Here is a 52,996-nt window from a genome sequence, read left to right as displayed (position 1 = left end):
ACGGGGAGGATGGCGATCGCAAGCTCGGCGTCGGGGACGATCGGCGGCGAGCTGGTCGCGATCAGCCAGACCGCGCCGCCCAGGAGCAGCGCCGAGGCCAGCGCGAGCGCGGCCGAGGCCCACCCGAGCCGGGCGGCTCKGCGGTGCAAGGACTGCGCCGGCTGCTGTGTCATCGACCGTTCTGCCGCTCCGCCACCAGGACCAGGGTCGGCCCCTGCCGTCTTTTCCGGCAGCGTACAGCCGCGCCTCCCCGGCGAACGGGCAGTTCAGGGCCGACGTCAGGCGTGCCGCGCCCCACCCTCGACGTGGATCGTCTCGCCGGAGACGAACCCGGCGCCGAGCAGCCAGACAGCCGCCTCGGCGATGTCCGCACGCTGCCCGACGCGCCCGGCGAGGTTCGCCGAGGCGGCCGAGCCGAGGACCGCCTCCTTGGCGTCCGGCCCCAGACGGTCCCACGTGCCGGAGTCGACGATGCCGGGCGAGACGGCGTTGACCCGGATCGGCGCGAGCTCCGTGGCCAGGTGGGACGCCAGGAACGACACGGCGCCGTTGGCCACGCCCATGACGGTGTACCCGGGTGCGGGGTTCCACGCGGCCACGCCGGAGAACAGCAGGAACGACCCGGTCGACGGCATGGTCGGGGCGAAGTGCTTGGCGAGCAGGAACGGGCCGATCACCTTGGCCTCGAGGGCGGCGAGGATCCCCGCGCGCTCCAGGTCCGCGACGGGAACGTTGTGGCTCGCGGTGGCCGTGACGACGACGTGGTCGATCGGACCGAGCTCGGCGGCGGCCGCGCGGATGGTCGCCTCGTCGGTGACGTCGATGCGCACCGCGATCGCGTCCGGCAGCCCGGCTGCCACCTGCGTGGCCCGCTCGAGGTCGCGTGCCCCGATCACGACGGCGGCGCCGGCCTCCGCTGCACGGCGGGCCACCGCCTCGCCCAGGTGCTTCGCTCCGCCGATCACCAGGACGCGCTGCCCGGTCAGGTCCGTGCTCATGTCCGCTCCTCCGCGCGGCGGGGGTCGGGATCGCCGCGGGCGTCACGGTATGGTCTTGATACCGGTACCTTCAACGAAACCGCGGGAGCGTGGATGGGCACGGCGTACGACGTCATGGCGGCCACGTGCCCCAGCCGCACCGTGCTCCACCGCATCGGCGCGCGGTGGACGGTGTTCGTCGTCACCGCCCTCGCCGACGGGCCGCGACGGTTCACCCAGCTCAAGACGCACATCCAGGGCATCACGCCGAAGGTGCTCACCGAGACCCTGCGAGCGCTCGAGACCGACGGCCTCGTCGCCCGCGCCCAGTACGACGAGCACCCGCCCCGGGTCGAGTACTCGCTCACGCCGCTGGGCCGGTCGTTGTGCGGGCCCCTGCAGGCCGTGCGCGACTGGGCGGAGTCCCACGTGCCCGAGATCCTCGAGGCCCAGGGCCGCGCGGACGCCTCCTAGGCCGCGGCGAGAACCTCGTCGGCGCGCTCCGGGCTGCCCTCGCCCAGGCCCAGGTCGATCGCGCGACGGGACGCGAGCCACATCACGACGCCGACCACCAGCACCGCACCCTCGGTGAGGGTGAGCGCCCAGATGATCCCGGCCAGCCCGAACCAGAGGTTGCCCAGCAGCACGACGGGGATGAACAGCACGCCCTGCGTCACCGACATGACGGTCGCCGGCACCGCCCGCCCGGTGGCCTGGAAGAAGGAGGTGAGCAGCCCGGCGAACCCGTTGGCGATCATCGCGACGAGCTGGGCGGCGAGGATGGTGACGCCGACCGTGAGGACCGAGGGGTCGGCGACGAAGGCCGAGAACACCTGGTCGCGGAAGACGAAGACCGCCGTCGCGAAGAAGAGCGTGATGCCACCGACCGCGATCGCGGACACGCGCAGGGCCGACATCAGCCGCTGCCGGTCGCCCTTGCCGAACGCGTAGGCGAGCAGCGGCAGGACGCCGAGCGTGATGCCCATGACCAGGAACTCCGGGATCTGCGCGATGCGGACCGCGACGCCCATGGCCGCGAGCGCGCCGTCGCCGTACGCGACGGCGAGGTTGTTGAGCACCAGCGACGTGACGATGAGGAAGCCGGCCTGCAGCAGCTCGCCGATGCCCACCCCGAACACGGGCTTGAGCACGGCGGGCGACAGGGTGAACCACCGCGGCGCGAGGTCGACGTGCTCGCTGTGGCGCTGGAGCCAGACGACGAAGTAGACGACGACGCCGAGGTTGGCCAGGCCCATCGCGAGCGCCGCGCCGGCGACGCCCCAGTGCAGCCCGAGGATGAACACGACGTCGAGGACCAGGTTCGCGACGGTGGAGCCGATGAGCCCGACCATCACCTGCCGCGCCGCGCCCTCCGCCCGCACCAGCTGCTCGAGGCAGAAGGCGGCGGCGAGCACGGGGACGAACGCGAGCATGACGCCGACGAAGGCGCGGGTGGCCGGCACCGCCGGGGCGTCCGCGCCGAGCAACGACACGAGCGGGTCCAGGAGCAGCAGCCCGAGGGCGCCGAGGACGGCCCCGGAGATGACCGCGCCCCACACGGAGAACGACGAGACGCGCTTGATCTCGCCGGCCTGCGCGGGGTCGTGCTCGGCCGCACCGAGCAGTCGGGAGATGAGCGCGCCACCGCCGACGCCGAACACGCCGCCCACCGCCATGACCAGGCCGAGGATCGGCGCGCCGAACGTGATCGCGGCGAGCAGCGTGGAGTCGTGCAGCGTGCCGATGAAGCCGGCGTTGATGAGGTTGTAGACGGCGCCGACGATCATCGCGGCGGCCATCGGCACGCACAGGTGCACGAGGGCGCGGACGATCGGTGCGGCGGAGAGGTACCAGCGGTTGGTGCCGACGGCGTCGGCCGTCACGGGGGGTTCGATGTCGACGGTGGTCATGGTTGCTCCTTGTCCGGGCAGGGTGGAGCGCACGCCGACTGACGTCGGCGCCGCGAGGTGGTCTGTGGGGGGCGCGTGCCCGGCTGTTACCGGGTCGGGCGCGGAAGCTGTGCGGTGATCTTGCTGAGCAGGGCGTGGAGAGCGGCTCGCTCGGTGTCGTCCAGCGGGGCCAGGATCGACTCGTCGACCTCGGCCATCGCGGAGTCGAAGCCGGCGATGAGCTGGGCGCCCTCGGGTGTGGCGTAGACGCGCTTGCTGCGCTCGTTGCCGGCATCGGTGCGGCGCTCGACCAGGCCGCGCCGCTCGAGTCCCTGCAGGAGGCTCGAGACGCTCGCCGGGCTGGTGCGCGTCATCTCGGCGATGTCGCGCTGGATGGCGCCGGGGTTCTGGACCAGGTACCCGAGCGCGAAGGCCTGCTCGTGGCTGAGCTCGCGCGCCCGGATCCAGTCGTCGCCGGCCTTGCGCTGGGCCCAGCCGATCCAGCGGACCAGCCCGAGGCTGGTGCTGAGGGTGTTGTCCGGTGCATCCATGGTCAGAAATCTAACTGTTTGATCTCTAACTGTCAACCCTCAAACTGTTGCAGCGCGGCCGAGGGCGTCGTCGGACGTCAGGAGGACCACGTTCCCGTCGGGGTCGTCGACCATCGCGGCGTAGGGGCCGGACGTCTGCTCCGGCGCCATCCGGCCGTGGTAGCCGGCGCCCGTGAGCTCCGCGTACGTGGCATCCACCGCGGCGTCGTCACCGAGGTAGAACTCGAACAGCGTCCTGTACCCGCCGCCGGTGGGCAGGGCGTGGTCGGCGTCGTACCGGGCCGCGAACACCGTGTCGAAGAAGATCGTCACGCCGCTCGCCATGCGGTGCAGGACGAACGGCTTCTCGTCCTCGCCCGGCGGGATGTCGAGCCCCAGGAGCCGGTAGAACCGCAGCGCTGCGGGCATGTCGCTGACGATCACCCCGAGCATGCTCAGCTGGATCTCCACGTCGCCCCCTCGCAGACCGGGGGCGGAGAGCCCATGGGAAAGGGAGGGCACCGACTGCCCTCCCTTCTCAAGGTATAGAGCACAGGGGGGCTTGCGGCAAGGCCCCCGTCGCCGCGCAGAATCTCCGACCGTGACTCCCGTGACCACCAGTGCGTTCGACCTTCCCGACCGCCTCGCCCGCAAGGCCGACCCGGCGTCGATCGGCCGCGACGAGCTGCACTTCGCCGCCATCGCGGCGAGCCTCGAGCAGCAGACCGCCGAGCTGTCCGACCGGCTCGACGCCGAGCGCAGGGCCCCGGGCCGCTCGGGCACGGCGGCGGTCGAGCGGGACCAGGAGATCCGTCGGCTCACCGCTCGGCTGCGCACCCTGCGGCGGTTCGGGCTCGACCTCTGCCTCGGTCGCATCGTCGGCGCCGACGGCGGCGAGCCCGTGTACATCGGGCGCCTCGGGCTCACGGACCGCGACGGGCGTCGGCTCCTGCTCGACTGGCGCTCGCCCGCGGCGGAGCCCTTCTTCGGGGCGACGCACGCGAACCCGATGGGGCTGGCCAGCCGCCGCCGGTACCGCTGGACCGGGGGTCGGGTGGGCGACTACTGGGACGAGGTGTTCACCGCGGACGGGCTCGACGGGAACGCCGCGCTCGACGACCAGTCGGCCTTCATCGCCAGCCTGGGCACGGACCGGTCGGACCGGATGCGCGACGTGCTCGGCACCATCGCGGCCGACCAGGACGCGATCATCCGCGCGGGGTCACGCGGCGCGCTCGTCGTCGACGGCGGCCCGGGCACCGGCAAGACCGTCGTCGCCCTGCACCGCACCGCCTACCTGCTCTACTCCGACCCGCGCCTCGGTCACCGCCGCGGCGGCGTGCTGTTCGTCGGTCCGCACCAGCCGTACCTCGACTACGTGTCCGACGTGCTGCCCAGCCTCGGCGAGGAGGGCGTGCGGACCTGCACCCTGCGCGAGCTCGTCCCCGAGGGGGCCGCGGCGACGGCCGAGACGGACCCCGAGGTGGCGCGCCTGAAGTCGACCGTGGAGATGGTGGCGGCCATCGAGCCGGCGGTCCGGTTCTACGAGAGGCCGCCGACGACGGGGACGGAGGTCGAGACCGCCTGGGTCGACCTCTGGGTCAGCGCCGACGACTGGGCCGAGGCGTTCGAGGCCCCGGAGCCGGGCACCCCGCACAACGAGGCGCGCGACCAGGTCCGGGACGCGCTGCTGGAGATCCTCCTGGACAAGGTCGACGACGACGACATCGAGCCCGAGCTGCTCCGCCGCGCGCTCCTGACCAGCAAGGACCTCAACACCACCCTCGACCGCGCGTGGCCGCTGCTCGAACCGACCGACCTCGTCGGCGACCTGTGGTCGGTGCCCGCCTACCTCCGTCTGTGCGCTCCCGGGCTCACGCGGGAGGAGATCCGCACGCTGCAGCGGGCCGACGCCCAGGCGTGGACCGTGTCCGACCTCCCGCTGCTGGACGCGGCGCGGCACCGGCTGGGCGACCCTCAGGCGTCCCGGCGACGTCGCCGGCAGGAGGCCACTCTCGCCGCCGAGCGGGAGTACATGAGCCAGATCGTCGACCAGCTGATCGAGAACGACGACACCGAGCTGCGCGTGATGCAGATGCTCCGCGGGGACGACATGCGCGACAGGCTGGTCGACGTGGCCGCGCTGCCGGCGGCCGACCCGGACGCGCTCGCGGGCCCGTTCGCGCACATCGTGGTGGACGAGGCACAGGAGCTGACCGACGCCCAGTGGCGGATGCTGCTGGCGCGGTGCCCGTCCCGGAGCTTCACGATCGTCGGCGACCGCGCGCAGGCCCGGCACGGGTTCACAGAGTCGTGGCAGGAGCGGGTCGAGCGGGTCGGGCTCGACGGGATCGGGCTGGCGTCCCTGAGCATCAACTACCGAACGCCCGAGGAGGTCATGGCGGAGGCGGAGCCGGTCATCCGCGCGGCGCTCCCGGACGTCACCGTGCCGACCTCGATCCGCGGCACCGGCGTCCCGGTGGTGCACGGGCCGGCGTCCGACCGGGACGCGATCCTCGACGCCTGGCTGGCGGAGCACACCGCCGGCGTCGCGTGCGTCATCGGCGACCCGGAGTTCCCCGGGACGGACCGGGTCCGGTCGCTGACCCCGGAGCTGGCGAAGGGCCTCGAGTTCGACCTGGTGGTCCTCGTCGACCCGGAGGCGTTCGGCACGGGGATCGAGGGCGCGGTCGACCGTTACGTCGCGATGACCCGGGCGACCCAGGAGCTGGTCGTCCTGACCAGCGCCTGACCTGCGCAGGAACGAGACGCGGTGCCGTGGCACCATCGCAGGATGACCGCCTCCCGGCATCTCAGCGTCCACATCGACCGACCCGTGGCCGAGGTGTACGCCTTCGCGTCCGAACCGGCCAACCTGCCCCGGTGGGCACCCGGCCTGGGTACCTCGGTGGTGCAGGACGACGGCACCTGGTTCGTCGAGACGTCGGAGGGTCGGGCACGGGTCACGTTCGCCCCGCGCAACGAGTTCGGCGTGCTCGACCACGAGGTGCTGACGCCGTCGGGCGAGACGGTCTACGTGCCGATGCGGGCGCTCGCGGACGGCGACGCCACCGAGGTCGTCTTCACGTTGCGCCGCTCCCCCGGGATGACCGACGACGAGCTCGAGCGCGACACCGGGTTGGTGACCCGCGACCTCGCCCGTCTGAGGGACGTCCTCGAGCGCCGGTAGGTGGGATCGTCGGAGCATGAGGCGGTTCCCACGCGTGCTCGGATGGGCGGTCGTCGGCTTCCTCGTCGTGGTGGCGCTGCACTGGCTCGCCGGGTACGTCGACCGGGACGTCGACCGACGCGCAGCCGACGACGCGCACAGCAAGCTCGACGCGGCGGTCTCCGCCATCAGCGCCGACGTCGCGGCCGACCCGAACCTGCGCGGTGCGGCGCTCGCGGCCGCGGTCGCCGGCCGCGTCGGCGAGGTCTATCGAGGCGTGGTCACGGCCGCGAGCGACACCGGCACGGGGGCGCGTGTCGACGCGTACGTCGACGGAGGTGCGAGCCACCCCGGTGGACCGTTCGGGACCGAGCTGACCCGACGCCTCTGCGTGCGCATCACCGTCGAGCCCGCGGCTGACCCACAGGTCGGCGTCGAGGGCATCCGGTGCACGGGCACCGCGGCCGACCTGCCCCCGGACACCCGGGAGACACAGCTCACCAGGTCGCCGGCAGGACCGCCGCGATCGCGCTGACCTCGATGAGCGCACCCGGCACACCGAGCCCGGCGACCCGGGCGGCGGTGACGAGCGGCGGGGCGCCGTCGACGGCGAGCCGGGGGCCGATGGCCCCGTAGGCCGCCGCGAGGTCGGCGTCCTGCGCGAGGAGCACGGTCCACTGCACGACGTCGGCCAGCGTCGCGCCGGCGGCCCGCAGCGCGATCTCCGCGTTGTCGATGGTGCGGACGGACTGCTCGGCGACGTCGTCCGAGACGATCGCACCGGTGTCGTCGACGCCGTTCTGGCCGCCGACGTAGATGGTCGTCGCGCCCGCAGGCACGACGGCGACGTGGCTGAACGCCGGGCTCCGGACGAGCCCGGCCGGTTGCAGGCGGGTGATCTCCATGCGATCCACCGTGGCACGCACCTCTGACACGCGCACCGAGGCTCAGCCCTGGGACGGAGCCCGCTCCGTCCCGGGGACCAGGTCCGGGGCCGCAGGAAGGGTTCCCGGGCCGACGCCGTGCGGCACGTCCGCGTCGCACGGTGGGTGCGTGACTCTCTACATCGGCCGGCTCCCCGAGCGCGTCCGCCGTCGCCGCGCCCGGCGGACCGGCATCGCTGTCGTGGCCGTGCTGTGCGCCGCGCTCGCGGTGAGCGCCTACGCCGTCGTCAGGTCCGTCGCACCGCCCCACGGTCTGGACCCGGAGCTCGCGCGGCGGTTCGAGGCGGCGCAGGAGGCGGCGGCTCGCGCCGGCGTGGAGCTGACCCTGACGTCGGGCTGGCGTTCCGCGCAGGAGCAGCAGGAGCTCGTCGACGCGGCGGTCGCCCGCTACGGGTCGCTGGAGGAGGCGCACCGGTGGGTGCTCCCGCCGGGGGCGTCCGCGCACGTGCAGGGCCTGGCGGTCGACGTCGGGCCGACGGCCGGGGCCCTCTGGCTCGAGCAGCACGGCGTCGAGCTCGGCCTGTGCCGGGCGTACGCGAACGAGGCCTGGCACTTCGAGATGCTCCCCGCCGGCGCGACGGCGTGCCCACCGATGCACGCGGACTCGTCGGGCGGCTGGGTCAGCGGCTGAGCGCCGTCTCCTCGGCCAGCCGCGTCATCTTGTGCGGGTTGCGGACCGCGTAGATGCGCGCGATCCGGCCGTCCTCGATCACCAGGCTCATCACCGTGTTGAGCTCGCCTCCGACGTGGACCTGGGCCGCGGGACCGCCGTTGACCCAGGTGGGCGTCGACACGAAGTCGCCCGTGATCGTCGCCAGGCCGGCCAGGAACGCGGCCACCTTGTCAGCACCCGTCACGGGGCGCCGTGTCGCGTCGACCACGCCGCCTCCGTCGGCCACCACGACCACGTCCGGCGCGAGCACGTCCAGCAGCCCCTGCAGGTCACCGTCGCGGACTGCAGCGAGGAACCGCTCGACGACGGCCGACTGCTCGGCCCGGCTCACCTGCTGCCGGGGTCGTCGCGCGGCCACGTGCTCGCGGGAGCGGTGGGCGATCTGGCGCACGGCGGCGGGGGTCTTGCCGACGGCGTCGGCGATCTCGTCGTACGGGGTGTCGAAGACCTCGCGCAGCACGAACACCGCCCGGCCGGTGGGGTCGAGCGTCTCCAGCACGGTGAGCATCGCGAACGAGACGCTCTCCGCCAGCTCGACGTCCTCGGCGACGTCGGGGCTGGTCAGGAGCGGCTCGGGCAGCCACTCGCCGACGTAGTCCTCGCGCCGGCGCGCGAGCGTGCGCATCCGGTTCAGCGACTGCCGGGTGACGATCCGGACGAGGTACGCCCGCTCGTCGCGCACCTCCGCCCTCGCCGCGGGGGCGAGGTCCGCCCACCGCAGCCAGGTCTCCTGCACGACGTCCTCGGCGTCGGCGGCGGAGCCGAGCATCTCGTAGGCCACCGTGAACAGCAGGCTGCGGTGCGCGACGAACGGGTCCTCGCTCATGACCGGGACGCTACGCGGCTCGGCGGGGCCAGCGGCGGGAGGTCGCAGGACGCGGCGAACCCCTCCGCCTCGATCCCGAGGGCGGAGTTGGTCCGGGAGTAGAGGTTGGCCAGCGCGACCCACGAGGTGAGCTCCACCAGGCCGGGCGCCCCGAGGTGGTCGAGCAGCCGCGCGGAGAGCTCGTCGCTGACGGTCGGCGGCGTCATGGTCATCGACTCGGCGTACTCCAGCACGTCGCGCTCGAGCGGCGTGAACACGGTCGACTCCCGCCAGCGCGGAACCTGCTGAGCCTTGACGAGGTCGAGTCCCTCGTTGTGAGCCTGGAAGTACCCCAGGTCGAGGCACCACGAGCAGCCGACCAGGGAGGCGACGGCCATGTGGGCGTACGACTTCAGGTCCTCGGGGCAGGCGTGCCACCTCGCCGACTTCTGGCCCAGCCCCAGGCTGAACTTGAGGACGGCCGGGTTGTTGCCCATCACCCCGAGGGCCTCGGGCACCTTGCCGAACATCTTCGTGCTGAACCTCTTCACCAGGGCCCCGTACAGACCGGTGATCTCGGTGGCGGGGACCCGCGTCGTGCTGGTCATGGTTCCTCCTCGTGCGCTGGTGTCGGACACAAGACACCGGCCGCGGAGGATCTGTGACAGCTACCGCACGACGTCGTAGAACAGGTGCGCGGCGTTGCGGGTGATCACGGTCGCGGACTCGTCGAGGAGCAGGGTCACGCGCGTCCCGGGGGACAACGGCGATCCCGCGCCGAGGAACAGCGGGGCGACGTGCAGGTGGAGCCGGTCGACGAGGCCGTCGCGCAGGGCGGACGCCCCCAGCTCGCCGCCGCCCATGATGACGACGGCCTTGTCGCCCGCCACGGCCGCCGCCTGGTCGAGGGCGTCGCGCAGACCCGTGGTCACGATGGTCATCCGGTCGGTGAGCCGGACGTGGTCGGGGGCGTGATGGGTCACGACGAAGCACGGCAGCGGCGCGGCCGGGTCGCCCTTGTCGGCCCCGTAGTGCCGCTCGTCGTTCCAGCCGTCCGGGGCGTCGACGACGTCGAAGGTGTGTCGGCCCATGACGACGGCGCCGGTGACGGCCTCGCCCCGGGTGAGCAGCTGCTCGTCCTGCGCGGTCCGGTCGCCGATGGCCCACTCGTGCAGCACCAGACCGTCGTCGCCGAGCCCGTTGCCCGGCCCGGCGTTCGGGGCCGTGACGAAGCCGTCGAGCGAGATCGTGATGTCGAGGATCACCGCCATGAGCGGAGCGCCTCAGCCGCGCAACGGCCGGCCGCGGGCGTCCCGGGCGAACCGGCCCCGCCGCATCGACAGGTACAGCAACCCCTCGACGAACCCGCACAGGGCCATGACCAGCGCCGCCAGCCCGAGCGTGAAGAACCCGGCGACGACCGTGATGGCCAGCATGCTCAGGCCGCGCCGCCAGTAGCCGAGGTACATCCGGTGCAGGCCCAGGCCACCGAAGAACACCCCGAGCAGCCCGGCCGCGACGCGCGACCGCTGCCACGTCGGGAGCACGATCCGCCTGCCCTGCCACGGTGTCTGCCGGCTCTGCCACGGCCACTGCTGCCCCTGCCACGGCCACTGCGTGCCCTGCCACGGCCACTGCCACGGGACAGGCTCGCGGACCGGCGGCGGCACGGCGTCCTGCACGTCCGGGACCGGACCCGGCGGGTAGCGCACGGTGCTGGAGAGCGGCTGGAACAGCGGGTCGGGCGCGCGCAGCGGTCGCCGGGTGACGACGGGGCGTTCGAGCAGGTCGTCGATCGTGTCGGTCACCAGGACCCCCGCTGGTCGCGCGCCACGGGCTGCGGCGGTTCGTTCGAGCGTAAGCCCGCGACCCGGTGACGTCGACGGGGCGGCGGTCCTAGGGTGATCGTGCAGCGCTAGCGAGGGAGCCGCCATGTCGTCCAAGGGGTCGGGCGCCGGGGGCGGTGCCGTCTACGGCCTGGGGTTCATCGGCGCGGCGGTCTTCTACTTCGCGCAGGCCGACACGTTCTGGATGTTCGTGCTGGCCATCCCGAAGGCCCTGATCTGGCCGGGGATCGTGGTGTACGAGCTGCTCAAGAGCTTCTACGGGGTGTAGGGCTCGGGACGCGACGCGAACAGGTTGAGCCCGAGCGCGCCCGACAGGTACCGGGTGGCCAGCGTGCCGCGGACGCTGTTCCCGGCCGCGTCGAGCCGGGGCGAGAAGGTGCTCAGGCTGCCCTTGCCCGGCGCCACCGTCACGATGCCGCCCGAGACGCCGCTCTTGCCGGGCAGCCCGATGGTGAACAGCCACTCGCCGGACCGCTCGTACAGCCCGCTCGTGGCCAGGGCGGCGAGCACGTACCGGCACACCGACGGGTCGACGACGCGCTCGCCGGTCACGGGGTTGACGCCGCCGTCGGCCAGCGTGGCGCCCATGACGGCGAGGTCCTGGGCGGAGACCAGCAGCGAGCACTGCCGCGTGTAGACGTCGGTGGTCTCGAGGGGGTCGCGGGCCATGCGGCCGTAGCTCTGCAGCAGGCGCGCGATGGCCTGGTTGCGGCGGTTGTGCGCGGCCTCGGAGGCGTACACGGCGGCGTCGAGGGTGAGCGGGTGGCCGGCGAACGCCGACATGCCGGCCTGCACGAACGCCCACTGCTCCTCGGCCGTCGCGCCCGGCACCAGGCTCGTGGTGGCCAGGGCGCCCGCGTTGACCAGCGGGTTCATGGGGCTGCCGCCGTTCAGCTCGAGCGCCATCACCGAGTTGAAGGGCAGGCCCGTGTTGTTCACGCCGACGGCGTCGAGCACGGCCTGCGGGCCCAGCGCGTCGCAGACGAGCGCGAAGACGAACGCCTTGGAGATGGACTGGATGGAGAACTCGTGCCGGAAGTCCCCGACGCTGTGGGAGGCGCCCGTCACCGACACGATGCTCAGCCCGAACAGCTCGGGGTCGGCGTCGGCGAGCGCGGGGATGTAGTCGGCCACGGCGCCGTCGTCGACCCCGGCGTACCGGTCGTGCGCGTCCTGCATGAGCCGCTCCACCAGCTCCTCCCGAGGCAGGCGTCCGGTGGAGATCAGCGCGGTGTCGTGGAAGTCGTCGCTCACGTGCTCATATCAGCACACCCGGGGCGCTCCTACGGTCGCCGTGCGACCGCGATCAGGTGCGAGCTCAGGCCGAGCAGGCTCGGCTCCGACTCGATCGTCCGCGCGGCCTCGACGACGACGTCCCGGTCGGCCGGGCGGCCGTCGTCGTCGAACACCGGCGCCAACGACCTGATCCACGCGCCCATACCCTCGACGCCGACGGTCTCCCGGTGGTCCAGGCCGGCCTCGGTCGCCTCACCGGCCAGCTCCTCGGGCCGGTGGAAGTACGCGGTGGTGAACCAGCGCGGGTCCCCGGTCGGGTTCTCGTGCACGCCCGTGGCCAGGTCCTGCGCGACGATCGCCCGGAACGCGGGCTCGAACAGGTAGGCCTGCGCGAGGCCGTCGAAGAGGGACGCGAAGCGCGAGATCCCCATGGCGACCACGACGCCGCCGGGCACGACGACCCGGGCCGCCTCGCGCCAGGTGGCGAGCCGGTCGGCACGGTCCGGGAGGTGGTAGAGCGGCCCGAGCAGCAATACGGCGTCCACGGACGCGTCGGGCACCGCCAGCGCCCTGGCGTCGCCGACGGACGCGGTGAACCCCCCGCGCCCGCCCAGGCTCTCGGTCGCCCGCGCGACGTGGCCGGGGAGCAGGTCGACCAGGTGCACCGTGTGGCCGTCGTCGAGCAACCACTCCGCGTGCACGCCGGTCGCCCCACCGACGTCGAGCACCCGCGAGCCCGGCGCGAGGTGCCGCCGGACGATCTCCTGCACCCGGGCCAGCTCGAGGCGGCCGAGCCCGCGACGCAGTCGCTGGTCCTCGTCGATGTCGGCCTCGTAGTGCTCGTGGATCCGCGGCTCCTCCATCGCGACAACCTACGAGCCCGTCTCCGGGCGCCGCACCCGGATATCCTCGCGACCATCGACGAGAGGCGAGGTGCCGTGGAGGACGACGGGCTGAGCGAGGGCGAGCTCGCACCCACACCGCTCCAGCAGGTGCGCCGCTGGGTCGCCGACGCGGAGGCGAGGCAGGCCGAGCACGGCGACGTCGCCGAGCCCACCGCCCTGTCGGTCGCGACGGTCGATGCCGACGGCCGGCCGAACGTGCGGACCGTCCTCATGCGCTTCCTCGACGCGCGGGGACCGGGGTTCGTCACGAACCTGGGGTCGACGAAGAGCCGGGAGATCGGCGCGACGGGGTCCGTGGCCGCCGCGCTGACGTGGGCGGCGATGTACCGGGCGATCCGGTTCCGCGGGCGCGCGGTCCCGGTGGGTCGCGACGAGGTCGCCGCCTACTTCGTGTCCCGCGCCTGGGGTTCCCGGATCAGCGCGTGGGCCTCCGACCAGTCGCAGCCGATCGCCGACCGCGCGGCGCTGGTCGCCCGGTACGAGCAGTACGCGGCGCTCTACCCGGACACCGGCTCTCCCGGCGACGTCCCCGTCCCCGACGGCTGGGGCGGATGGCGGATCGACTGTGACGAGGTCGAGCTGTGGGCCGGGAGGCGCGACCGGCTGCACGACCGGCTGGTGTTCACGAGGGTCGCCGCAGGTGACCTCGACGCTCCCGACGCGTGGGCGGTGCACCGGCGCCAGCCCTGATATCCGGTCGACGGCACCGGCCCACGCTGCCATCGTCGGCGGGATGGACCAGGAGCTGCTGTGGGACGCCGAGGCCGCGCGCGAGTACGACACGCCCGGCACCGGCATGTTCGCGCCCGAGGTGCTGGGCCCGACCGTGGACCGGCTGGCCGCGCTCGCGGACGGCGGGCGGGCGCTCGAGCTCGCCATCGGGACCGGCCGCGTCGCCGTACCGCTCGCCGAGCGCGGGGTGCCCGTCGTCGGCATCGAGCTGTCGCGACCGATGGTCGACCAGCTGCGCACGAAGGTCGACGAGGCGACGATCCCGGTGGTGGTCGGCGACATGGCGACCGCGACCGCCCCGGGCGAGTTCCGCCTCGTCTACCTCGTCTTCAACACCATCGCGAACCTGCTCACGCAGGACGAGCAGGTCGCGTGCTTCCGCAACGCCGCGCGCCACCTCGTCCCCGGCGGCCGGTTCGTCATCGAGCTGTGGGTCCCCGAGCTCCGGAAGCTGCCGCCGGGCGTGCAGGCGACGGTCTGGAACGTCGAGCCCGGCTACATCGGCCTCGACACGTACGACGTCCTGCACCAACGGGTCGTCTCGCACCACTTCCGGTTCGGCGACGGCCGCGACGCGCGACTCGGCCGCACGCCGCACCGCTACATCTGGCCCTCGGAGCTCGACCTCATGGCGCAGCTGGCCGGGTTCACGCGGGAGAGCCGGCACGCCGACTGGTCGGGCGAGGAGTTCACGGCCGACTCGCGTTCCCACGTGTCGGTCTACCGGCTGCCGGGCTGATCGGGCGGCGGCGCCGTCGAGCCCCGCACGACCAGCTCGGTGGCCAGCTCCATGTGCAGCGCCTCGACCTTGTCCCCGGCCATGAGGCGCGCGAGCAGCGTGACCGCCGTGCGGCCCATCTCCTCGAGCGGCTGGCGCACGGTGGTGAGCTCGGGGGTGGTGGCACGGCTGACGTCGATGTCGTCGAACCCCGTGATCGACAGGTCCCCCGGCACGTCGAGACCCCGAGCCTGAGCGGCCCGCAGCGCGCCGACGGCGATCTTGTCGTTGAAGCAGACGAGTGCGGTCGGCCGGTCGGGCAGGTCGAGCAGGTGGCCGGCGGCCTCCAGCCCCTCCTCGAGGGTGGGCGGGACCAGCCGGATCAGCGCCGGGTCGGACAGGATGCCCGCCTGACCCATGGCGGCGTGGTGGCCCGCGAGGCGGTCGCTGCCGGCGAGCCACTCCTGAGGCCCCGCGATGACGCCGATCCGGCGGTGGCCCAGCTCCAGCAGGTGGGCCGTGACGCGGCGGGCGCCGGTGACGTGCGCGGCCGAGACCGACGCGAGGTCGTGGGGTGGCCGGGTGCGCGGGTCGACGACGACGAACGGGAAGCCCCGCCGGCGCAGCGCGAGCAGCTCTGCCGGCTCCTCGGGGGGCAGGACCAGGATCGCGCCCGCGGCCCGGCCCGACAGGGACGCCAGCGGGTGGCTGTGCTGCGAGGCCTCGCCGGCGTCGAGGTGGACGACGCGGTCGTGCAGCCGCAAGGTCTCGGTCACCGAGGAGACGATCAGGCCGAAGTAGTCGCTGAGCACGTACGGGCACCGGACGAACACCGGCCCGGTGCGGGTGGCGGTCCGGCGGGGCATCACCACGGCAGGGGCGCGGGCGGCGATCGCGGCCTCGACTGTGGCGCGGGTCCCGGGCGCGACGCTCGGGTGGCCGTTGAGCACGCGGGAGACGGTCGCGATCGAGACCCCGGAGTCGGCCGCGATCTGCCGGACCGTGCTGTGCGTCGGCGTCGTCGCCACGTGTTACATCCTGTTCCATCGCTGCGAGCGGTTGACAGCCTGCTGCGGGCGGCACATGGTGAGTGCGGATACGTGCGGATCGTCCGGTTGTTACACAGTGTTACACGGCAGCGTCGCCGTGGACAAGACGCTCGACGAGGAGCTCGCGATGAGAAGAACAGCACTCTCCCTGGTGGCGGTCGCCGGCCTGGTGGTCGGCCTGGCGGGACCCGCGTCGGCCGGGGACGCCGATCGTGGCGGAGCCGTCCAGGCGCAGGTCTGGGTCACGACGCCCGACCGCGCGGAGCTGCTCCAGCAGCGCGATCCCGTGACGTTCGAGAGCGGCGGCAGCGACCTCACGACGATCGTCGTCGACCCCACGCAGCGCTTCCAGACCATGGACGGGTTCGGCGCCTCGATCACCGACTCCTCGGCCAGCCTGCTCGCGGCACTCACGCCGGCGCAGCGTGACCAGGCGATGCGCGCGCTGTTCGACCCGACGGACGGGATCGGCGTGAGCTTCCTGCGGCAGCCGGTCGGCTCGTCGGACTTCACCGCGGAGGCCGCGCACTACACGTTCGACGACGTGGCGCCCGGCGCCACAGACTTCCCGCTCGAGCACTTCTCGATCGCGCACGACGAGGCGCAGGTCCTGCCGCTGCTGCGCGAGGCCAAGCGGCTCGACCCGGAGCTGAAGGTGATGGCCACGCCGTGGAGCCCGCCGGCGTGGATGAAGACCGGCGACTCCCTCGTCGACGGCCGGCTCAAGGACGACCCGGCCGTCTACGACGCCTACGCGCGCTACCTGGTGAAGTTCGTGCAGGCGTACACCGCCGCGGGCGTGCCGATCGACTACCTCAGCGTGCAGAACGAGCCGCAGAACCGCACGCCCGACGCCTATCCCGGCACGGACATGCCCGTCGCCCAGCAGGAGAAGGTCATCCTCGCGCTGGGACCGCTGCTGAAGAAGGCCAGCCCGCGCACGCAGATCCTCGGGTACGACCACAACTGGCAGACGCACCCGAACGACGCCGCGAACACGCCGCCGGGCGAGGACCCCGCGACGGACTACCCGTACCAGCTGCTGTCCGGCCCGGCCGCGAAGTGGATCGCCGGCACCGCGTACCACTGCTACTACGGCGACCCGAGCGACCAGACCGCGCTGCACGAGGCGTTCCCGAAGAAGGGCATCTGGTTCACCGAGTGCTCCGGCTCGCACGGTCCCACGGACACCCCGGAGCAGATCTTCCGCGGCACGCTCACCTGGCACGCCCGCACGATCGCCATCGGCACCACCCGGAACTGGGCGCAGTCGGTGGTCAACTGGAACATCGCCCTGCGCGAGGACGGCTCCCCGCACCTCGGCGGCTGCGGGACCTGCACCGGGCTGCTGACCATCGGCGACGACGGCACCGTCCGCACCGACGCCGAGTACTACACGATCGGCCACCTGGCGAAGTTCGTCCGGCCCGGCGCCCAGCGCATCGCCTCGACCAGCTTCGGCACCACCGGCTGGAACGGGCAGATCATGGACGTCGCGTTCCGGAACCCGGACGGCTCCACGGCACTCGTCGTGCACAACGAGAACGACAACCCCCGCAGCTTCGCCGTGGCGGTCGGCGACCGGTCGTTCGAGTACACGCTGCCCGGCGGCGCGCTTGCGACGTTCACGTGGCCGGACTCCCGGTCGCTGCGGGACGTCCCGCGCCAGCTGGACCTGTCCGGGGCGACCGCCACGGCCACCCTCGCGACCGCAGACGCGGGCCTCGCGGTCGACGGCGACGCCTCCACGCGCTGGTCGAGCGGGGCCGCGCAGGCTCCGGGCCAGTCGCTGACCGTCGACCTCGGGCGGCCCACGCTGTTCCGGCAGGTGGCCGTCGACTCCGGTGACAACCTCGGCGACTTCGCGCAGGGGTACCTGCTGGAGACCAGCCGGGACGGGCAACGGTGGACCACGGCCGCGGAGGGCCAGGCGACCGGTCAGCTGACCACCGTGACCGTGCGCCCGACGCTCGCCCGCTACGTGCGGATCACCGCGACCGCGAGCGCCGGCAGCTGGTGGAGCGTCGCGGACGTGCGGCTCTACCGGTAGGCACTCCCCGGCCTCGGTGGCCAGACTTGGCGCATGCGATCACGGATCGACGGCATGTGGTGGGGGCTGGCCATCGAGGCCCCGGACCCCGAGGCCCTGGCGGGGTTCTACTCGGCGCTGCTCGGCTGGCCGATCGGCCACCAGGAACCGGGCACCTCGATCCTGCAGGCGCCGGGTGGGGCGACGTTCATGGTCGTCCAGCAGGCCGAGGGGTACCGGGTGCCCGTCTGGCCGCCGGTCGACGGTGAGCAACGGCCGATGATGCACCTCGACTTCCAGGTGGGCGACCTGACGTCGGCCGTCGAGGACGCCGTGGCGCTGGGCGCCCGCGTGGCCGACGCGCAGTTCCAGCCGAACGTGCGCGTGATGATCGACCCCGCCGGGCACCCGTTCTGCCTCTGCCTCGACGAGGACTGAGCCTTCTCGACCCTCAGACCTCGTAGCTGGCGAGGATCGAGCCGTTCGCCCCGACCTCGACGTGCGTGGAGGTCAGGGTGACCGGGCGCAGGGGCGACCCGTCGACGATCGACGGCGTGCCCAGCCCGCCGACGAGCGCCGGGATGGTCAGGACGTGCAGCTCGTCCACCAGGCCGGCGTCGAGCAGCGCGGCGTTGAGCCCGCCGCCGCCCTCGGACACGACGCACTCCGCACCGAGCACCTCACGCAGCCTGACCAGGGCGGCCGCCAGGTCGACGCGCTGCTCCCCGGCGACGAGATACGGGATGGCGCGGCGGCGCAGGTCGGCGAGGTAGGCGGCCGGGGTCGCACGGCACACCAGGACCAGCAGGCTGGTCTCGTCGTCGCCGGTGAACGTCCACGGCACGCGGCCCCGGCCGTCCACCACCGCGAACCACCGCGGGGTGCGCCGCGGCACGAAGTCGGACCAGAGGTCCTCGTCGGACGCGGGCAGGTCCACCGGACCGGCGTCGTCGGGGACGAACGTGCCGCTGCCCTCGAGGACCACGGTCGGACGGTGCCGCTCGATCGCCGCGGCCCGACGTGCGACCAGCGCGTCGGCATCGGCGGGCCAGAGGGCCCTCCAGCGCCGGTCAACCTCGTCGTCCAGCAATCGCCCGTCGCGGCTCAGGGTGATCCGGCCGTCGACCGTCGCGGTGACGGACACGATGACGCGCGGGCGGGTGGCCATCCCGGGACGGTACGGCCACCCGCCCACACGGCTCAGAGTTCGCGCAGGACCTCGCGGGCGAACTTCGCGGTGTGCTCGTGCAGGTCCTCGATGCGGCGCTGCACGAAGCCGGCGGGGTCGTCGCCGCCCTCGATGATGGTCGGCTTGCGCCGGACGTTGCTCGAGCAGTCGAAGCGGGTGCAGATCAGGGTGCCGATGGTGTCGCCGTTGCGGCCGGGCGAGCCGGCGCGGCGGGCGACGTACATCGAGACGTCCTCGGTGGCGTAGACGTCCTCGCACCAGGCGCACACGGCTCGCCGGCGCTTCGCGGCACCTTCGGGCGACCGCAGGGTGACGCCGACCAGCGAGTCCTCGACGGGGAGGACGACGTACGCGCGCAGGGGCGCCTTGCGGTCGATCCACCCGAGGTAGTCCAGACGGTCCCAGCGCAGGTCCGCCAGGTCGGGGGGCAGGGTCAGCTGAGCGGCCTCACGCTTCGAGCAGTTCACGAAGGAGGCGCGGACGATCTTCTCGGTCAAGGGGTTCATGGGTTCGGCTCTCGTGCGACGTGGGAAGGGAAAACGGTCCCCGCGCAGGCATGCCGAAGGAGTCGCCGTGAGGCGTCAGGCGTGCCGAGCGGGCGTCCGGTGCACGCCTGAGCAGGCCTGGACGGCCGCCCCGCTTCCCCGCTGCATCGTGATGCGCTCCGTGGTCGACGGCCGTGGGCTCGTCCCGCGGCACAGCTCGACCCGATGGTGCGCTCCCGCCGACTCCGGAGTCAAAGCGATACGAGGTGGACTGCAACCGACGAGTTGCGCGTGCCCCTCGGTTGTGCAACTCTCGTGTTGCATCGCCGGAGCGAACCGAAGGACCGACCATGACCCAGCAGCCCGCCGTCGTCGACACCGAGACCTACACCGTCTCGCGCACCGTCCACATCAAGGCGTCGCCGGACCGGGTCTGGGCGGCGCTCACCCGCGACGACCTGATCACCCAGTGGTTCGGCAGCATGGCCACGCTGCCCGACCTGCGGGTGGGCGGCGAGGGCACGTTCGGGTTCGAGGGCTACGGCGAGTTCCCCGTGCGCATTGAGGAGTACGACGAGCCCGCCGTCTTCGCCTTCACGTGGGGCACGCCCGACCAGCCGCTGCGCCCCGACAACTCCACCCTGGTCCGGTTCACGCTCGTGGCTGACGGGGGTGCCACCGTGCTGAGCGTCGTCGAGTCGGGCTTCGGCCTGCTGGGCCGCGACCCGCTGGAGGCCATGAGCTCGAACCGCGAGGGGTGGACCAGCGAGCTGGACGAGCTGGTCGCCTTCCTGGAGGGGTCCTCGTGACCTCGACCCTGGTCCCCGTGTTCGCCGCGCTCGCGGACGACACCCGCTGGGCCGTCCTGCAGGTGCTGGGGCGCGAGGAGCTGTCGGCGTCCGCCCTGGCCACCCGGTTCCCGGTGTCGCGGCAGGCCATCGCCAAGCACCTCGCCGTCCTGGCCGACGCCGGCCTGGTGGAACCCGTCCGGGCCGGGCGGGAGATCCGGTACCGCGCGCTGGGCTCACGCCTGAACCAGACGGCTCGCGCGCTCGAGGCGATCGGCGCGGAGTGGGACCGCCGGCTGGACGCGATCACCCGCATCGCGGAGTCGCTGGAGGGTCCTACGCCTCAGCCGTGACCTCGCGGATCACGTGGCGGGCGTTCGCCGCCAGCACGGGGTTGGTGTCGCGGTAGTACGGCAGCTGGACGAGGGCCTGCGCGAGGGCCCGCGCGCGTGCCCTCGTCCAGGACACGTCGTCGACCTCGAGCGCGGCCCGGAACTGCGCCCGCGCGGGCGGTGGCAGCAGGTTCCAGGCGACACCGAGGTCCACCGTGGGGTCGCCGACGCCGATGCCCGCGAAGTCGATGAGCCCCGTGAGCCGGTGGTCGTCGTCGAGCAGCAGGTTGCCGGGCGCGATGTCGCCGTGCACCCAGGTGGCGTCCCCGGCCCACTCGGCGGTCGCGAGCGCGTGCTCCCAGATCGCGGTGACGGCGGCGGTGTCGATGTCGTCGGCCAGGGCCGCGATGTCCGTGCGCACCTGCGCGTCCCTCGCCGCCAGCGTGCCGGGCCTGGCGACGCCGCCGTCGAGGTCGATCGCGCGCACGGCCCGCACCAGCGCCGCGAGCTCGCGGGCCAGTCCCGCCGCGTGGTGCAGGCGGCCGAGCCGCGGGTTCTCGCCGGGGACCCACGACAGGACCGACCACGTCCAGGGGTACGCGGGACCGGGGCGACCGACGGCGACCAGCCGGGGAGTCGTCACCGGCAGCAGCCCCTCGACGCGCGGCAGCCACTTCGCCTCGTGGTCGACCCCGCCGCGCGCCCAGTGGATGCGGGGCATCCGGACCACGAGCTCGTCGCCCAGCCGGAACATCGCGTTGTCCGTGCCGCTCGAGGACACGCGGCGGACGGGCAGGTCCGCCCACCGCGGCAGCTGCTCGGCGAGGAGTCGGCGGACGAGCTCGACGGGCAGGTCGAGCTCGTCGGCGTGCATTCCCGTGGTGGTCATCGCGACCAGTCGAGCAGGCGGCGACCGACGCGGCCAACGGGATTTCTCAGGCCGCGACACGCTCCCGGCGTCCCCGGACGACGAGGACGACCAGGGTCACCAGGGCGAGCGGGTAGATCACGGTCGTGAGGAAGTTCGCCGCGTCCGCAAGAGCTCCGTCGCCGGGATACGTGCCGGCGAGGAACGTCGACAGGTCCCAGAATCCGTGCAGCACCATGGCCGCCACGATGGAGCCGGTACCGCGCCGGGCCAGGTAGAACGCCGTGCCCGTGAGGGTGGCGAAGACCAGCTGGAGGACCGCGCCCGGCTCGCCGAGCAGCAGGTTCACCAGGTGGAACGCGCCGAACCAGAGGCTGGACAGCAGGGCGACCGATCCCTCGGTCCGCACCGTCTCCCGGAGCGCCCGCAGGATGATCCCGCGGAACAGCGTCTCCTCCGCGAACCCGACCAGCACCGACGCGAGCAGGAGGGCTCCCAGGTAGGCGGCCGTGACCGGCCTCCAGTCGGCACCCGCCAGACGCAGGGCGCTCAGCGCCAGGACGGCGATCGGCAGGACCCAGAGGAACCGCCCCATCGGCAGGCGCGTGCCGTCGCGGAACACGTGGTCCCAGCGGGTCCACCGCAGGAACACGACGAGCCACACCGAGCCGGCCGCGAGCGGGAGGACCGCTCCCCGCAGCGTGGTCTCGGTCGTGTCGAACAGGTGCTCGTACCCGATGCCCGACAACCACACCCCGCCGACGAAGATCGCCGCGTAGACGAGGAACGCGACGAACGCGGCGCGGACGGACGGTCGGCGATCGGTCGACATGCTGACCACAACTACCATCCCTCGCCGGGCTGCGCCCGCGCGCGCAGGTGCGCCATCCTGGGTCGATGGAGCTGGAGTTCAGCGGCGAGATCATCTACTGGCGCGGCCCGTCGCCCTACCACTACGTCCCGGTGCCCGAGGCGGAGAGTGCCAGCATCAAGGCCGTGTCCTCGATGGTCACCTACGGCTGGGGGGTCATCCCCGTGCTCGCGCGCATCGACGACACCGAGTGGGAGACGTCCCTGTTCCCCAAGGACGGCCGCTACCTGGTCCCCGTGAAGGGCATGGTGCGCAAGGCCGAGTACCTCGACGTCGGCGACACGGTCACGGTGCGGCTGATCCTGGGCGGCCCTCGCTGACCTGATCGCGCAAACCCTGCGTCGGTGCGCCGGTGACGGGAATATGGTCGGACTCATGCCTGCGCAGCCGCCGACCTCGTTCCCCACCGACGCCGCCGCCTGGCCGGCCTTCCTCGCGACGACCGTCGACGCGTCCCTCGACGACGCCCGCGCCCTCGTCGCCCGGCTGAAGGACGGCACCCCGCGGTCGACCGCCGAGGTCCTCGGCCTGTGGAACGACACGGACATCGCGCTCGGGTCGGCGTCGGCAGCGGCGCACCTCCTCGCCGAGGTGCACCCCGACGCGGACCTGCGGGCAGCCGCCGAGGAGCGCGCGCAAGCGGCGGAGGACCTGGGCACCGAGCGCGAGCTGGACCACGAGCTGTGGCAGGTGCTGGCGGCGACGTCGGCGGACGGGCTCGAGCCCGGGGCGGCCCGGGTCCGGGAGCACGTGCTCCGCGACTTCCGCCGCGCGGGCGTCGACCGCTCGCCCGAGGACCGTGACCGGCTGCGGGCTCTCGCGCAGCGGTGCACTGAGATCGGGCTCGAGTTCTCGCGGAACATCCGCGACGGCGTGCGCAGCATCAGGGTCCCGCCCGAGCAGCTGGACGGGCTGCCCGACGACTTCCGCGCGGAGCACCCCGCCGACGCCGACGGGCTGGTCACGCTGACCACCGAGTACCCCGACCTGCTCCCGGTCCGCACGTACGCGACCGACCCGGCCGTCCGGCTCGCGCTCACCAGCGAGTACCAGTCGCTCGGCTGGCCGGCCAACGAGCCGCTTCTCGCGGAGCTGCTCCGGCTGCGGGCCGAGCGCGCCACGTTGTTGGGCTACCCCGACTGGCCCACGTACGACGCCGAGCCCCGGATGATCGGCACCGGCCAGGCGATCGCCGACCTGATCGAGCGGCTCGACACCCTCACCGCGGCGCCGGCGGCCCGGGACGTCGAGGTCATGCTCGCCCGGTACCGCCAGGACGTCCCCGACGCCGTCGCGGTCACGCCCGCCGACAACCTCTACTACGAGCAGGTCATCAAGAACGAGCAGTACGACGTCGACGCCCGCGCGGTCCGCGAGTACTTCCGCTACGAGGCCGTGCTGCCGGGGATCCTCGACGTGGTGCAGCGGCTGTTCGACATCGCGCTGCAGCCCGTGGACGTCCCCACGTGGCACGACGACGTCCAGGTCTACGACGTCGCGGTCGACGGGGCGCTGATCGGACGCGTGTACCTCGACATGCACCCCCGGGCCGGCAAGTTCAACCACGCCGCCCAGTTCGGGCTGGTGCCGGGCATCGCGGGGCGGTCGCTGCCGGAGGGCGTGCTCGTCTGCAACTTCCCCACCGGCCTCATGGAGCACGACGACGTGCTGACGTTCTTCCACGAGCTGGGCCACCTGGTGCACGAGGTGCTCGGCGGACAGCAGCCCTGGGCGATGTTCACCGGCGTCGCCACGGAGTGGGACTTCGTCGAGGCGCCCAGCCAGCTGCTCGAGGAGTGGGGCTGGGACGCCGGTGTGCTCGGGTCCTTCGCGACGAACGCCGCGGGCGAGGCGATCCCGGCGGAGCTGGTCGCGGCGATGCGGCGCGCCGACGGGTTCGCGCGCGGCGCCTGGACCCGGCGCCAGCTCAACTTCACGGCCCTCTCCTACGGCCTGCACGCCGACCCGCCGGCCGACCTCGCGGCCTACACCGCCGAGATCGACGCGAGGTTCGGCCCCTACACGCCGATCCCGGACACCCACCAGTACGCCGGGTTCGGGCACCTCGAGGGCTACGGCTCCGCGTACTACACGTACCTCTGGAGCCTGATCATCGCGAAGGACCTGCGCACCGCGTTCACCGACGGCCTGATGGACCCCGTGGTCGGCCGCCGCTACCGCGAGGCGATCCTGGCGCCCGGCGGGTCGGCCGACGCCGCCGACCTGGTGCAGGACTTCCTCGGCCGGCCGTCGTCGTTCGACGCCTTCGAGGCGTGGCTGACGGCCGGCACGGACTGACGCCGCACTGGCCTGCCTGCACCGGCCCGCCGTACTGGCCTGGCTGCACCGTCGATCGAGAGGACCGCACGTGACCCGGACCGTCCAGCTTCGCCGCTACAACCTCAAGCCCCACCTGGTCGAGGACTTCCTCGTCTGGTGGCCCAGTCGGCTGGTGCCCGCGCGGGCCGCGTTCGGCTTCACCGTGGAGTCCGCCTACCTGAACCGTGAGGCGGCCGAGTTCACGTGGGCAGTGTCCGCCGACGGCGACGCCGACGAGTTCGTGCGCCTCGAGCAGGCCTGGATGGCCTCGCCCGAGCGGGCGGACGTGTTCGCGGGAATCGACGGCTGGAACGACTCGGTCGTCATCGCCTTCGTCGAGCGGTTCGTCTGAGGGCGGCCGGGGTCAGTCGCCCTCGTACCGGCGCAGGCGCTCCTGAGCCTGCGCGTACGACGTCGCCCCCGGGAGCGGCCGACCGTCGCGGGCGGCGGTGGCCACCTCGACCGCCGCGTCGACCGCGGCCCGGTAGGGCAGCGAGCCCGTGCTCACGCGGCGGATGCCCAGGTCACCGAGCTGGAGCACGCTCTGGCCCGGGATGAGCAGCACGTTGAGCGGCACGGGGATCTCGCGCGCCAGCGTGCGCAGGTCGTCCAGGTCCGTCGCGCCGGGCAGGAAGATGCCGTGCGCTCCCGCGGCGACGTACGTCAGCGCACGGGCGACGGTGGCGGCGACGGTCGCGTCCTGCCGGAACCAGTAGGTGTCGACCCGCGCGTTGATGAACACGCCCGGACTGGCCTGGGCGATCGCCTCGATCTTGGCGGCGTGCCGCTCGGGAGCGATGAGTCGGCTGTCGATGCTGTCCTCGATGTTGATGCCGGCCACGGGCAGGCTCGCGACGTAGGCGGCCACGTCGTCCGGGTCGTCGTCGTACCCGTCCTCGACGTCCGCCGACACGTGCACCGGGAGGTGGGCGAGCCGCCGGACGAGCTCGCGCGTGGCGTCCCGCGTGGCCCGGCCGCCGTCCGCCCGACCGAGGGCCGCGCCCACCCCGAAGCTCGTGGTGCCGACCGCCGGGAATCCCGCGTCGACGAACGCCAGTGCTGAGCCGACGTCCCAGGCGTTCGGCAGCAGCAGCGGCCCGTCGCCCAGGTGCAGCTGGTGGAATGTCGTCGTCACGCTGCGAACACCGCCTGCCAGAAGTCGGTGAAGATCGGCGTCGGCTGGCCGGACGCCCACGCGTCCGTCGTCAGCAGCACGGCGATCGTGTCCGTCACCGGGTCGGTCCACCACGTCGACCCTAGACCGCCGTCCCAGCCGTAGGTCCCGGCGTGCCGGCCGTCGGGAGCGTGGGACAGGAGCACGCCGAGGCCCAGCCCCCAGCCCTCGTGCCCGGCCGGGTCGTGCGCCCCGACGTGCGCGGACGTCATCGCGGTCACCGCCTGCGGGCTCAGCACGGTCGATCCGCGGCCACGCAGCATCGTCGCGAACGTGTGCAGGTCGGCGACGGTCGAGACGAGCCCGGCGCCGGCGTCGGCGAACGCGGGCGGCCGGGACCACTGGCCGTCGGGCACGTCGTAGACGGCGTCGCCCGTCCAGTGCCGGTCCAGCCGCGCGAGGTCCTGTGCGGGGACGTGGAACCCGGTGTCGCGCATGCCGAGCGGGTCGAGCAGCCGGCCGGCGAGCAGCTCGGGTAGCGGCCGACCCGCAGCGCGGGCCAGGAGCACGCCGAGCACCTGCGCGCTCGTGTTGTAGAGCCAGCGGGTCCCCGGCTGGGCGGAGAGCGGCACGCCCCCGACGATCCGCATCCACTCGTCGGGTGGCGGCGCCTCCTGCGGCGCGGGCGGTCCGACGGGCAGTCCCGCCTCGGCCAGCGCGCCGAGCACCGTGCCGGGGAAGGGGCCGGCGAAGTCCATGCCGATCCCGAGCCGGAACTCCAGCAGGTCGCGGACGGTGACCGCGCGGTCGGCCGGGACCGTGTCGTCGAGCGGGCTTCCCGGGGAGCGCAGCACGCACCGGTCCGCCAGCTCCGGGAGCCACCGGTCGACCTCGTCGTCGAGAGCCAGCACGCCGTCGTCGACCAGCGCCATGGCGAGCGCCGCCACCACCGGCTTGGTCACCGACGAGATCCGGAAGACCGAGTCCGGCCTGGCGATGCCCGCGATCCCGCTGGTCACCGACCCGCCCCGGTCCACCAGCCACGCCGCGCCGTGCACCTCGCCCGAGGCCACCCGGGCCTCGACCACCTGCGTCACGTCCATGCGGTCCACCCTGCACCGGAGGTCCCACATCGGCGCTCGGAGGGCGCACTAGGTTCGGCTCATGGCGACAGCCGCTGCCCCTCGACCACGGGTGCCGCGTGGCGTGCGCCTCGTGCTCGGGCTGGGCTGCGTCCTGCTCGGCGCCGTGCTCGTGCTCCGCCCGTTCTCGTCCCTCGCAGTGCTCCTCGTCCTCGTCGTGACCGGCCTCGCCGTCGCCGGGATCGCCGGGCTGGTCGTCGGCGACCATGCGCGCACGACCGTGCTGCGCGGCGTCGTGCTCCTGGCCGCCGCGATCGCGGTCGCCGTGTGGCCGGGGGCGACGCTCGGGATCCTCACCGTGGTGCTCGCGCTCGCGCTGGTCCTCGGCGGAGCGATCGACGTCGCGCACGCCCCCGGCGTGAGGGGCGCCGCACGCGTGGACGCGGCGGTCGGCGGCGTCACGTCGATCGCGTTCGGCGTGCTCGCGCTGGCGTGGCCCGACATCACCGTGCTCGTGCTCGCCGTGGCGTTCGGGGCGTGGCTCGTGGTCGTCGGGGTGACCGAGCTCGTCGGGTTCGTCCGCGGCGGGAACGTGCCGGTACCGCGGCCGGGTCGTCGTCGCCGAGCTCCCCGCGTCGGTGGCTGGCGGCTCGCCGGGACGGTGCTGGGCGCGTTCGTCGCCGTGGTCCTCGTCGTCCTGAGCCTCGCCCTGCAGCGGGGCGCGCCGGCTCCGGACGCCTTCTACGACCCGCCGGCCGACGTCCCGTCGGCACCCGGACAGCTGCTGCGCAGCGAGCCGTTCCGCAGCGACGAGATACCCGTCGGCGCCTCCGCGTGGAAGATCCTCTACACGACCACCCGCGACGAGGGGGAGCCCGCGACCGGGAGCGGGATCGTCATCGCCCCGACGTCGGCAGGTCCGAGCCCCGTGGTCGCGTGGGCCCACGGGACCACCGGCGCCTCACCGGGCTGCGCCCCGTCCGTRCTCGAGGAGGGGCTCCGGGCCGGCGCGATGGTCGTCCAGGATCGGGTGATCGAGCAGGGCTGGGCCATGGTCGCCGCCGACTACGTCGGGCTCGGCACGTCGGGGCAGCACCCGTACCTCATTGGGCAGGGAGAGGGCAGGTCCGTCCTCGACGCCGTCCGCGCCGCGCACCAGCTGACCGAGGCGCACCTGGCCGACCAGACGGTGGTGTGGGGTCACTCGCAGGGCGGGCACGCGGCGCTCTGGGCCGGGATCCTCGCGCCGACGTACGCCCCGGAGCTCGAGATCGACGGTGTCGCGGCCCTGGCGCCGGCGAGCAACCTGCCCGGCCTCGTCGATGCCATGGGTGGCGTGACCGGCGGCGAGCTCTTCGCGTCGTACGTCGTCGACGCCTACACCGCCACCTACCCGGACGTCCGGTACGACGACCTCGTCCGACCCGGTGCGCGGATCATCGTGCGGGAGATGGCCCAGCRGTGCCTGGCCGAGCCGGGCATCCTCGTCTCGGCGGTGACCTCGGTGTTCCTGGACAAGCCGATCTGGTCCGGCGACCCGAGCAGCGGCCCGTTCCTGGCGCGGCTCACCGAGAACGTGCCGTCGGGGCCGATCCCGGCGCCGGTGCTCGTGGCGCAGGGTGCCGACGACGGCCTCGTGGTCCCGTCCGCGCAGGACGCCTACGTCGACGCCCGCTGGGCCGCCGGTTTTGGGGTCGACTACCGCACCTACGCGGGCCGGGACCACGTCGGGCTCGTCGCGGCCGACTCACCGCTGGTCCCGGACCTGCTCACGTGGACGGCGGACCGCTTCGCGGGGGCACCGGCCGCGGACACGTGCCGCTGAGACACGCGCGGCTGACACTCTGTCGTCACCGTCAGTCGAAGAGGTCGCCGAGGAAGCTGCTCGGGCGCCGCTTCTTCTTGCTCGAGTAGTGGTCGTCCCGGTCGCCGCGGTACTGGTCCTCGGGGTAGTGCGCGGGCGGTGCCGCCTGCCGGGAGCCGTAGTAGGCCGACTCGGCGTCCGTGAGGCGCTCGAGCTCGCCGCGGTCGAGGAAGATCCCGCGGCAGCCGGTGCACTGGTCGATGGTCACGCCGTTGCGCTCGTAGGCGCGCATGTCGGAGCCGCACTTGGGGCAGATGAGCGTCATGGGTGTCTCCGTCCGTGCCTCGGCCGACGGGCGCCGGCTGCCCGGTGAACGACCGGGCGCCCCGGAGGGTTTCCTCCGCCCGGCGCGGGCGCCGGGGCCGCATCGGCCGGACGGACGATCCGCGCGACCTGCTCTTCGGCCGATGAATCCGCGGCACGCAGTCGCCAGGCTCGTCCCAGGACGTTCGCGACCCGACCGAGGAGGACCCCGTGCCCCGTCACGCGTGGCGCATACCCGCCGGCCTGATCCTGCTGAGCCTGGTGCCGATGCTCGCCGGAGCCCTGCGGCTGGCCGAGCTGAGCAGCGGCCCGGAGGTCACGCCGGACAACGAGCGGTTCGTGACGATGCCGGCGCCCGTTGTGGTGCACATCGTGTGCGCGACCACGTTCCTGCTGCTCGGCGCGTTCCAGTTCCACCCCGGCCTGCGCCGACGCCGACCGCGGTGGCACCGCGTGGCCGGACGCGTCGTCGCGCCCGCCGGGATCCTCGCCGCGCTCGCGGGGCTGTGGATGGCGGTGTTCACCGACCTGCCCGCTGGCGACGGGCCGCTGCTCGAGGTCTTCCGCCTGGTGTTCGGGACCGCGATGGTCGCGTTCCTCGTGCTCGGGGTCGTCAACATCCGACGGGGTGACGTCGTGACCCACAGCGCCTGGATGACCCGCGGCTACGCGCTCGGGCTGGGCGCCGGGACGCAGGCGGTCATCTTCGCGCCGTGGACCCTGGTGCTCGGCGCGCCCAGCGAGACGGCCCGCGCGCTGCTCATGGGCGCGGCGTGGGTGATCGACCTGGCGATCGCCGAGTGGATCATTCGTCGACGCCGCCGCCCGCCCGTCCGCGCGCCGCGCGCCAGTGCCCTCGTCGCGACCTGACTCGTGTGCTTTCGGGATGCTCAATTGCTTGCGGGAGGCTCACGCGCTTGCGGGAGGCTCACTTGCTTGCGGGACGTCCCGCAGCGCAGGGTGACGACCATGACCGAGCACACCCACGGCGAGAACTACTGGGAAGAGCACTACGCGACCGTCGAGCCGTCCTGGGGCACGCGACCGAACGCCGTCCTCGTCGACGTCGTCACGGCCTTGCTCCCGGAGCCCGGGCGCGCGGTCGACCTCGGCTGCGGGCACGGCGGCGACACGCTCTGGCTCGCGTCGCTGGGCTGGCAGGTCACCGCGGTCGACGTCGCGCCGACCGCACTCGCCCGGGTGGCGCAGGACGCCGCCGACGCCGACCTCGCCGAGCGGGTGGCCGTGGAGCATCACGACCTGCGGCACTCGATGCCGTCCGGCGTGTTCGACCTGGTCACCGCGAGCTACTTCCACGTCCCCGCCGACGTCGCCCGCTCCGAGGTGCTCCACCGCGCCGCGGCTCTCGTCGCCCCCGGCGGAATGCTGCTGGTGACCGAGCACGCGTCGGTGTCGCCGTGGTCCTGGGACAAGGACGCGACCTTCCCGACGCCCGCCGAGTCGCTCGAGTCCTTCGACCTCGGCGACGGGTGGGACGTCGTCCGGCTCGATGCCCCGCAGCGCACCGCGACCGGCCCGGGCGGCCAGGTCGCGGAGGTCACCGACAACGTGATCGCGGTCCGCCGCGTGCGCTGACCCGGTCCTCGGCCTCGCGCACCTCGGGCCCGATCGACCAGATCGACCGGGCGAGTGACGTGGATCGTCGGCGGGTCCGTCGGACGATTGCGCCCCCTAGCGTTCCGGCATGACCTCGCGCCGATGGGCCCTGCTCGCCGTCGTCGGCGTCAGTCTGCTGGTCGTCGCACCCATGTCCGGGTTCCTCTGGTTCATCGGGCTGCTGATGGGGTCGCCGTTCATGGCGTCGATGCCCAGCCATGCCGACGTCGTGGAGGGCGGTGCGCTGCGGGCGATCGCCGTGCTCGTCTGGGCCGTCCCGATCGCGGTCGCGTGGCAGCAGCTCGGCGTGAGGGCCGCGCGGAAGGCCGCCGTGGTCGTGGGAACGGTGGTCGCAGTCAGCCTCGCCGTGTGTGCGCTGACCGGGCTGTGGTGACCTGGGGATCTGGCTGCTGAGCTGGGCAGGCCTGGCGCGCCGCCTTGAGCGAGGCCCGGAGCGAAGAGTCAGTCGCCGCTCCGCCAGTCTCGCGGGGGCCGGAGCGGGCCAGGTGGCCGGGTCGCGAACGCCAGGGAGGTCCGTTCGGCAGTGGGGTCGCGGCACTGGGAGCGCTCGATATCGGACGACTGTGTCAGAAGGGTGGGTCGCCGAGTGGGACGGGTGGTGGTGGGGGTGGTCGGTGGGTGAGGAGGTCGGGGGTGGTGTGGATGAGGGCGGGGTGGCGGGCGTAGGTCAGTCCGTGTCGGTCGGTCCAGGTGGAGACGCCGGTGGCGGGGTTGTAGGTGACGTTCCACCAGCCTTCGGTCTTGGCTTGGTGGTGGTGTTTGCACAACGCGTGCAGGTTCGCCTCGCACGTCTGCAGCTCGTGGGGGTCGTCGCCGCGGTGGTGGTTGTAGGGGGTGCGGTGGTCGAGTTCGCAGCGGGTGGCGGGTTGGCGGCAGCCGGGGAAGGTGCAGGTGACGTCGCGGGCTTGCACGGTGCGGGTCAGGTCCGCCCCCGGGCGGTAGGTCTGGGTGCCGACGGCGCGGACCTGCCCGGTGTCCTGGTCGGTCAGGACGCGTCGCCAGGTGCCGTCCTGGGCGAGCTCGCGGGCGACCTGCGCCGGCACCGGACCGTACGACCCGAGGAACCCGGGCGCGTCATCCAGACCGAGCAGCGTGGTCGCGGCCACGGAGAGTTGCACGGCGACGCGTTGCCCGTGCTTACGCGGCAGCGGTGTGCCGTCGGGGGTGGTCTGGCGGTCCAGGATGGCGGTGAACACATCCGCGAACGCGTCCGCCCGCCGTTGGTCCACGGTGCGGTCGTCGCCGTCGAGGGCGGCGTGCCCGGCCAGGGCGTCGATCGCGGTGAACGCCGCCGTGGCTTCGGCGGCGGGTAGGTAGGCGACCAGGCGGGCCATCGCGTCGGGGGCCAGGATGAGTTCGATGCCGCGGCGGTCCCGTTCGGCGAGGCGCCGCTTCTCCACGTGGGCCGGGTTGAGCGCGATCAGGGTGGCGCGCACGTGCCGGGCCAGCTGCGGCGCSGTCARCTCCSMMGMRCGSSCGATCGCGTCGTSGATCACGGCMCGCACCGCGCCCGSSTCSAGCCCGGWSSCGCYCTTGGTGACTTCGTCGAGGATGATGTCGATCTTGCGGGCCTCGATCGCCCCGGCCGCCCACGCGTCGCCCAGGGCSGGGTGYTGGGCGGTGCCCCAGGCGCGCAGGAACACCATCTCCGCGGCCCGCCTCGTGCACACCAGCGCACASGCCAGCTCGTCCGGGACATGCCGCAACGCGTCCGTGGTTCTTGCTTCGATCTCGCGGACCACGACGGCCTGGGCGGCCTGCAGCATCGCGATCGCCTGCGCCATCCCGGTCACCGTGTTCACCAACGCCACATCGGAGACGTCCGCCACGGGCACCGACGTCAGCATCGCCACCAACTCAGCGACGTCGACCCCGAGCAGGGGGAAGTCTTCGACCGTGCTCAGGTCGATCACCCGTGCACCCGGWGCCGGCACCGGCGCGACACCCGGGCGSGCRCCGTGACCCGAATCCGCCCACAMCAACCCGGCAGACCCAGCCGCAGGCATGACGGYGGACGACGCGGCTACAGGCCCTGCCGACACGTCCGCGGGGCTGGCGATCGTGGGCGAGGAGGCGAGCGCGGGCGCGGTCGGAGTGGGTGAGAGCGAAGCGGGTCCAAGGGCGGCACGCGCGGCTGGGCGGGCAACCTCGACCGTCTCCATCACCGCCGTCACCACGCCACCTCCACCCGCACCAACCGCCCGATCCGGGCATAGAACAACTGTACGACCGACCACTGACATTCACCCCTGACCAGCACAAACGCGTCATCAATACGAGGTCGGGCGATGCGAGGGGGCCCGTCGAGCCACGACGACTGCGGGCCCGTGGTTTGCCCAGTGCGCTCGAGCGCGAGCTGCGCCGGCCGAGCCGGGGCGCTGCCGTGGAGAAACCGCCCCTACGCCCCGCGCGGCTCGTCGACCGACCGCAGCACCCGGCACGGCGCCCCGACGGCGACGACGCGCGGCGGGATGTCGCGCGTCACCACGCTGCCGGCGCCGATCACGGAGCCCGCGCCGATGGTGACGCCCGGCAGGATCGTGACGTTCGACCCGATCCACACGTCGTCCTCGATGCGCACGGGCAGGGAGAACTGCCAGCCGCCKACGCGCTCCTCGGGGACGGTCGGGTGGCCGGCGGTCGAGATGGTGACGTTCGGCGCGAGCATGACGCGGTCGCCGATGACGATGTCGGCGTCGTCGACGAGCACGAGGTTGAAGTTCGCGTAGAAGTGGGCGCCGACGTGCACGTGCGAGCCGTACGACACGTGGAACGGCGGCTCGATCCACGCCCCTGGACCCACGGAGCCGAGCAGCTTCTGCAGGATCGACGCCCGCAGGGCCGACTCACCGGGCCGCGAGTGGTTGTAGTCGTAGGCCAGCTCCTTGCCGGCGACCCGCTCGGCCTCGAGCGCCTCCAGCCCGGGGCCGAAGTCCACGTAGAGCCCGCCGTTGTTCATCACGGCCCGCACGGCGTCGTACTCGTCGGTCATCACACGCTCCTCTAGGGTGTTCCGCAGCCCATCATGCTCGAAACGATCCGATCAGGACGCCTCATGACCGCGCCGTACCAGGACCCCACCCGACCCGTCGCGGACCGCGTCGCCGACCTCGTCGGGCGCATGACGCTCGAGGAGAAGGTCGGGCAGATGATGCAGCTCAACGCCAAGGACGGCGTCGAGGACCTGGTTCTGAACCTGCACGTCGGGTCGATCCTGCACACCTCCCCGGAGCGGGTGCGCGAGGCGCACGAGCTGACCGCGCGGACGCGCCTGCAGATCCCGCTGCTCATCGCGGAGGACTGCATCCACGGCCACTCCTTCTGGGAGGGCGCCACGATCTTCCCGACGCAGCTCGGCATGGCGGCCACCTGGGACGCCGACCTGCTGGAGCGGGCGGCCCGCGCGACGGCGGTCGAGGTGGCGGCCACCGGCATCCACTGGACGTTCTCGCCGGTGCTCTGCATCGCGCGCGACCTGCGCTGGGGTCGGGTGAGCGAGACGTTCGGTGAGGACCCATTCCTCATCGGCGAGCTGTCGTCGGCCATGGTCCGGGGCTACCAGGGCGACGGCCTCGACGACCCGACCGCGATCCTCGCCACCGCCAAGCACTTCGCCGGCTACTCCGAGACCCAGGGCGGGCGCGACGCCAGCGAGGCCGACATCAGCCGCCGCAAGCTGCGCTCCTGGTTCCTGCCGCCCTTCGAGCGGGTCGCGAGAGAGGGCTGCCGGACGTTCATGCTCGGCTACCAGTCGATGGACGGCGTGCCGATCACCATCAACGACTGGCTGCTCAACGAGGTGCTGCGCGGCGAGTGGGGCTACACCGGCACGCTGATCACCGACTGGGACAACGTCGGCCGGATGGTCTGGGAGCAGCACATCCAGCCCGACTACGCGCACGCGTCGGCGGCGGCGGTCCGCGCCGGGAACGACATGGTCATGACGACCCCCGGCTTCTTCGAGGGCGCCCAGGAGGCCGTGCGCAGCGGGATGCTCGACGAGACCGCGCTCGACGCTGCGGTCGGCCGGATCCTCACGCTGAAGTTCGAGCTCGGGCTGTTCGAGGACGCCCGCCACCCGAGCGTGGCGCGCCAGCAGGCCGTGATCGGGTCCGCGGAGCACGTCGCGCTCAACCTCGAGGTCGCCCGCCGCTCGCTCGTCCTCCTGACGAACGACGGGACGCTCCCGCTCGCGGACAGCCCGAAGACCATCGCCGTCATCGGCCCGAACGCCGACGACCAGCACACGCAGCTGGGCGACTGGGCCGGCGCCTCGGGCCAGGCGGACTGGCTCCCCGACGGCCACCCGCGCGAGATGACGCAGACGGTCCTCGACGGCTTCCGTGCGCACGCACCCGACGGCTGGACGGTCACGCACGCCCGCGGCGCGGACATCCTCACGCTGGGCGCCGACCCCGAGGGCGAGTTCTTCCCCGACGGCCAGCCCCGCCCGCAGGTCGTCATCCCGGTCGAACCGGACCCCTCCCTGATCGCCGCGGCCGTGGAAGCGGCCGAAGACGCCGACGTCGTGGTCGCCGTCGTCGGCGACCGGATCGAGCTGGTCGGCGAGGGCCGCTCCACCGCCACGCTGGAGCTCGTCGGCGGCCAGGTCGCCCTGCTCGACGCCCTCGCCGCGACCGGCAAGCCGCTGGTCGTCGTCGTCATCGCGAGCAAGCCCCACGTCCTGCCCCCGAGCGCGATGTCTGCACAAGCGATCGTCTGGGCCGCCAACCCGGGCATGCGCGGTGGTCGGGCGATCGCCGAGCTCGTGCTGGGCCAGATCGAGCCGTCGGGTCGCCTGCCGATCACGTTCGCCGAGCACGTCGGCCAGCTGCCCGTCTACTACAACCAGCTGCCCGCCCAGCACGGCACGCGGTACGCCGACCTCACGCAGCGGGTGCCGTTCGCGTTCGGTGAGGGCCTCTCCTACACGACCGTCGAGTACGACGACCTGCGGGTGCTGGAGCCCGCGCTCGGCGTCGACGGGACCCTCCGTGCGCAGGTCACGCTGCACAACGTGGGAGACCGGCCCGCGCTCGAGACCGTCCAGGTCTACGTCCGCGACGTCGTCACCACGGTGACCTGGGCCGAGAAGGAGCTCAAGACGTACCGGCAGGTGACCGTCGAGCCGGGGGCACGGGTGACCGTCGACCTCGAGCTGCCCGTCGCGGACTGCACGATCGTCGACGCCGCGGGCCGCCGCATCGTCGAGCCCGGCACGTTCGAGCTGCTGGTCGGCCCGTCGTCGCGGGACGAGGTGCTGCTGCGCGCCGGCTTCCTGGTCACCGCCTGATGGGGGACAACCTCGCCGCCACCCGCGCGATGTACGACACGGTGGCGGTCGCGTACGGCGAGCTGGTCACGGGACTGAACCCGGAGTCGGGCCTCGAGGGCGGCATGCTCGCGGCCTTCGCGGACCGGGTCCGCGGCACCGGCAGGGTGCTCGACGCCGGCTGCGGCACGGGCCGGATGACCGCGTGGCTGGCGTCCGTCGGGATCGTCGCGGACGGGATCGACCTGTCGCCCGGCATGATCGAGGTCGCCCGGCGCACCTACCCCGACCTGTCGTTCGACGTCGGGTCGATGACGGCGCTCGATCTCCCCGGCGAGTGCGTCAGCGGGATCCTGGCCTGGTACTCGATCATCCACACGTCCCCGGCGGACCTGCCCGCGGTCGTCGCCGAGCTGGCCCGCGTCCTCGCGCCGGGCGGCCACCTGCTGCTCGGGTGGCACTCCGGCGACGACGCCGTGCGGACGATGACCCACGCCTACGGGCACGACGTGTCGGCGGACGCCTACCGGCACGCCCCCGAGTCGGTCGCCGCCGCCGTGCACGCCGCAGGCCTCGTCGTCAGCGCCCGGCTGGTCCGCGAGCCGCAGCCCGACCGCGAGAAGAGCCCGCAGGCGTCGCTACTGGCACGCCGGCCCTGCTAGGCGCAGCATGGCCCCGTGAAGACCTTCACCCTGCCCGGGACAGACATCGCGGTGCCCAACGTCGTGCTCGGCCTGATGCGGATCGCGGACAAGTCCGACGAGCAGATCCGGGAGCTGGTCGGCGCCGGCCGCGACGCCGGCATCACGATGGTCGACCACGCCGACATCTACGGCGGCACCATGCATGCCTGCGAGCGGCGGTTCGCCGAGGCGATGCGGCTGACGCCCGCCGACCGCGCCGAGCTGGTGATCCAGACCAAGTGCGGCATCGTGCCGCCCGACGGCTTCGACTTCTCCTACGAGCACATCATCGAGTCGGTCGACGGGTCGCTCGCGGCGCTCGACACCGACTACCTCGACATCCTGCTGCTGCACCGCCCCGACGCGCTGGTGGAGCCCGAGGAGGTGGCCCGCGCCTTCGACGAGCTCGAGGCCGCGGGCAAGGTCCGCGCGTTCGGCGTCTCCAACCAGACGCCCGGCCAGATCGCCCTGCTCACGAAGTTCGTGACGCAGCCCATCGTCGCCAACCAGCTGCAGCTGTCGATCACGCACTCGTCGATCATCGCGCGGGGCGTCGCGGCGAACATGCAGGCGGAGGACCAGTCGATCGACCGGGACGGCGGGATCCTCGACTACTGCCGCCTGCACGACATCACCATCCAGGCGTGGTCCCCGTTCCAGGCGGGGTTCTTCACCGGCGTCTTCCTGGGCAACCCGCAGTACGTCGAGCTCAACGTGGTGATCGACCGGCTGGCGCACAAGTACGACGTCCCGCCCATCGCCATCGCGACAGCCTGGATCACCCGCCACCCGGCGCAGATGCAGGTGGTGCTGGGGACCACGAGCCCGGACCGCGTCGCCGGTGCGGCCCAGGGGTCGGACGTCCCGCTGACCCGCGCGGAGTGGTACGAGCTGTTCCGGGCGGCCGGCTACATCGTCCCGTAGCGGTCAGGTGGTCCGCTCGAGCAGGTGCACCTCGACCAGCTCGCCCGCGGCGTCCTTGCCGATGAGCGTGCACAGTGCCTTGCGCAGCGGCAGCCAGTGAGGTCCCGTGCCGGACGGCATGAGGGTCGCCGCGAACGGGTGCCCGTCGAGCGTCCCGCTGACCTTGACGGCCTTGCCGGTGCCCAGCAGCTCCTTGGAGCCGGTCAGCTCCAGGAATGTCGGGAAGGCGCCGTCCTTCTCGATGGGGACGGTGAAGGTGACATCCAGGGGCTGGCTCATGCGCCGATCATGCCGTCGTCCTCGGTTGCGCGCTCCCCTCGACGCCGCCGGGCGGGCCGCGGGGGCGGTTCGCCCTCCCGCTTCTCCAGCGCGAGCCAGACGACGACGGCCACCAGCAGCCACACCAGCGCGCCGACCGACAGGGACTCGCCGAGGAACAGCAGCGCCACCGGCACGACGACGCTCGGGATGCCGCGCACCAGCAGCCACCCCCGCGTCGTTCCTACGAGCGCGGCGGTCGCGACGCCGATCGCGCTGTAGACGGCGATCGCCGCGCACAGCAGCGTCCGGGCGTCGAGCTCGAGGGCACCGTGCGTGTGCGCGACCGCGATGCCGAGGGCGGCTGCGAGCGCGGCCAGCGCGCCGGTGAGCAGCGCGTGCAGCAGCATCACGATCCGTGGCGCGACGACGTGCGGCTTGAGCTGGGGGATCCCCGCCGTGCCGTGCAGCAGGCCGGCGGTCCATACCGAGGCGAGCAGCGCGAACGCGCCGAGCCCGACGACGACCGTGCTGCGGTCCCAGTCCGACGTGTCGGCGGCGGCGTCGATGATCTGGATGAGCCCCTCGCCCAGCACGATGATGACGAACAGGCCCAACCGTTCGGCCAGGTGCTCCTCGTCGGCGTGCGTCCCCTCGAGCACGAACGGCTCGCCGCCGCCGGGTCCGCCGCGCCGGTTCGCCTGGGCCCGCCGCGAGCCCTGCACCCGCTCGAGCTTCTCCTCGGCGTTCTGCATCGTGCGCTCGGACGACGCCGTGAGCAGCACGAACAGGTCGATGACGATGCCGAGGGCCCACAGCCAGTACCGCCCGGGCGCGTGCACCCACAGCGACACGAGCCAGGGGACGGCCCCCAGCCCGTACTGCGCGAGCGGCCAGTCGAGCAGCACCTTGCCGCGCGAGAACACGGCCCCGGCGAGCCAGCGGAGGGCCACGTAGGCGATGACGAAGGCGTTCGCGCGCGGGCCGTGGATGCCGGGCACGGACGCCGCCATGACCGCGAGGCCGAGCATCGCCGTGATGAGCACGCTCGTGCGGGCGTCGTCCCCGGCGATGTTGCCGTAGACCGCGAAGCCCGCCCAGGAGATCCAGAACGCCAGGAACAGCACCGCGTAGAGGCCGACGGTGGTCGGGTCGGACTCCTCGTGCAGCAGGTGCGCCAGCTGGCCGATGCCGGCGACGACCACCAGGTCGAAGAACAGCTCCTTCCAGGACGCGTGCCGCTCGACGACGGTCTCTGCTGGCATCCGGTCAGTATCCGCAGTGCGTCAGAAGCCAGTCCAGGGCGGCCGGCGCGGCGCTGAGCACGGAGACGTGCCCGTCACCGGGCCGCAGCCAGAGCTCGGCCGACGGGATCCGCTCGGCCAGCCACTCGCTGTGGCTCGCGGGCACCACGCGGTCGGCGTCGCCGTGCAGCACGAGCACGGGCACGCGGATGTCGGCCGGGTCGAAGCCCCAGTCGGCGACGTAGGCGAGGTCGTCGTCGACCATCCCGCCGATGCCGCCCTGCTGCGCCTCGCCCGCGATCCGGCCCAGCCAGCCCCACGGGCCCTCGAGGGCCTCGTGGTCCGCGGGCGTGAACATCTCGGGGTCGTACTCGGAGCCGGACAGCTCGTGCTCGAGGGCCGCGCGCCCGGCGACGGCCGCGCGCAGCTCGCGCGTCCCGGCGGGGTTGATGCCGGCGAACCAGTCGAGGTCGTCCGCGCCGAACGGAGCCGTCCCGGACCCGTCGACGGCCGCGAGCACCCGGTCCGGGAGCAGCGCCGCGCAGGCCAGGGCGTGCGGGCCGCCCCCGGAGTGGCCCAGCACCGCGAACCGGTCGATGCCGAGGGCGTCGGCGATCCCYGCGACGTCGCCCGCCGCGGACGCCACCGACCGGCCGGGGTGCGGGGTCGACCCGCCGTACCCGGGCCGGTCGTAGGAGATCCACCGGATGCTCGGGTCCAGCGGGAGCAGCGGCTCCGGCGGCGTGCCGACGTTCGGGGTGCCGTGATKCCAGAAGACGGTCAGCCGGGGCTGGTCGACGGGCACGTCGTACGCGCGTAGCGTCCGGCCGTCGGACAGCTCGACGAGCGTGGGGGCGACGGTCACCCGACGGCGTCGATCGCCTGCTGGATCAGGGCGGTGACCTCGTCGGGGTGGCTGATCATGGCGACGTGCGAGCTGTCGATCTCCACGACGGTCGCCCCGGCCCGCGCGCCCATGACCCGTTCCGCGCCGGGCGGGATGACCCGGTCGCCGGACGCGACCAGGTACCAGGACGGCAAGGTCTTCCACGCGGGAGGCCCGGACGGCTCCACCAGCGTCGCCAGGCTGGCGGGTCGCTGGGAGACGGCCATCGCCGCGGCCAGCTCGGCGGGCAGGTCCTGGCAGAACACCTGGGGGAAGATCTCGACCTTGAGGTAGGCGTCGCCGTTGCCCTCGCCCGCGTCGGGGAACGGGCGGATGTCCACCACCTGCGTGAGGTCCGGGGGCGGTCCGTCGCTGCCGAGGGCCGTGGCCGCACCGGCGGACTCGCCCTGCTCGAGCGCGAAGGCCGCGATGTAGACGAGCGCCTTGACGTTCGGCGCGCCGACCGCCGCGTTGGTGATGACCGCGCCGCCGTACGAGTGCCCGACGAGGACGACGTCGCCCTCGATCGTCGACAGGAACGAGCGGACGTACGCGGCGTCGCCCGAGACGCTGCGCAGCGGGTTGGCGGGAGCGTAGGAGGCGTACCCGGCCGCCGTCAGGCGGGTGATGACACCGCCCCAGCCGGAGGCGTCGGCAAATGCTCCGTGGATCAGGACGACGGTGGGGCTCATGGGTCGGTTCCCTTCGCGCGACGGCACGTGTCGGCCCCAGTGTTCCGAACGCGGACCCCGGCGCGAAAGGTGCATGTCCGCGACGCCTTCGGTCGGAAGGAGCACGCCGCGCGCTATCTTGCGTGCACCGGACCCTCGTCGAAGGAGCACGTGCGCTCGATGGCTTCGCCCCAGGGACTCGCGCCCTCCACCCGCACGCTCCTGTTCTTCTCCGCCGCGATCGTCACGCTCGCCGGGCTCCACGCCGCCCGCGACGTGCTCGCTCCCCTGTTCCTGGCGGCGGTGCTCGTCATCATCGTGCACCCCATCCGGCACCCGTTGGAGCGGCGGGGCTGGCACCGCGCGGCCGCCACCACGATGGTCATCGTCGTCGTGTACCTGATCCTGCTCGCGCTGATCGCCATGCTGGTGTTCGCCGGCATCCAGTTCGGCGGGCTCGTCCAGGACTACCTGACGGAGCTGCAGTCGTCGATCACCGACGTCACCGCGTGGCTCGCGTCGATCGGTGTGGACCAGGACGCGGTCAACTCCATCACGGACGCCCTGCAGCCGTCGCAGCTGCTGGGGGTTGCGACGAAGTTCGGCGGGGCCGTGGTCGGCGTCCTGACGACGCTGTTCGTCGTCGTGACCTACGTGATCTTCATGTCCGTCGACGCGGCCCGCTACGACGGCGCGCACGTGCAGTTCGGCGACACGCAGGCCGGCGTGCTCGGGCGGGCCACCACGTTCAACATCGGCGTCCGCCGCTACTTCGTCGTCAGCGCGTCCTTCGGTGCGGTCGTCGCGGTCGTCGACGGGCTCGCGCTCTGGGCGCTCGGGGTCCCCGCGCCGGCCGTCTGGGCGATCCTCGCGTTCGTCACCAACTTCATCCCGAACATCGGGTTCGTCATCGGCGTCATCCCCCCCACCCTGCTCGCGTTCGTGGTGGGCGGCTGGCCGCTGGCGCTCGCGGTGGTCGCGATCTACAGCGCCGTCAACGTGACGCTGCAGGTGCTGATCCAGCCGAAGTTCGTGGCCGACGCCGTGAACATCACGCTGACGCTGAGCTTCGTGTCGGTGCTGTTCTGGACGTTCATCATCGGGCCGCTCGGCGCGATCCTCGCCGTGCCGCTCACGCTCCTGACCCGGGCCGTCCTGCTGCAGGGCGGTCCGCAGACCGCCTGGTACTCGTGGCTGTCCGGCGAGGACCTGCCGAAGGCCGTGGAGCCGGCGGCCGAGGTGCCGGCGGTCGAGGAACCCGAGCCGGAGCGCGTCGCCGGCTGAGCCGCGTGTGGGCGTTCGGGCCTAGCGTTCGGGTCATGGCCTCCGACGTCGTCGAGATCCCCCTGCACGGACGGTTCGACCTTGCGCAGAGCATCCGCTTCGGGTTCGGCCAGCGGGACGCCGCCGACGGGTCCGTGATGCGGCTCGCGTTCTGCCTCGACGGGTATCGCACGCAGGTCGCCGCCGCGGTCACGCAGCCCTCCGCGGCGGTCCTGCGCTGCGAGGTCCAGGGCGGGGCCGACCCCGCCCTCGTGGCGGCGCACGTCGCGCGGGTGCTCTCCGTGGACGTCGACGCGACGGGGTACGACGAGCTGGGCGCGCGCGACCCGCTGGTCGGTGCGGTCCAGTCCCGCCGGCCGGGTCTGCGTCCGCCCCTGTTCTACTCGGCCTACGAGGCGCTGCTGTGGTCGGTCCTGTCCGCACGTCGACCCCTGCGCCAGATGATCGCGGTCCGCGCGGCGCTGTCGCAGGCGCACGGCCGGGTGTTCGACGTGGCCGGCGAGCAGCTCGCCGCCGTCCCGCTGCCCGAGGCCGTGCTCGCGCTGGCCGAGTTCCCCGGCATCCCGGAGCCCAAGCTGCACCGGATGCGCGGCGTCGCGCAGGCCGCGCTCGACGGTCGGCTCGACACCGCGACCCTCCGCGCCCAGGACCCGGCCGACACCGCGACGCAGCTGCAGCGGCTGGAGGGGATCGGCCCGTTCTACTCCGAGCTGGTCACGGTCCGAGCGCTCGGGCACACCGACGAGCTTCCGGTGAACGAGCCGATGGTCCGGGCCGCCGCGGCGCGCGCGCTCGGCGAGGAGGAGCCCCTGTCGCCCGAGCGGTTGGCGGAGGTGGCGCAGGCGTGGCGGCCCTGGCGGACCTGGGTCGCGGTCGCGATGCGCGCGTCCGGGGTCTGACCGGCTACGGCTGCGCCGGGAACGCCCGCTGGGACACCAGGATGACGACGAGGCTCGCGGCCACGAGGCCGGCGCCGACGTAGGGCAGGGCGCCGAGCCCGGGTCCGACGAGCACGAGGGCGCCGAGGGCCGCGCCGCCGCCGATGCCGATGTTCGCGGTCGAGTTCACCAGCGCGCCGATGATGTCGGGCGAGCCGCCGCGGGTACGGATCGCGGCCGTCTGGAACACCGAGGCCATCGCGCCGAAGGACCCGCACCAGACCGCGCCGGCGACGAGCACCCAGGTCGTCGTCGGGAACGCCAGGCCGAGCCCGACCAGGCCCAGGGCCATGCCCGCGTGGACGACGACGGTGCCGCGCCGCGGGTGCCGGTCCAGGGCGGTGGCGGCGTACGCGGTGCCCAGCAGCCCGACGGCCCCGAGGCCGAGCAGGACCGGGCCGACCGCCGTCTCGCGCAGGCCGGTGGCCAGCAGGATCACCGAGATGTAGGTGTAGACGACGTACTGGCCGAGGTACGTGAGCGTGTTGGAGGCCGACACGATCCCGAGCCGGGCGCGGCGTGCGGTCTGCGTGTCGTCGGCGTGCGGGGCGTCGTCGGACGAGACGCCGGGCAGCAGCGTGGCGACGAGGACCGTGGCGATCCCGCAGGCCGCGGCCAGGACGAGGAACCCGTTGCGCCACCCGACGGCGATGCCCAGGGCGGTGGACAGCGGCACGCCGAGCACGAGACCGGCCGAGGCCCCGGCCGTCACGAGCGCGAGCGCCCGGCCCGTGACCTGCGGCGACACCAGCCGGGACGCGTACCCGATGCTCAGCGAGAAGAACAGCGCGTGCGCGATGCCGCCCAGCGCGCGCCCGGCGGCGACGACGCCGAACGTGGGTGCGACGCCGACGAGCACGTTGCTGGCCGTGTAGGCGGCGAGCGTCACCAGCAGCAGCCCCTTGCGGGGCAGCCGCCGGGTGCCGAGGGTCAGGGGGATCGCGAGCACCGCGACCATGAACGCGTAGACGGTGACCAGCAGGCCGGCGATCGACTCGGTCACGCCGAGGTCGGCGCTCATCTGCGGCAGCAGCCCGACGGGCACCAGCTCCGTGGTGATGGCCACGAAGGTGGCCAGCGTGAGCGCGACCAGCCCCCCGGTCGCGGCGCGCAGCGACCCGGGCTGCCACGTGGTCTGGTCCGTCCGGGTCACGTCCAGATGCTCGCACGAGCCTGTGACGCCGTCAGAGCGGTCGCTGCCACTCGGCGTCGACGCTCGCCTGGCGGAACCCGAGCGCCACGTTGATGGCGAGCATGTGCCGGTTCTCCTGCGCGTTCCAGGTGTGGATGCGGGCCGCCTGCGGGCGGACGGCCGGGAGGGCGTCGAGGACCGCGATCTTCGCGAGCATGCCGAGCCCGTGGCCGCGGTGCTCGCGCAGCACGAGGGTGTCGCCCTGGAAGACGACCGCCGGCTTGCCCACGGGGTACTCGACCTCGGAGAACCCGGCAAGCGTGCCGCTGGGCACGTGCTCGACGACCGCCGAGAGGAAGCCCTGCCCGCGCTCGTGCACGTCGTCGGCGGCGGCCCGGACCCGGTCGGCGTCCCAGGGGTCCTCGGTGAGCTCGAGCCCGGCGTGCGGCGCGTCGGTGCTCATCCGCGTCCGCAGGACGGCGAGCTGGTCGATCCAACGCTCGTCGTAGGCGTCCCGCATGGTGTGGACGCGGTAGTCGGCGCCGGGGTTCTGTCGCAGCGGGTCGACGACCGCCGCGGGGACCGGGAGGTCGAGCACGGAGCGCCGGACCACCTGCTCCAGCGTGAAGCCGCGGGACAGCGCGAACCGGGTCGCGTCGTGGTCGGCCGGGATGCGGCCGCTGCCGGTCGGCGACGCGATCGCGTCCGGTCCCGGCGAGGGCTCGACGGCGTAGGACGAGTCCGACAGGACGACCCGACGGCCGGCCTCGCGCGCGAGCTGCAGCCCCGCATCGAACAGCGCGGACCCGATGCCCTGACGTCGCCACGCCGGGTGCACCCCGACGTAGACGACGGCGACGTGCGCGTTGCCCACCAGCGGCAGGCCGACCATCGCGCGGCCGACGACGTCGGTGGAGCCGCGGGGGACCGCGACGAGCCGGTGGACCTTGCGGTGGGGCTCGAGCAGCGTCGCGCGGGTGGTCGGGACGTCGAGCGCGAAGTCCGTCGTGCCGTGGATCTCGGCGTCGATGGCGTCGCCGACGAGGACCGATCCCTCGACGGTCCACGCGTCGGGGTGGTCGGGGTCGGCGGGGACGGCGACGATGTCGATCATCCGGTCAGCCTCGTCGGAGCCCCCGCCCAGCGGCAACGTGAATGCGTCAGCCCCGCACCAGGAACGCCGCGATGYGGTCGAACGCGCCGTTCCAGGCGTGCTCGGCGAAGAAGTCGCGCACCTCGACGGACGGGAACCCGGTCTGCACGACGCTCATCAGGGTGCCGCCGTCGACCGCCTCGAACGTGACCTCGATGTGCGTGGTCATGGTCATGCCGTCGGGGCTGCTGCCGGACGACTCGGTGACCAGGCGGTGCGGGCGGTCGATGACGAGGAACGTCTGGGTCTCGCGGAACAGACTGTCGGCGTCCCGGCCCCAGACGGCGGTCTGCCGGCCGCCGACCCTCAGGTCCACGGTGATCTCGACGATGCCGGGTGTGGTGTCGAGGATCGAGAACCAGATCGTCTGCTTCTCCTGGTCGGTGTAGGCGTCGAACACCTCCTCCGGCGTCGCGGGAAGGACGCGGGTGGTGCGCAGCTCGAGGGTGTCGGTGGTGGTCATCGGTCCGTGCCTCTCTGGAGGGTGAAGTAGGCCTCGAGACCGTCGAGCCGACGCTCCCAGAGCCGCTGGTAGAAGGAGATCCATGCCATGGCGTCGTCCAGTCGCTCCTCCCCGAGCCGGCACTGCCGCGAACGGCCGACCTTCTCGGTGGTGACCAGGCCGGCGTCCTCGAGGACCTGGACGTGCTTCTTCATGCCGGTGAGGCTCATCCCGTGCGGGCCGGCGAGCTCCCCGATGCTGGCGGGTCCCTGCCCGAGCCGGGTGAGGATGTCGCGCCGGGTCCCGTCGGCGAGGGCCGAGTAGATCCGGTCGAGAGTCTCATGCTGAACCATGTGGTTCACCATACGACACTGAACCGAATGGTGCAATGACTAGGATCGGCTCATGCGTGCGGTGCGAGGAAGGCTCGGGGCCGTCGTCGCGCTGCTCGTCGCCATCGGCCTCGCGCTGTCCGCGCTCGCGGGGCTCGGCTCGCGCCCGGCGGCGATCCCGGCGGAGGGTCCCTGGCTCGTGACCCTCCAGTACCCCGACGGCGACTGGAGCGGCTGCCTGGACGACCCGGCGCTGACCGAGGGGATCATGACGGCCGACCTGCCCGTCTCCCACGTCTCGGCGCAGACGGTCCCCGAGGCCACGCCGGTGGACCTACGCCGGGTCCTCGACTGCCTCTCCGGCGCGATGACCGGCGGCAGTGTCTCCGTCTCGACTGTCACGGGCTAGACGGAGCGCCCGCTCTCGCTCGCACCTCGCCGAGCACGGTCCGCAGCCGCTCGGCGACGTCGTCGGGCGTGCCGGCCGGCAGGTCGTCGACGTCGAACCAGGCCACCTGCTCGCTCTCGTCGCTGACCACGGGTGCCGACGACGCCGGTGCGTAGGCGACGAACCCGACGTCCCAGTGCACCCGGCAGGACCCGAACGCCGCCGCCAGCTCATGGCGGTGCAGGTCGGCGGGGAGCCGGCTCTCGAGTTGCGCATCGATCCCGCCCTCCTCGCGCGCCTCGCGCATCGCGGCGGCCGCCAACGACGCGTCGTCCGGCTCGAGGTGCCCGCCCAGCTGCACCCAGAACTGGCCTTTGCGGTGGAAGCAGAGCAGGACGCGCGCGTGGTCGGGCGTGAGCACGAAGCAGCTGGCGGTGAGGTGCTCGGGTGCAAGCGACCGGTCGACCGCGGCGGTGCCGGAGGCGGCGACGAAGGCCCGGTACTCGTCCAGCAGCACGCGCTGCGCGGCCGACGAGGGCGTCCAGGCGTCGAGCACGGCGGCGATCACCGGGGCAGCGTACGGTGCCTGGGGTGACGCTCGAACATCGCACCGAACGCCTGATCCTGCGCCGCTGGCGGCAGGAGGACAGGGAGCCGTTCGCGGAGCTGAACGCCGACCCCGAGGTGATGCGGTACTTCCCGGCGACGCTGTCGCGAGCCGAGAGCGACGCGATGGCGGACCGGATCGACCAGCGGATGCGCGAGAACGGCTGGGGCCTGTGGGCGCTGGAGGTCACGGCCGGTGAGCACGCCGGCCGGTTCGCGGGGTTCACCGGGCTGGCGCGGCCGGTGTGGGACATGTCGCTGACGGAGGTCGGCTGGCGGCTGCCGCGCTGGGCGTGGGGGTACGGGTACGCGACCGAGGCGGCACGGGAGGCGGTGCGGGTGGGTTTCGAGGAGTTCGGGCTCGACGAGATCGCCTCCTTCACGGTCCCGACGAACCTGCGCTCGCAGGCCGTGATGCGCCGGCTCGGGATGACCCGGGACCCCGCCGACGACTTCGACTGGCCGACGATCGCGGAGGGCCATCCCCTGCGGCGCACCGTCTACTACCGCCTGCGCCGGCAGGACTGGGTCTCGAGTGGCCGGTCGACAGACCCCGGGGGAGACTCACCGACGTGACGACCCCCAGCACGACGCCCGCCGAGCACCGCCTCGACCACGCCCCGCTCACGTCGACGGTGATCGTCAACGCCAACCGCGTCGAGGGTCTCGACGAGCTCCGCGCGCAGATCAGGGAGCAGCTGGCCGACGCCGGGTGGCCCGAGCCGGGGTGGCTGGAGACGACCGCTGAGGACCCCGGCACAGGCCAGGCCCGGCAGGCGGTGGCCGACGGCGCGGACGTGGTGTTCGTGGCCGGCGGCGACGGCACGGTCCGTGCCRCCATCGAGGGCCTGTCCGGCAGCGACTCCGCGCTCGCCGTCCTGCCCGGCGGCACCGGCAACCTGCTGGCGGCGAACCTGGAGATCCCGACGGACCCGGTCGAGGGCGTGCGCCTGGCGCTGGAGCGCGGCCGTCGGACCATCGACCTCGGGTACGTCGGCGACCAGGCGTTCGCGGTGATGGCCGGCATGGGCCTGGACGCGGCGATGGTCGACGACGCCCCGACCAAGCTCAAGGCCGTGCTCGGCCCGGTSGCCTACGTCTACTCGGCGCTCAAGCACCTGAACGACGCGGAGATGAAGGTCGAGGTCCAGGTCGACGACTACCCCGTCCTGCGCCGCCGGGCCCGCACGGTGGTCGTCGGCAACGTCGGACGCCTGCAGGGCGGCGTCAACCTGCTGCCCGACGCCGAGCCCGACAACGGCCAGATGGACGTCGCGGTGCTCGCGCCGCGCAACCTCGGTCACTGGATCCAGCTGGCGTTCGGCGTCCTGCGCCCGGGCCGCCACCGCGTGCCCAACATGGAGGTGCTGCGGGGGTCGCGGATCACCGTGACCAGCGACCGCCCCCAGCCCCGCCAGCTGGACGGCGACGTCATCGACCCGTCCGACACTCTCGACGTGACCGTCCGGCCCGACGCCCTGTGGGTGTGCGTGGCGGTGAGCGACGAGACCGGTTCGGCTCGGGAGCAGTGACGACGAAGCCCCGCCCGGCTCGAAGCCGGACGGGGCTGTCGTTGATGGTCAGGCGACCTTGGTGATGTCCTTGACGCCCGAGAACGAGACGACCGAGCCGGGGATGTCCTTCACCGTGAAGACCACGTTGCCGGTGTCACCGGTGGTGATGTCGAGGATCTCGGTCCCGTTCGTCTGAGTGACGCTGCCGAGGACGATGATCGCGTCGGTGTCGACGGCGGCCGAGTACTGACCGGCCGTGATCTCGTTGCCGACGAGCCAGTCGCCGTTGCCCAGCTGGTCCGGGGCGACACCGGGGACCTCGGCGGTGGAGACGATGGTCGAGCAGCCGTCGAAGGACACGACCGACCCGGCGACGTCCTGCACCGTGAAGATGACGGCACCCTCGTTCGCCGTACGGATGTCGAGGATGTCGTCGCCGTTCTTCTGCGTGACGCTGCACAGGTCGAAGAACGAGTCGTCGACCGTCGCCCGGTACTGACCGGCGGCGATGTCGGTCCCGACGATGTGGTCGCCGCCGGTGATGCCGGCCGGCGCCTCCTCCGCGGGGGCGGGTGCCGGGGTCTCAGTCTCGGCGGCGTCCTCGACGGCCGCCGCGACGGGCGCCTCGACGGTGGTGTCCGCAGTCGGCGCCGGGTCGTCGCCGCCGCCGTGGGTGGCGACGCTGAGGACGATGGCGAGTGCAGCGACGCCACCGATTCCGGTGAGGATCTTGTGGCGGCCGAACCAGTTGCGGTTGGCCTTCGCGACTGCCTTGGCCTCACGGGCCTGGCGCTTCGCGTCCGCCTTGGTGATCGGCGTCGACGGGTCGACGGGGACCTCGGGAAGGGGGCTCTCGGGGGTGGTCATGGTGCTCCTCTGTGGGTGTCGCGCGTGCCCGCGTGTGGGCGCGGCGTGGCAGCCCCGGGCGGGGCAAGGGACATCGCGTTGCCCCGGCGGCGCTCGGTCCGAGCGATCAGCAGAGGCGATTCCGCTCGGCATGAGCCGGTGCGGGGTCCGCCGGCTGCACTGGTGTGCGGTTCGGCGAATGACTCAACGTTATGTCACTTCCAAGGACGCCACGAGGGACAAAAGTCCCCCGACCTGGGGGTTCCTCAGCCCTGGGCCAGCTGCGCCACGTCGTCCCACTGCTCCCACGTGGCGATCCGCGAGGCGTAGTCGGCCTTCGCGGTGCCCAGCGGCGAGGCGCCGAAGAACACCCGCAGCGGCGGCTGCTCGGCGTCGACGACCCGCAGGATCGCCGCGGCCGACGACGTCGGGTCGCCGGGCGTCCCGATGCGCGTCGCGCGCGCCTCGGCCATCGCCGCCCGGGCCTCGTCGTAGGCCGCGATCGGGGTCGCGTGGCGGGCCGACGAGCCGCCCCAGTCCGTCGAGAAGCCGCCGGGCTCGACGAGGGTGACGTGGATGCCGAAGCCGGCGACCTCCTGGGCCAGTGCCTGGCTGAACCCCTCGAGCGCCCACTTCGACGCGTGGTAGGCGCCGATGTTGGGGAACGCAGAGATCCCGCCGATCGACGAGACCTGGATGATGTGCCCGCTGCCCTGCGCGCGCAGGAACGGCAGCGCGGCCTGGGTGACCCAGAAGGCGCCGAACAGGTTGGTCTCCATCTGGTCGCGCAGCTCCGCCTCGGAGAGCTCCTCGGTGAAGCCGAACTGGCCGTAGCCGGCGTTGTTGACGACGACGTCGAGCCGCCCGAAGTGGTCGTGCGCCTGCGCCACGGCCGCGAAGTCGGCGGCGCGGTCCGTGACGTCGAGGGCGATCGGCAGGACGGCGTCGCCGAACCGCTCGACCAGCCCGTCGAGCGAGGAGACGTCCCGCGCGGTGGCAGCCACGCGGTCGCCGCGCTCGAGGGCGGCGGTCGCCCACTCCAGGCCGAAGCCGCGGGACGTGCCGGTGAGGAACCAGGTCTTCTGTGTCATGCCGACGACGCTAGGACGTCGAGTGCGCTCGAACGCAAGTCAGAGCTCGTCGTGCGGCACGACGAGAACCGGGACCGGCGAGTGCCGGATGATCTTCGTCGCGTTGGTCCCCAGGAAGACCCGGCGCAGGGCGCTCGCGCTGGACGACCCGAGGACGAGCAGCTCGTTCGGGGTCCAGTCGACCGAGGTGAGCGCCTCGGACCAGCTGGTGCCGGTGGCGACCACGAGGGCGACGTCGTCGTCGAGCGCGTCACCGAGCCGGGCCCGCAGCGCGGCCTGCGCCTCGACCATCTGCGCGCGCCACTGCTCGTTCACCTCGGACTCGATGTCGGTGCCGATCTCGGGCGGGTACATCGTCGCGGACCGGACGCCGAACGAGCAGACCCGCAGCTGCACGTCGATCTCGCGCGTCAGGCGGGCTGCCCAGCGGACGGCCGCGCCGGCGAGGTGGGAGCCGCTGAACGAGCAGGTGAGACGGTGCGCGGCGACGCCCGTCGGGCCCGGGACGCAGCGGTAGGACTTCGGGGCGATCGCCAGCGGGACCGGTGACGAGTGCAGCAGGTAGTCGGCCGTCGACCCCACGACGACCCGGCCCTCGGGCCCGTCCGGCGACGAGCCGAGCACCAGGGCGGTCGCGTCCCGGGACTCCGCGAGGGCGGCGAGCGACCGGGGCGTCGAGCGCTCGTGGAGCCGGACGAACTCGATGGTCAGACCCTCGGCGCGGTCCTCGAGGAACTCCAGCGCCGCGGCCTCGGCCTCGTCGGCACGCGCCTGGACCCACTCCTGCATCTCGCCGTCCACCTTGGCCATGGACGGGAACACCCACCCGGGTGGCACGACGGTGGCGATGACGAGGACGTTCGCGCCCGTGGCCTCCGGCAGCGTGCGCGCGAGCGTGACCCCCAGGTCGATCGCGCCGTGGGCGTCCCCGAACGGGTTGGCGCCGACGACGATCGTCACCGCACGTCCTCGTCCTGCAGGATCCCCAGCTCGATCGCGCGTTCGAGCACGGAGTGTCGTCGGCCCCACAGGAAGTAGAACGCCAGCACGACGCTGAGCCAGAGCAGGAACCACGCGTAGGTGTACCAGTGCAGGCCGGACAGGATGTAGAGGCAGGCGGCGATGGCGAGCACCGGCGTGACCGGGTAGCCGGGGACCTTGAAGCCGCGGGGCAGGTCGGGCCGAGTCCGGCGCAGGATGAGCACGCCGAGGGACACCACGATGAACGCGGCCAGGGTGCCGATGGACACGAGGTCCCACAGGTAGTCGAGGGGGATGAACGCGGCGAGCAGGCCGACGACGATCGCGACGATCACCGTGTTGTTGACCGGCGTGTGCGTGCGGGGGCTGACCTTGGCGAACTGCTTGGGCAGCAGCCCGTCGCGACCGATCGCGAACAGGATGCGCGTCTGCCCGTACATCGTCACCAGGGTCACGGAGAAGATCGAGATGACCGCGCCGGCGGACAGGATCGTCCCCGGCCAGCTCGCGCCGACGACGTCCTGCAGGATCTTGGCCAGCCCGGCCTCGCCCTGCGCGGCGTCGCCGAACTCCTGCCAGGGCTGGGTGCCCAGGGCGGACACGGCGACGAGGACGTAGATGGTGGTGACGATCGCCAGGGCCCCGAGGATCGCGCGCGGCATCGTCCTCTGCGGGTCCCGGACCTCGTCCCCGGCGGTCGAGACGGCGTCGAGGCCGATGAACGTGAAGAAGATCGTGCCCGCCGCGGCGGTGATCCCGGCGACGCCCTTGGGGGCGAAGTCCGAGAAGTTGTCGGCGTTGAAGCCGGTGAACGCGATCGCCACGAACATCACCAGGACCGCCAGCTTGATCACGACCATGGTGGCGTTGACCTTGGCGGACTCGGACGCGCCCCTGATCAGCAGCAGCGCGCACATCGCGACCAGGAACAGCGCCGGCAGGTTGATGATCCCGGGGTCGGCGTCCCACGGCGCCGCCGAGAGGACGTTCGGGATCTGCCACCCGACGAGGTTGTGCAGCAACTGGTTGAGGTAGCCGCTCCAGCCGACCGCGACCGCCGCGGTCGAGACGCCGTACTCGAGGAGCAGGCAGGCCGCGACGCCCATCGCCACCACCTCGCCGAGCGTCGCGTACGCGTAGGAGTAGGTGGAGCCGGAGACGGGGACGGCCGACGCCATCTCCGCGTAGGACAGCGCCGAGAGCCCGGCCGCCAGGCCCGCGAGCAGGAACGAGATGATCACCGCGGGGCCGGCGTCGGGGACCGCCTCGTGCATGACGAAGAAGACACCCGTACCGACGGTCGAGCCGACGCCGAACATCATGAGCGTGAACGTGCCGAGCGACCGTTCGAGGCCCTCGCTCGACGTCACCGTCGCCGCGGTGATCGGCTTCTTGCGCCAGATCTGTGCTCTGAGGGACACCTGCGGAACGCTCATGGGGCGGGCCTCTCCGAGGGGGCCCACGTGCCCGGGCCGTCGCCGTGTGTCCTGGCAACCGTAAGAGGAGCCCGTACCGGGAGCAATCTGACAGCCGAGACGGTCGCCCAAACCGCCCACGACGGGGCAGGTTCCTCGCTACTGTCCGCGCATGATCACTTCACTCGCCACCGAGGTGGCCACCACGACGACGTCCGCCGGGAACCTCATCGGCATCTATGTCGGGGCCATCATCGTCAGCTACCTGATCTACTCCTTCGCGCTCCTCGGCGTCTTCAGGAAGGCCGACGAGCCCGTGTGGCAGGCGTTCATCCCGATCTGGTCCACGATCGTCCTGATCAAGGTCTCGGGTCGCCCGATCTGGTGGATCATCCTGCTCCTGATCCCGATCGTGAACATCGTCATCGCGGTCCTGATCTACCACGGCCTGTCGACCTCGTTCGGCCACGGCGCCGGCTTCACGGTCGGGCTGCTCTTCCTCAGCATCATCTTCCTGTACATCCTCGGCTACGACTCCAAGCCGTACGTCGGTTCCACCGGCGGCGAGCCCTTCGCGGGGTACGCCACCGCCTGAGCGCGTCCTGAGACGGCCGCACCC

Annotated in this window: 63 protein-coding genes (1 of these 63 cut by a window edge); 28 read left to right on the top strand and 35 right to left on the bottom strand. The window is 72.8% G+C overall.

Annotated elements, in window-relative coordinates; genetic code table 11:
* Both ACXJKG_RS00685 and ACXJKG_RS00680 read right to left on the bottom strand, forming a co-directional pair.
* The coding region annotated (locus ACXJKG_RS00685) for a glycosyltransferase (RefSeq protein WP_456843833.1) crosses the window boundary (this coding region is incomplete at its 3' end): on the bottom strand, positions 1–173 show 173 of its 581 nt. Its footprint begins 408 nt before the window's first position.
* Positions 174–278: 105 nt separating this feature from the next.
* Positions 279–998: an SDR family oxidoreductase gene (locus ACXJKG_RS00680; RefSeq protein WP_456843832.1), complete on the bottom strand. Its 720-nt coding sequence runs from the start codon at positions 996–998 to the stop codon at positions 279–281.
* A 93-nt stretch (positions 999–1,091) separates the two neighbouring features.
* Here ACXJKG_RS00680 and ACXJKG_RS00675 point away from each other — a divergent pair, with 93 nt between their 5' ends.
* Positions 1,092–1,451: a winged helix-turn-helix transcriptional regulator gene (locus ACXJKG_RS00675; protein ID WP_456843831.1), complete on the top strand. Its 360-nt coding sequence runs from the start codon at positions 1,092–1,094 to the stop codon at positions 1,449–1,451.
* Here the strand turns inward: ACXJKG_RS00675 and ACXJKG_RS00670 are convergent.
* The 3 genes from ACXJKG_RS00670 to ACXJKG_RS00660 all read right to left on the bottom strand — a co-directional run bounded on the left by ACXJKG_RS00670 (position 1,448) and on the right by ACXJKG_RS00660 (position 3,867).
* Positions 1,448–2,887 carry an MATE family efflux transporter gene (locus ACXJKG_RS00670; RefSeq protein ID WP_456843830.1) on the bottom strand — a complete coding sequence of 480 codons (1,440 nt, stop codon included), beginning with the start codon at positions 2,885–2,887 and terminating at the stop codon, positions 1,448–1,450. The two genes, ACXJKG_RS00675 and ACXJKG_RS00670, sit on opposite strands and share 4 nt — an antisense overlap.
* An 86-nt stretch (positions 2,888–2,973) precedes the next feature.
* Positions 2,974–3,417: a MarR family winged helix-turn-helix transcriptional regulator gene (locus ACXJKG_RS00665; RefSeq protein ID WP_456843829.1), complete on the bottom strand. Its 444-nt coding sequence runs from the start codon at positions 3,415–3,417 to the stop codon at positions 2,974–2,976.
* 39 nt (positions 3,418–3,456) lie between these two features.
* Positions 3,457–3,867 carry a VOC family protein gene (locus ACXJKG_RS00660; RefSeq protein ID WP_456843828.1) on the bottom strand — a complete coding sequence of 137 codons (411 nt, stop codon included), beginning with the start codon at positions 3,865–3,867 and terminating at the stop codon, positions 3,457–3,459.
* 130 nt (positions 3,868–3,997) lie between these two features.
* Here ACXJKG_RS00660 and helR point away from each other — a divergent pair, with 130 nt between their 5' ends.
* Genes helR through ACXJKG_RS00645 form a run of 3 tightly spaced genes read left to right on the top strand, consistent with a single transcriptional unit; the run spans position 3,998 to position 7,100 of the window.
* A complete protein-coding gene (gene helR, locus ACXJKG_RS00655) occupies positions 3,998–6,148 on the top strand; it encodes an RNA polymerase recycling motor ATPase HelR (protein WP_456843827.1) in 2,151 nt (716 codons plus the stop codon).
* A gap of 42 nt (positions 6,149–6,190) precedes the next feature.
* The gene (locus tag ACXJKG_RS00650) at positions 6,191–6,586 is read left to right on the top strand and encodes an SRPBCC family protein (RefSeq protein WP_456843826.1); all 396 of its coding nucleotides are present in this window, start codon (positions 6,191–6,193) and stop codon (positions 6,584–6,586) included.
* A gap of 16 nt (positions 6,587–6,602) precedes the next feature.
* Positions 6,603–7,100: a hypothetical protein gene (locus ACXJKG_RS00645; protein WP_456843825.1), complete on the top strand. Its 498-nt coding sequence runs from the start codon at positions 6,603–6,605 to the stop codon at positions 7,098–7,100.
* Here ACXJKG_RS00645 and ACXJKG_RS00640 read toward each other — a convergent pair.
* Entirely contained in the window at positions 7,063–7,470 is a 408-nt protein-coding gene (locus ACXJKG_RS00640; protein ID WP_456843824.1) for a RidA family protein, read from the bottom strand. The two genes, ACXJKG_RS00645 and ACXJKG_RS00640, sit on opposite strands and share 38 nt — an antisense overlap.
* Before the next feature lie 148 nt (positions 7,471–7,618).
* On the opposite strand from ACXJKG_RS00640, the gene ACXJKG_RS00635 reads away from it, so the two are divergent.
* Positions 7,619–8,140, top strand: coding sequence for a M15 family metallopeptidase (locus ACXJKG_RS00635; protein WP_456843823.1), 522 nt, complete (start codon positions 7,619–7,621; stop codon positions 8,138–8,140).
* On the opposite strand, the gene ACXJKG_RS00630 is transcribed toward ACXJKG_RS00635, so the two are convergent.
* From ACXJKG_RS00630 to ACXJKG_RS00615, 4 genes are read right to left on the bottom strand one after another with little or no spacing between them, the layout of a single operon-like run.
* Entirely contained in the window at positions 8,130–9,008 is an 879-nt protein-coding gene (locus ACXJKG_RS00630) for an RNA polymerase sigma-70 factor (protein ID WP_456843822.1), read from the bottom strand. The genes ACXJKG_RS00635 and ACXJKG_RS00630 overlap by 11 nt on opposite strands.
* Entirely contained in the window at positions 9,005–9,595 is a 591-nt protein-coding gene (locus tag ACXJKG_RS00625; RefSeq protein WP_456843821.1) for a carboxymuconolactone decarboxylase family protein, read from the bottom strand. Before ACXJKG_RS00625 ends, ACXJKG_RS00630 begins: the two co-directional genes overlap by 4 nt.
* 60 nt (positions 9,596–9,655) lie before the next feature.
* Positions 9,656–10,258: a dihydrofolate reductase family protein gene (locus tag ACXJKG_RS00620; protein ID WP_456843820.1), complete on the bottom strand. Its 603-nt coding sequence runs from the start codon at positions 10,256–10,258 to the stop codon at positions 9,656–9,658.
* A gap of 12 nt (positions 10,259–10,270) precedes the next feature.
* The gene (locus ACXJKG_RS00615; protein ID WP_456843819.1) at positions 10,271–10,795 is read right to left on the bottom strand and encodes a TM2 domain-containing protein; all 525 of its coding nucleotides are present in this window, start codon (positions 10,793–10,795) and stop codon (positions 10,271–10,273) included.
* Between the two features lie 124 nt (positions 10,796–10,919).
* On the opposite strand from ACXJKG_RS00615, the gene ACXJKG_RS00610 reads away from it, so the two are divergent.
* Positions 10,920–11,102 (top strand): hypothetical protein, encoded by a 183-nt coding sequence (locus ACXJKG_RS00610; RefSeq protein ID WP_456843818.1) that lies wholly within the window; start codon positions 10,920–10,922, stop codon positions 11,100–11,102.
* On the opposite strand, the gene glsA is transcribed toward ACXJKG_RS00610, so the two are convergent.
* Together glsA and ACXJKG_RS00600 are read right to left on the bottom strand one after the other, a co-directional pair.
* The gene (glsA, locus tag ACXJKG_RS00605; protein ID WP_456843817.1) at positions 11,090–12,088 is read right to left on the bottom strand and encodes a glutaminase A; all 999 of its coding nucleotides are present in this window, start codon (positions 12,086–12,088) and stop codon (positions 11,090–11,092) included. The genes ACXJKG_RS00610 and glsA overlap by 13 nt on opposite strands.
* 29 nt (positions 12,089–12,117) lie before the next feature.
* Positions 12,118–12,933 carry a class I SAM-dependent methyltransferase gene (locus tag ACXJKG_RS00600; protein ID WP_456843816.1) on the bottom strand — a complete coding sequence of 272 codons (816 nt, stop codon included), beginning with the start codon at positions 12,931–12,933 and terminating at the stop codon, positions 12,118–12,120.
* Here ACXJKG_RS00600 and pdxH point away from each other — a divergent pair.
* Both pdxH and ACXJKG_RS00590 read left to right on the top strand, forming a co-directional pair.
* Positions 12,907–13,665: a pyridoxamine 5'-phosphate oxidase gene (pdxH, locus tag ACXJKG_RS00595; RefSeq protein WP_456843815.1), complete on the top strand. Its 759-nt coding sequence runs from the start codon at positions 12,907–12,909 to the stop codon at positions 13,663–13,665. The two genes, ACXJKG_RS00600 and pdxH, sit on opposite strands and share 27 nt — an antisense overlap.
* Positions 13,666–13,708: 43 nt before the next feature.
* Positions 13,709–14,446 (top strand): class I SAM-dependent methyltransferase, encoded by a 738-nt coding sequence (locus tag ACXJKG_RS00590; protein WP_456843814.1) that lies wholly within the window; start codon positions 13,709–13,711, stop codon positions 14,444–14,446.
* Here the strand turns inward: ACXJKG_RS00590 and ACXJKG_RS00585 are convergent.
* On the bottom strand, positions 14,428–15,453 hold the full coding sequence (locus ACXJKG_RS00585) for a LacI family DNA-binding transcriptional regulator (protein ID WP_456843813.1): 1,026 nt from the start codon (positions 15,451–15,453) through the stop codon (positions 14,428–14,430). The genes ACXJKG_RS00590 and ACXJKG_RS00585 overlap by 19 nt on opposite strands.
* A 118-nt stretch (positions 15,454–15,571) precedes the next feature.
* Between ACXJKG_RS00585 and ACXJKG_RS00580 the strand changes: the two genes are divergently transcribed.
* Complete coding sequence (locus ACXJKG_RS00580; RefSeq protein ID WP_456843812.1) at positions 15,572–17,524, top strand: discoidin domain-containing protein; 1,953 nt, start codon at positions 15,572–15,574, stop codon at positions 17,522–17,524.
* 33 nt (positions 17,525–17,557) lie between these two features.
* A complete protein-coding gene (locus tag ACXJKG_RS00575; RefSeq protein ID WP_456843811.1) occupies positions 17,558–17,941 on the top strand; it encodes a VOC family protein in 384 nt (127 codons plus the stop codon).
* A gap of 13 nt (positions 17,942–17,954) precedes the next feature.
* On the opposite strand, the gene ACXJKG_RS00570 is transcribed toward ACXJKG_RS00575, so the two are convergent.
* Entirely contained in the window at positions 17,955–18,671 is a 717-nt protein-coding gene (locus ACXJKG_RS00570; RefSeq protein ID WP_456843810.1) for a RibD family protein, read from the bottom strand.
* A 32-nt stretch (positions 18,672–18,703) separates the two neighbouring features.
* Positions 18,704–19,198, bottom strand: a complete 495-nt coding sequence (locus tag ACXJKG_RS00565) for an FBP domain-containing protein (RefSeq protein WP_456843809.1) — start codon at positions 19,196–19,198, stop codon at positions 18,704–18,706.
* A gap of 329 nt (positions 19,199–19,527) precedes the next feature.
* Here ACXJKG_RS00565 and ACXJKG_RS00560 point away from each other — a divergent pair, with 329 nt between their 5' ends.
* Complete coding sequence (locus tag ACXJKG_RS00560) at positions 19,528–19,986, top strand: SRPBCC domain-containing protein (protein ID WP_456843808.1); 459 nt, start codon at positions 19,528–19,530, stop codon at positions 19,984–19,986.
* Positions 19,983–20,318, top strand: a complete 336-nt coding sequence (locus ACXJKG_RS00555) for an ArsR/SmtB family transcription factor (RefSeq protein ID WP_456843807.1) — start codon at positions 19,983–19,985, stop codon at positions 20,316–20,318. Before ACXJKG_RS00560 ends, ACXJKG_RS00555 begins: the two co-directional genes overlap by 4 nt.
* Here the strand turns inward: ACXJKG_RS00555 and ACXJKG_RS00550 are convergent.
* The gene (locus ACXJKG_RS00550; RefSeq protein WP_456843806.1) at positions 20,302–21,186 is read right to left on the bottom strand and encodes an aminoglycoside phosphotransferase family protein; all 885 of its coding nucleotides are present in this window, start codon (positions 21,184–21,186) and stop codon (positions 20,302–20,304) included. The genes ACXJKG_RS00555 and ACXJKG_RS00550 overlap by 17 nt on opposite strands.
* A 46-nt stretch (positions 21,187–21,232) precedes the next feature.
* Positions 21,233–21,997, bottom strand: coding sequence for a CPBP family intramembrane glutamic endopeptidase (locus tag ACXJKG_RS00545; RefSeq protein WP_456843805.1), 765 nt, complete (start codon positions 21,995–21,997; stop codon positions 21,233–21,235).
* Positions 21,998–22,062: 65 nt separating this feature from the next.
* Between ACXJKG_RS00545 and ACXJKG_RS00540 the strand changes: the two genes are divergently transcribed.
* The 3 genes from ACXJKG_RS00540 to ACXJKG_RS00530 all read left to right on the top strand — a co-directional run bounded on the left by ACXJKG_RS00540 (position 22,063) and on the right by ACXJKG_RS00530 (position 24,707).
* A complete protein-coding gene (locus tag ACXJKG_RS00540) occupies positions 22,063–22,356 on the top strand; it encodes a DUF1905 domain-containing protein (RefSeq protein ID WP_456843804.1) in 294 nt (97 codons plus the stop codon).
* A 55-nt stretch (positions 22,357–22,411) separates the two neighbouring features.
* Entirely contained in the window at positions 22,412–24,334 is a 1,923-nt protein-coding gene (locus ACXJKG_RS00535; protein ID WP_456843803.1) for a M3 family metallopeptidase, read from the top strand.
* Between the two features lie 70 nt (positions 24,335–24,404).
* The gene (locus ACXJKG_RS00530) at positions 24,405–24,707 is read left to right on the top strand and encodes a hypothetical protein (RefSeq protein ID WP_456843802.1); all 303 of its coding nucleotides are present in this window, start codon (positions 24,405–24,407) and stop codon (positions 24,705–24,707) included.
* A gap of 12 nt (positions 24,708–24,719) precedes the next feature.
* Here the strand turns inward: ACXJKG_RS00530 and ACXJKG_RS00525 are convergent, their stop codons facing one another.
* Both ACXJKG_RS00525 and ACXJKG_RS00520 read right to left on the bottom strand, forming a co-directional pair.
* Complete coding sequence (locus ACXJKG_RS00525) at positions 24,720–25,490, bottom strand: isocitrate lyase/PEP mutase family protein (RefSeq protein WP_456843801.1); 771 nt, start codon at positions 25,488–25,490, stop codon at positions 24,720–24,722.
* The gene (locus ACXJKG_RS00520) at positions 25,487–26,572 is read right to left on the bottom strand and encodes a serine hydrolase domain-containing protein (protein ID WP_456843800.1); all 1,086 of its coding nucleotides are present in this window, start codon (positions 26,570–26,572) and stop codon (positions 25,487–25,489) included. The genes ACXJKG_RS00525 and ACXJKG_RS00520 overlap by 4 nt, the downstream gene beginning before the upstream one ends.
* Positions 26,573–26,633: 61 nt before the next feature.
* On the opposite strand from ACXJKG_RS00520, the gene ACXJKG_RS00515 reads away from it, so the two are divergent.
* Positions 26,634–28,376, top strand: coding sequence for a lipase family protein (locus ACXJKG_RS00515; RefSeq protein WP_456843799.1), 1,743 nt, complete (start codon positions 26,634–26,636; stop codon positions 28,374–28,376).
* 31 nt (positions 28,377–28,407) lie between these two features.
* Here the strand turns inward: ACXJKG_RS00515 and ACXJKG_RS00510 are convergent, their stop codons facing one another.
* A complete protein-coding gene (locus ACXJKG_RS00510) occupies positions 28,408–28,680 on the bottom strand; it encodes a zf-TFIIB domain-containing protein (RefSeq protein WP_456843798.1) in 273 nt (90 codons plus the stop codon).
* A 209-nt stretch (positions 28,681–28,889) separates the two neighbouring features.
* Here ACXJKG_RS00510 and ACXJKG_RS00505 point away from each other — a divergent pair, with 209 nt between their 5' ends.
* The 3 genes from ACXJKG_RS00505 to ACXJKG_RS00495 all read left to right on the top strand — a co-directional run bounded on the left by ACXJKG_RS00505 (position 28,890) and on the right by ACXJKG_RS00495 (position 30,690).
* Positions 28,890–29,549: a DUF2306 domain-containing protein gene (locus ACXJKG_RS00505; protein ID WP_456843797.1), complete on the top strand. Its 660-nt coding sequence runs from the start codon at positions 28,890–28,892 to the stop codon at positions 29,547–29,549.
* A 99-nt stretch (positions 29,550–29,648) separates the two neighbouring features.
* A complete protein-coding gene (locus ACXJKG_RS00500) occupies positions 29,649–30,275 on the top strand; it encodes a class I SAM-dependent methyltransferase (RefSeq protein ID WP_456843796.1) in 627 nt (208 codons plus the stop codon).
* A 109-nt stretch (positions 30,276–30,384) separates the two neighbouring features.
* Complete coding sequence (locus tag ACXJKG_RS00495; protein ID WP_456843795.1) at positions 30,385–30,690, top strand: hypothetical protein; 306 nt, start codon at positions 30,385–30,387, stop codon at positions 30,688–30,690.
* 193 nt (positions 30,691–30,883) lie between these two features.
* Here the strand turns inward: ACXJKG_RS00495 and ACXJKG_RS00490 are convergent, their stop codons facing one another.
* Together ACXJKG_RS00490 and ACXJKG_RS00485 are read right to left on the bottom strand one after the other, a co-directional pair.
* The gene (locus ACXJKG_RS00490) at positions 30,884–32,230 is read right to left on the bottom strand and encodes a DUF222 domain-containing protein (RefSeq protein WP_456843794.1); all 1,347 of its coding nucleotides are present in this window, start codon (positions 32,228–32,230) and stop codon (positions 30,884–30,886) included.
* Between the two features lie 485 nt (positions 32,231–32,715).
* Entirely contained in the window at positions 32,716–33,309 is a 594-nt protein-coding gene (locus ACXJKG_RS00485; protein WP_456843793.1) for a sugar O-acetyltransferase, read from the bottom strand.
* 63 nt (positions 33,310–33,372) lie between these two features.
* Here ACXJKG_RS00485 and ACXJKG_RS00480 point away from each other — a divergent pair, with 63 nt between their 5' ends.
* Genes ACXJKG_RS00480 through ACXJKG_RS00470 form a run of 3 tightly spaced genes read left to right on the top strand, consistent with a single transcriptional unit; the run spans position 33,373 to position 37,196 of the window.
* Complete coding sequence (locus tag ACXJKG_RS00480) at positions 33,373–35,610, top strand: exo-beta-d-1,3/1,6-glucosidase (protein ID WP_456843792.1); 2,238 nt, start codon at positions 33,373–33,375, stop codon at positions 35,608–35,610.
* A complete protein-coding gene (locus tag ACXJKG_RS00475) occupies positions 35,610–36,251 on the top strand; it encodes a class I SAM-dependent DNA methyltransferase (RefSeq protein ID WP_456843791.1) in 642 nt (213 codons plus the stop codon). The genes ACXJKG_RS00480 and ACXJKG_RS00475 overlap by 1 nt, the downstream gene beginning before the upstream one ends.
* A gap of 15 nt (positions 36,252–36,266) precedes the next feature.
* Positions 36,267–37,196 (top strand): aldo/keto reductase, encoded by a 930-nt coding sequence (locus tag ACXJKG_RS00470; RefSeq protein WP_456843790.1) that lies wholly within the window; start codon positions 36,267–36,269, stop codon positions 37,194–37,196.
* 3 nt (positions 37,197–37,199) lie between these two features.
* On the opposite strand, the gene ACXJKG_RS00465 is transcribed toward ACXJKG_RS00470, so the two are convergent.
* From ACXJKG_RS00465 to ACXJKG_RS00450, 4 genes are read right to left on the bottom strand one after another with little or no spacing between them, the layout of a single operon-like run.
* The gene (locus tag ACXJKG_RS00465; RefSeq protein WP_456843789.1) at positions 37,200–37,475 is read right to left on the bottom strand and encodes a DUF1905 domain-containing protein; all 276 of its coding nucleotides are present in this window, start codon (positions 37,473–37,475) and stop codon (positions 37,200–37,202) included.
* A complete protein-coding gene (locus tag ACXJKG_RS00460; RefSeq protein WP_456843788.1) occupies positions 37,472–38,719 on the bottom strand; it encodes a low temperature requirement protein A in 1,248 nt (415 codons plus the stop codon). The genes ACXJKG_RS00465 and ACXJKG_RS00460 overlap by 4 nt, the downstream gene beginning before the upstream one ends.
* A gap of 4 nt (positions 38,720–38,723) precedes the next feature.
* Complete coding sequence (locus ACXJKG_RS00455) at positions 38,724–39,563, bottom strand: alpha/beta fold hydrolase (protein WP_456843787.1); 840 nt, start codon at positions 39,561–39,563, stop codon at positions 38,724–38,726.
* Positions 39,560–40,276, bottom strand: a complete 717-nt coding sequence (locus ACXJKG_RS00450; RefSeq protein ID WP_456843786.1) for an alpha/beta fold hydrolase — start codon at positions 40,274–40,276, stop codon at positions 39,560–39,562. Before ACXJKG_RS00450 ends, ACXJKG_RS00455 begins: the two co-directional genes overlap by 4 nt.
* A gap of 159 nt (positions 40,277–40,435) precedes the next feature.
* Here ACXJKG_RS00450 and ACXJKG_RS00445 point away from each other — a divergent pair, with 159 nt between their 5' ends.
* Both ACXJKG_RS00445 and ACXJKG_RS00440 read left to right on the top strand, forming a co-directional pair.
* Positions 40,436–41,539: an AI-2E family transporter gene (locus tag ACXJKG_RS00445; RefSeq protein WP_456843785.1), complete on the top strand. Its 1,104-nt coding sequence runs from the start codon at positions 40,436–40,438 to the stop codon at positions 41,537–41,539.
* A gap of 35 nt (positions 41,540–41,574) precedes the next feature.
* On the top strand, positions 41,575–42,438 hold the full coding sequence (locus tag ACXJKG_RS00440; protein ID WP_456843784.1) for a DNA-3-methyladenine glycosylase family protein: 864 nt from the start codon (positions 41,575–41,577) through the stop codon (positions 42,436–42,438).
* Positions 42,439–42,442: 4 nt separating this feature from the next.
* Here ACXJKG_RS00440 and ACXJKG_RS00435 read toward each other — a convergent pair whose 3' ends face one another.
* Genes ACXJKG_RS00435 through ACXJKG_RS00420 form a run of 4 tightly spaced genes read right to left on the bottom strand, consistent with a single transcriptional unit; the run spans position 42,443 to position 45,557 of the window.
* Positions 42,443–43,630: an MFS transporter gene (locus ACXJKG_RS00435; RefSeq protein ID WP_456843783.1), complete on the bottom strand. Its 1,188-nt coding sequence runs from the start codon at positions 43,628–43,630 to the stop codon at positions 42,443–42,445.
* 31 nt (positions 43,631–43,661) lie between these two features.
* Positions 43,662–44,723: an N-acetyltransferase family protein gene (locus ACXJKG_RS00430; RefSeq protein ID WP_456843782.1), complete on the bottom strand. Its 1,062-nt coding sequence runs from the start codon at positions 44,721–44,723 to the stop codon at positions 43,662–43,664.
* Between the two features lie 46 nt (positions 44,724–44,769).
* Positions 44,770–45,225 carry an SRPBCC family protein gene (locus ACXJKG_RS00425; RefSeq protein WP_456843781.1) on the bottom strand — a complete coding sequence of 152 codons (456 nt, stop codon included), beginning with the start codon at positions 45,223–45,225 and terminating at the stop codon, positions 44,770–44,772.
* Positions 45,222–45,557, bottom strand: a complete 336-nt coding sequence (locus ACXJKG_RS00420; RefSeq protein WP_456843780.1) for an ArsR/SmtB family transcription factor — start codon at positions 45,555–45,557, stop codon at positions 45,222–45,224. Before ACXJKG_RS00420 ends, ACXJKG_RS00425 begins: the two co-directional genes overlap by 4 nt.
* A gap of 52 nt (positions 45,558–45,609) precedes the next feature.
* Here ACXJKG_RS00420 and ACXJKG_RS00415 point away from each other — a divergent pair, with 52 nt between their 5' ends.
* A complete protein-coding gene (locus ACXJKG_RS00415) occupies positions 45,610–45,945 on the top strand; it encodes a hypothetical protein (RefSeq protein ID WP_456843779.1) in 336 nt (111 codons plus the stop codon).
* On the opposite strand, the gene ACXJKG_RS00410 is transcribed toward ACXJKG_RS00415, so the two are convergent.
* A complete protein-coding gene (locus ACXJKG_RS00410; RefSeq protein ID WP_456843778.1) occupies positions 45,935–46,492 on the bottom strand; it encodes an NUDIX hydrolase in 558 nt (185 codons plus the stop codon). The genes ACXJKG_RS00415 and ACXJKG_RS00410 overlap by 11 nt on opposite strands.
* A gap of 23 nt (positions 46,493–46,515) precedes the next feature.
* Between ACXJKG_RS00410 and ACXJKG_RS00405 the strand changes: the two genes are divergently transcribed.
* Entirely contained in the window at positions 46,516–47,106 is a 591-nt protein-coding gene (locus tag ACXJKG_RS00405) for a GNAT family N-acetyltransferase (RefSeq protein WP_456843777.1), read from the top strand.
* Positions 47,103–48,062 (top strand): diacylglycerol/lipid kinase family protein, encoded by a 960-nt coding sequence (locus ACXJKG_RS00400; RefSeq protein ID WP_456843776.1) that lies wholly within the window; start codon positions 47,103–47,105, stop codon positions 48,060–48,062. Before ACXJKG_RS00405 ends, ACXJKG_RS00400 begins: the two co-directional genes overlap by 4 nt.
* Before the next feature lie 48 nt (positions 48,063–48,110).
* On the opposite strand, the gene ACXJKG_RS00395 is transcribed toward ACXJKG_RS00400, so the two are convergent.
* The 4 genes from ACXJKG_RS00395 to ACXJKG_RS00380 form a co-directional block, all read right to left on the bottom strand.
* Positions 48,111–48,911, bottom strand: coding sequence for a hypothetical protein (locus ACXJKG_RS00395; RefSeq protein ID WP_456843775.1), 801 nt, complete (start codon positions 48,909–48,911; stop codon positions 48,111–48,113).
* 245 nt (positions 48,912–49,156) lie between these two features.
* Positions 49,157–49,981, bottom strand: a complete 825-nt coding sequence (locus ACXJKG_RS00390; protein WP_456843774.1) for an SDR family oxidoreductase — start codon at positions 49,979–49,981, stop codon at positions 49,157–49,159.
* A 39-nt stretch (positions 49,982–50,020) separates the two neighbouring features.
* Positions 50,021–50,941 carry a universal stress protein gene (locus ACXJKG_RS00385; protein ID WP_456843773.1) on the bottom strand — a complete coding sequence of 307 codons (921 nt, stop codon included), beginning with the start codon at positions 50,939–50,941 and terminating at the stop codon, positions 50,021–50,023.
* Entirely contained in the window at positions 50,938–52,398 is a 1,461-nt protein-coding gene (locus ACXJKG_RS00380; RefSeq protein ID WP_456843772.1) for an APC family permease, read from the bottom strand. Before ACXJKG_RS00380 ends, ACXJKG_RS00385 begins: the two co-directional genes overlap by 4 nt.
* Positions 52,399–52,549: 151 nt before the next feature.
* Here ACXJKG_RS00380 and ACXJKG_RS00375 point away from each other — a divergent pair, with 151 nt between their 5' ends.
* Entirely contained in the window at positions 52,550–52,972 is a 423-nt protein-coding gene (locus ACXJKG_RS00375) for a DUF5684 domain-containing protein (RefSeq protein WP_456843771.1), read from the top strand.
* Positions 52,973–52,996 lie beyond the last annotated feature (24 nt).

The sequence above is a fragment of the Cellulomonas sp. P5_C6 genome (assembly GCF_054049635.1).
The sequence above is the reverse complement of the archived record's forward strand: the minus strand, read 5'-3'. Positions and strand labels throughout refer to the sequence as shown.

What these genes read in the sequence shown, in the direction of transcription:
- ACXJKG_RS00680 (WP_456843832.1), bottom strand. Translation starts at nt 998, where the DNA reads ATGAGCACGGACCTGACCGGGCAGCGCGTCCTGGTGATCGGCGGAGCG.
- ACXJKG_RS00675 (WP_456843831.1), top strand. Translation starts at nt 1,092, where the DNA reads ATGGGCACGGCGTACGACGTCATGGCGGCCACGTGCCCCAGCCGCACC.
- ACXJKG_RS00670 (WP_456843830.1), bottom strand. Translation starts at nt 2,887, where the DNA reads ATGACCACCGTCGACATCGAACCCCCCGTGACGGCCGACGCCGTCGGC.
- ACXJKG_RS00665 (WP_456843829.1), bottom strand. Translation starts at nt 3,417, where the DNA reads ATGGATGCACCGGACAACACCCTCAGCACCAGCCTCGGGCTGGTCCGC.
- ACXJKG_RS00650 (WP_456843826.1), top strand. Translation starts at nt 6,191, where the DNA reads ATGACCGCCTCCCGGCATCTCAGCGTCCACATCGACCGACCCGTGGCC.
- ACXJKG_RS00645 (WP_456843825.1), top strand. Translation starts at nt 6,603, where the DNA reads ATGAGGCGGTTCCCACGCGTGCTCGGATGGGCGGTCGTCGGCTTCCTC.
- ACXJKG_RS00640 (WP_456843824.1), bottom strand. Translation starts at nt 7,470, where the DNA reads ATGGAGATCACCCGCCTGCAACCGGCCGGGCTCGTCCGGAGCCCGGCG.
- ACXJKG_RS00630 (WP_456843822.1), bottom strand. Translation starts at nt 9,008, where the DNA reads ATGAGCGAGGACCCGTTCGTCGCGCACCGCAGCCTGCTGTTCACGGTG.
- ACXJKG_RS00625 (WP_456843821.1), bottom strand. Translation starts at nt 9,595, where the DNA reads ATGACCAGCACGACGCGGGTCCCCGCCACCGAGATCACCGGTCTGTAC.
- ACXJKG_RS00620 (WP_456843820.1), bottom strand. Translation starts at nt 10,258, where the DNA reads ATGGCGGTGATCCTCGACATCACGATCTCGCTCGACGGCTTCGTCACG.
- ACXJKG_RS00610 (WP_456843818.1), top strand. Translation starts at nt 10,920, where the DNA reads ATGTCGTCCAAGGGGTCGGGCGCCGGGGGCGGTGCCGTCTACGGCCTG.
- ACXJKG_RS00600 (WP_456843816.1), bottom strand. Translation starts at nt 12,933, where the DNA reads ATGGAGGAGCCGCGGATCCACGAGCACTACGAGGCCGACATCGACGAG.
- ACXJKG_RS00590 (WP_456843814.1), top strand. Translation starts at nt 13,709, where the DNA reads ATGGACCAGGAGCTGCTGTGGGACGCCGAGGCCGCGCGCGAGTACGAC.
- ACXJKG_RS00575 (WP_456843811.1), top strand. Translation starts at nt 17,558, where the DNA reads ATGCGATCACGGATCGACGGCATGTGGTGGGGGCTGGCCATCGAGGCC.
- ACXJKG_RS00570 (WP_456843810.1), bottom strand. Translation starts at nt 18,671, where the DNA reads ATGGCCACCCGCCCGCGCGTCATCGTGTCCGTCACCGCGACGGTCGAC.
- ACXJKG_RS00565 (WP_456843809.1), bottom strand. Translation starts at nt 19,198, where the DNA reads ATGAACCCCTTGACCGAGAAGATCGTCCGCGCCTCCTTCGTGAACTGC.
- ACXJKG_RS00560 (WP_456843808.1), top strand. Translation starts at nt 19,528, where the DNA reads ATGACCCAGCAGCCCGCCGTCGTCGACACCGAGACCTACACCGTCTCG.
- ACXJKG_RS00550 (WP_456843806.1), bottom strand. Translation starts at nt 21,186, where the DNA reads ATGACCACCACGGGAATGCACGCCGACGAGCTCGACCTGCCCGTCGAG.
- ACXJKG_RS00545 (WP_456843805.1), bottom strand. Translation starts at nt 21,997, where the DNA reads ATGTCGACCGATCGCCGACCGTCCGTCCGCGCCGCGTTCGTCGCGTTC.
- ACXJKG_RS00540 (WP_456843804.1), top strand. Translation starts at nt 22,063, where the DNA reads ATGGAGCTGGAGTTCAGCGGCGAGATCATCTACTGGCGCGGCCCGTCG.
- ACXJKG_RS00535 (WP_456843803.1), top strand. Translation starts at nt 22,412, where the DNA reads ATGCCTGCGCAGCCGCCGACCTCGTTCCCCACCGACGCCGCCGCCTGG.
- ACXJKG_RS00520 (WP_456843800.1), bottom strand. Translation starts at nt 26,572, where the DNA reads ATGGACGTGACGCAGGTGGTCGAGGCCCGGGTGGCCTCGGGCGAGGTG.
- ACXJKG_RS00510 (WP_456843798.1), bottom strand. Translation starts at nt 28,680, where the DNA reads ATGACGCTCATCTGCCCCAAGTGCGGCTCCGACATGCGCGCCTACGAG.
- ACXJKG_RS00500 (WP_456843796.1), top strand. Translation starts at nt 29,649, where the DNA reads ATGACCGAGCACACCCACGGCGAGAACTACTGGGAAGAGCACTACGCG.
- ACXJKG_RS00495 (WP_456843795.1), top strand. Translation starts at nt 30,385, where the DNA reads ATGACCTCGCGCCGATGGGCCCTGCTCGCCGTCGTCGGCGTCAGTCTG.
- ACXJKG_RS00480 (WP_456843792.1), top strand. Translation starts at nt 33,373, where the DNA reads ATGACCGCGCCGTACCAGGACCCCACCCGACCCGTCGCGGACCGCGTC.
- ACXJKG_RS00475 (WP_456843791.1), top strand. Translation starts at nt 35,610, where the DNA reads ATGGGGGACAACCTCGCCGCCACCCGCGCGATGTACGACACGGTGGCG.
- ACXJKG_RS00465 (WP_456843789.1), bottom strand. Translation starts at nt 37,475, where the DNA reads ATGAGCCAGCCCCTGGATGTCACCTTCACCGTCCCCATCGAGAAGGAC.
- ACXJKG_RS00460 (WP_456843788.1), bottom strand. Translation starts at nt 38,719, where the DNA reads ATGCCAGCAGAGACCGTCGTCGAGCGGCACGCGTCCTGGAAGGAGCTG.
- ACXJKG_RS00450 (WP_456843786.1), bottom strand. Translation starts at nt 40,276, where the DNA reads ATGAGCCCCACCGTCGTCCTGATCCACGGAGCATTTGCCGACGCCTCC.
- ACXJKG_RS00445 (WP_456843785.1), top strand. Translation starts at nt 40,436, where the DNA reads ATGGCTTCGCCCCAGGGACTCGCGCCCTCCACCCGCACGCTCCTGTTC.
- ACXJKG_RS00440 (WP_456843784.1), top strand. Translation starts at nt 41,575, where the DNA reads ATGGCCTCCGACGTCGTCGAGATCCCCCTGCACGGACGGTTCGACCTT.
- ACXJKG_RS00430 (WP_456843782.1), bottom strand. Translation starts at nt 44,723, where the DNA reads ATGATCGACATCGTCGCCGTCCCCGCCGACCCCGACCACCCCGACGCG.
- ACXJKG_RS00420 (WP_456843780.1), bottom strand. Translation starts at nt 45,557, where the DNA reads ATGGTTCAGCATGAGACTCTCGACCGGATCTACTCGGCCCTCGCCGAC.
- ACXJKG_RS00415 (WP_456843779.1), top strand. Translation starts at nt 45,610, where the DNA reads ATGCGTGCGGTGCGAGGAAGGCTCGGGGCCGTCGTCGCGCTGCTCGTC.
- ACXJKG_RS00395 (WP_456843775.1), bottom strand. Translation starts at nt 48,911, where the DNA reads ATGACCACCCCCGAGAGCCCCCTTCCCGAGGTCCCCGTCGACCCGTCG.
- ACXJKG_RS00390 (WP_456843774.1), bottom strand. Translation starts at nt 49,981, where the DNA reads ATGACACAGAAGACCTGGTTCCTCACCGGCACGTCCCGCGGCTTCGGC.
- ACXJKG_RS00380 (WP_456843772.1), bottom strand. Translation starts at nt 52,398, where the DNA reads ATGAGCGTTCCGCAGGTGTCCCTCAGAGCACAGATCTGGCGCAAGAAG.
- ACXJKG_RS00375 (WP_456843771.1), top strand. Translation starts at nt 52,550, where the DNA reads ATGATCACTTCACTCGCCACCGAGGTGGCCACCACGACGACGTCCGCC.